This window comes from Okeania hirsuta, from assembly GCF_003838195.1.
In the GTDB taxonomy this organism is placed as follows: domain Bacteria; phylum Cyanobacteriota; class Cyanobacteriia; order Cyanobacteriales; family Microcoleaceae; genus Okeania; species Okeania hirsuta.
Genome location: NZ_RCBY01000038.1, coordinates 1 through 44,990, shown reverse-complemented (window position 1 = coordinate 44,990; position 44,990 = coordinate 1). Strand labels below are relative to the sequence as shown.

At 37.0% G+C, this 44,990-nt stretch carries 37 protein-coding genes and 1 pseudogene; 20 read left to right on the top strand and 18 right to left on the bottom strand.

The genetic code is table 11. The annotated features are described in order from the left end of the window. Positions 1–21: 21 nt before the first annotated feature. From D5R40_RS09290 to D5R40_RS09280, 3 genes are all read right to left on the bottom strand, one after another. Positions 22–873 carry an FAD-dependent oxidoreductase gene (locus D5R40_RS09290; protein WP_124144361.1) on the bottom strand — a complete coding sequence of 284 codons (852 nt, stop codon included), beginning with the start codon at positions 871–873 and terminating at the stop codon, positions 22–24. Between the two features lie 301 nt (positions 874–1,174). Further along, complete coding sequence (locus D5R40_RS09285) at positions 1,175–1,777, bottom strand: DUF3226 domain-containing protein (protein ID WP_240041568.1); 603 nt, start codon at positions 1,775–1,777, stop codon at positions 1,175–1,177. Further along, the gene (locus tag D5R40_RS09280; protein ID WP_124154543.1) at positions 1,771–2,922 is read right to left on the bottom strand and encodes an AAA family ATPase; all 1,152 of its coding nucleotides are present in this window, start codon (positions 2,920–2,922) and stop codon (positions 1,771–1,773) included. The genes D5R40_RS09285 and D5R40_RS09280 overlap by 7 nt, the downstream gene beginning before the upstream one ends. Before the next feature lie 275 nt (positions 2,923–3,197). Between D5R40_RS09280 and D5R40_RS09275 the strand changes: the two genes are divergently transcribed. Next, positions 3,198–3,707, top strand: a complete 510-nt coding sequence (locus D5R40_RS09275; protein ID WP_192901273.1) for a hypothetical protein — start codon at positions 3,198–3,200, stop codon at positions 3,705–3,707. Between the two features lie 187 nt (positions 3,708–3,894). On the opposite strand, the gene aspS is transcribed toward D5R40_RS09275, so the two are convergent. Next, positions 3,895–5,682 (bottom strand): aspartate--tRNA ligase, encoded by a 1,788-nt coding sequence (aspS, locus tag D5R40_RS09270; RefSeq protein WP_124154542.1) that lies wholly within the window; start codon positions 5,680–5,682, stop codon positions 3,895–3,897. A gap of 66 nt (positions 5,683–5,748) precedes the next feature. Here aspS and D5R40_RS09265 point away from each other — a divergent pair. From D5R40_RS09265 to D5R40_RS09260, 3 genes and pseudogenes are all read left to right on the top strand, one after another. Then, positions 5,749–7,079, top strand: a pseudogene (locus D5R40_RS09265) (RNA-guided endonuclease InsQ/TnpB family protein). A gap of 21 nt (positions 7,080–7,100) precedes the next feature. Continuing rightward, positions 7,101–7,277 (top strand): hypothetical protein, encoded by a 177-nt coding sequence (locus tag D5R40_RS34910; protein WP_161564449.1) that lies wholly within the window; start codon positions 7,101–7,103, stop codon positions 7,275–7,277. Between the two features lie 15 nt (positions 7,278–7,292). After that, positions 7,293–7,490, top strand: a complete 198-nt coding sequence (locus D5R40_RS09260; protein ID WP_124144364.1) for a hypothetical protein — start codon at positions 7,293–7,295, stop codon at positions 7,488–7,490. 730 nt (positions 7,491–8,220) lie between these two features. On the opposite strand, the gene D5R40_RS09255 is transcribed toward D5R40_RS09260, so the two are convergent. Next, positions 8,221–8,487, bottom strand: coding sequence for a hypothetical protein (locus D5R40_RS09255; protein WP_124144365.1), 267 nt, complete (start codon positions 8,485–8,487; stop codon positions 8,221–8,223). 573 nt (positions 8,488–9,060) lie between these two features. Between D5R40_RS09255 and D5R40_RS09250 the strand changes: the two genes are divergently transcribed. After that, positions 9,061–9,492, top strand: coding sequence for an NUDIX domain-containing protein (locus tag D5R40_RS09250; RefSeq protein WP_124144366.1), 432 nt, complete (start codon positions 9,061–9,063; stop codon positions 9,490–9,492). Between the two features lie 61 nt (positions 9,493–9,553). On the opposite strand, the gene D5R40_RS09245 is transcribed toward D5R40_RS09250, so the two are convergent. The 4 genes from D5R40_RS09245 to D5R40_RS39340 all read right to left on the bottom strand — a co-directional run bounded on the left by D5R40_RS09245 (position 9,554) and on the right by D5R40_RS39340 (position 15,049). Further along, complete coding sequence (locus D5R40_RS09245) at positions 9,554–9,868, bottom strand: zinc ribbon domain-containing protein (RefSeq protein WP_161564450.1); 315 nt, start codon at positions 9,866–9,868, stop codon at positions 9,554–9,556. Positions 9,869–10,370: 502 nt separating this feature from the next. Beyond that, positions 10,371–11,159, bottom strand: coding sequence for an NYN domain-containing protein (locus D5R40_RS09240; protein WP_124144368.1), 789 nt, complete (start codon positions 11,157–11,159; stop codon positions 10,371–10,373). Between the two features lie 640 nt (positions 11,160–11,799). Next, positions 11,800–13,008, bottom strand: a complete 1,209-nt coding sequence (locus D5R40_RS09235; protein ID WP_124144369.1) for an McrC family protein — start codon at positions 13,006–13,008, stop codon at positions 11,800–11,802. Positions 13,009–13,438: 430 nt separating this feature from the next. Continuing rightward, positions 13,439–15,049, bottom strand: coding sequence for an AAA family ATPase (locus tag D5R40_RS39340; RefSeq protein WP_240038883.1), 1,611 nt, complete (start codon positions 15,047–15,049; stop codon positions 13,439–13,441). Between the two features lie 199 nt (positions 15,050–15,248). Here D5R40_RS39340 and D5R40_RS41920 point away from each other — a divergent pair, with 199 nt between their 5' ends. From D5R40_RS41920 to D5R40_RS09215, 4 genes are all read left to right on the top strand, one after another. Then, on the top strand, positions 15,249–15,551 hold the full coding sequence (locus D5R40_RS41920) for a type II toxin-antitoxin system VapC family toxin (protein ID WP_338043155.1): 303 nt from the start codon (positions 15,249–15,251) through the stop codon (positions 15,549–15,551). A 10-nt stretch (positions 15,552–15,561) separates the two neighbouring features. Further along, a complete protein-coding gene (locus D5R40_RS41915) occupies positions 15,562–15,741 on the top strand; it encodes a PIN domain-containing protein (RefSeq protein WP_338043156.1) in 180 nt (59 codons plus the stop codon). Beyond that, the gene (locus tag D5R40_RS09220) at positions 15,728–15,925 is read left to right on the top strand and encodes a hypothetical protein (protein WP_240038884.1); all 198 of its coding nucleotides are present in this window, start codon (positions 15,728–15,730) and stop codon (positions 15,923–15,925) included. Before D5R40_RS41915 ends, D5R40_RS09220 begins: the two co-directional genes overlap by 14 nt. 102 nt (positions 15,926–16,027) lie before the next feature. Further along, positions 16,028–16,417 carry a DNA adenine methylase gene (locus D5R40_RS09215; RefSeq protein ID WP_205127626.1) on the top strand — a complete coding sequence of 130 codons (390 nt, stop codon included), beginning with the start codon at positions 16,028–16,030 and terminating at the stop codon, positions 16,415–16,417. Position 16,418: 1 nt separating this feature from the next. On the opposite strand, the gene D5R40_RS09210 is transcribed toward D5R40_RS09215, so the two are convergent. Continuing rightward, the gene (locus D5R40_RS09210) at positions 16,419–17,798 is read right to left on the bottom strand and encodes an RNA-guided endonuclease InsQ/TnpB family protein (RefSeq protein WP_192901272.1); all 1,380 of its coding nucleotides are present in this window, start codon (positions 17,796–17,798) and stop codon (positions 16,419–16,421) included. A 74-nt stretch (positions 17,799–17,872) separates the two neighbouring features. Here D5R40_RS09210 and tnpA point away from each other — a divergent pair, with 74 nt between their 5' ends. Beyond that, positions 17,873–18,295, top strand: a complete 423-nt coding sequence (tnpA, locus tag D5R40_RS09205) for an IS200/IS605 family transposase (protein ID WP_192901108.1) — start codon at positions 17,873–17,875, stop codon at positions 18,293–18,295. A gap of 10 nt (positions 18,296–18,305) precedes the next feature. Here tnpA and D5R40_RS09200 read toward each other — a convergent pair whose 3' ends face one another. After that, a complete protein-coding gene (locus tag D5R40_RS09200) occupies positions 18,306–19,271 on the bottom strand; it encodes a DegT/DnrJ/EryC1/StrS family aminotransferase (protein ID WP_124154541.1) in 966 nt (321 codons plus the stop codon). Between the two features lie 257 nt (positions 19,272–19,528). Here D5R40_RS09200 and ileS point away from each other — a divergent pair, with 257 nt between their 5' ends. Further along, a complete protein-coding gene (ileS, locus tag D5R40_RS09195) occupies positions 19,529–22,990 on the top strand; it encodes an isoleucine--tRNA ligase (protein ID WP_124154540.1) in 3,462 nt (1,153 codons plus the stop codon). Positions 22,991–23,893: 903 nt separating this feature from the next. Here ileS and D5R40_RS34905 read toward each other — a convergent pair. Next, a complete protein-coding gene (locus D5R40_RS34905; RefSeq protein ID WP_161564960.1) occupies positions 23,894–24,058 on the bottom strand; it encodes a hypothetical protein in 165 nt (54 codons plus the stop codon). A 575-nt stretch (positions 24,059–24,633) separates the two neighbouring features. On the opposite strand from D5R40_RS34905, the gene D5R40_RS09190 reads away from it, so the two are divergent. Both D5R40_RS09190 and D5R40_RS09185 read left to right on the top strand, forming a co-directional pair. Beyond that, positions 24,634–26,370 (top strand): cupredoxin domain-containing protein, encoded by a 1,737-nt coding sequence (locus D5R40_RS09190; RefSeq protein ID WP_124154539.1) that lies wholly within the window; start codon positions 24,634–24,636, stop codon positions 26,368–26,370. Continuing rightward, positions 26,336–26,833: a multicopper oxidase domain-containing protein gene (locus D5R40_RS09185; RefSeq protein ID WP_124154538.1), complete on the top strand. Its 498-nt coding sequence runs from the start codon at positions 26,336–26,338 to the stop codon at positions 26,831–26,833. Before D5R40_RS09190 ends, D5R40_RS09185 begins: the two co-directional genes overlap by 35 nt. A 613-nt stretch (positions 26,834–27,446) precedes the next feature. Here D5R40_RS09185 and purL read toward each other — a convergent pair. The 3 genes from purL to D5R40_RS09170 form a co-directional block, all read right to left on the bottom strand. Then, positions 27,447–29,777 (bottom strand): phosphoribosylformylglycinamidine synthase subunit PurL, encoded by a 2,331-nt coding sequence (purL, locus tag D5R40_RS09180; protein WP_124154537.1) that lies wholly within the window; start codon positions 29,775–29,777, stop codon positions 27,447–27,449. Positions 29,778–30,104: 327 nt separating this feature from the next. Then, positions 30,105–30,362: a hypothetical protein gene (locus D5R40_RS37625; protein WP_205127625.1), complete on the bottom strand. Its 258-nt coding sequence runs from the start codon at positions 30,360–30,362 to the stop codon at positions 30,105–30,107. Positions 30,363–30,916: 554 nt separating this feature from the next. Then, on the bottom strand, positions 30,917–31,459 hold the full coding sequence (locus D5R40_RS09170) for a Uma2 family endonuclease (protein WP_124154536.1): 543 nt from the start codon (positions 31,457–31,459) through the stop codon (positions 30,917–30,919). Between the two features lie 484 nt (positions 31,460–31,943). Between D5R40_RS09170 and D5R40_RS09165 the strand changes: the two genes are divergently transcribed. The 5 genes from D5R40_RS09165 to bchB all read left to right on the top strand — a co-directional run bounded on the left by D5R40_RS09165 (position 31,944) and on the right by bchB (position 39,084). Continuing rightward, positions 31,944–32,552: a Uma2 family endonuclease gene (locus D5R40_RS09165; protein WP_240041567.1), complete on the top strand. Its 609-nt coding sequence runs from the start codon at positions 31,944–31,946 to the stop codon at positions 32,550–32,552. Positions 32,553–32,764: 212 nt separating this feature from the next. Continuing rightward, positions 32,765–33,364, top strand: a complete 600-nt coding sequence (locus D5R40_RS09160) for a pentapeptide repeat-containing protein (protein ID WP_124154535.1) — start codon at positions 32,765–32,767, stop codon at positions 33,362–33,364. 687 nt (positions 33,365–34,051) lie between these two features. After that, a complete protein-coding gene (locus D5R40_RS09155) occupies positions 34,052–36,136 on the top strand; it encodes an FAD-dependent oxidoreductase (protein WP_124154534.1) in 2,085 nt (694 codons plus the stop codon). Between the two features lie 246 nt (positions 36,137–36,382). Next, positions 36,383–36,619, top strand: a complete 237-nt coding sequence (locus D5R40_RS42495; protein WP_124144373.1) for a transposase — start codon at positions 36,383–36,385, stop codon at positions 36,617–36,619. A gap of 938 nt (positions 36,620–37,557) precedes the next feature. Continuing rightward, entirely contained in the window at positions 37,558–39,084 is a 1,527-nt protein-coding gene (bchB, locus tag D5R40_RS09145; RefSeq protein WP_124144374.1) for a ferredoxin:protochlorophyllide reductase (ATP-dependent) subunit B, read from the top strand. 192 nt (positions 39,085–39,276) lie between these two features. On the opposite strand, the gene D5R40_RS09140 is transcribed toward bchB, so the two are convergent. Continuing rightward, on the bottom strand, positions 39,277–40,497 hold the full coding sequence (locus D5R40_RS09140) for a hypothetical protein (RefSeq protein WP_124144375.1): 1,221 nt from the start codon (positions 40,495–40,497) through the stop codon (positions 39,277–39,279). 446 nt (positions 40,498–40,943) lie between these two features. Further along, positions 40,944–41,372 (bottom strand): hypothetical protein, encoded by a 429-nt coding sequence (locus D5R40_RS09135; protein WP_124144771.1) that lies wholly within the window; start codon positions 41,370–41,372, stop codon positions 40,944–40,946. 76 nt (positions 41,373–41,448) lie between these two features. Here D5R40_RS09135 and D5R40_RS09130 point away from each other — a divergent pair, with 76 nt between their 5' ends. Both D5R40_RS09130 and D5R40_RS09125 read left to right on the top strand, forming a co-directional pair. Continuing rightward, positions 41,449–42,894 (top strand): NF041680 family putative transposase, encoded by a 1,446-nt coding sequence (locus D5R40_RS09130; RefSeq protein ID WP_124154533.1) that lies wholly within the window; start codon positions 41,449–41,451, stop codon positions 42,892–42,894. 655 nt (positions 42,895–43,549) lie between these two features. Continuing rightward, positions 43,550–43,771, top strand: coding sequence for a hypothetical protein (locus tag D5R40_RS09125; protein WP_124144377.1), 222 nt, complete (start codon positions 43,550–43,552; stop codon positions 43,769–43,771). 284 nt (positions 43,772–44,055) lie between these two features. On the opposite strand, the gene D5R40_RS09120 is transcribed toward D5R40_RS09125, so the two are convergent. Beyond that, the gene (locus tag D5R40_RS09120; RefSeq protein WP_192901092.1) at positions 44,056–44,616 is read right to left on the bottom strand and encodes a DNA-binding protein; all 561 of its coding nucleotides are present in this window, start codon (positions 44,614–44,616) and stop codon (positions 44,056–44,058) included. Positions 44,617–44,990: the final 374 nt, after the last annotated feature.

Sequence of the window (44,990 nt, the reverse complement as noted above, 5' to 3'; positions counted from 1 at the left end):
CATTTGAAATTTTATTTTTGGTCATTTGTCAAAAAAATTAGATGCGTTTTCCCTGCCTTCTAATATCCGTTCCGGATCTGTCTGTGCTATCAGTTCTCTTACTGGTTCCATCCAATTAGCAAATTCTCTAAGGACGCGAGACTTGACTTCAGCAAAAGTAGAAGAAAGTGTAGAGTCTGGCAATAACTTCCGCGCTAACCAACTCATATTTCCTTCTCCCACATTAAGCAGATAAACTATACTTTGTTCTCCTTTCATCAAGATGACTTCATTTAGTGGTAGTAACTCATCTTGATAATTGAGAACAGCTCGCCAAGACATACTACCCACATATCGAGGTTGACCGTCACCAATCAATGTTTGTCTTACTCTAGAATTTACCCCATCAGCTCCAATGAGCAAGTCTGCTTGGGCAGTTTTTCCGTTATCAAAATGAGTAATAACAGTGTTTTCATTTTGTTCAAAGCTAATGCAACGATGATTCAGATGAATGACTTCTGGTGGTAGATATGATGCTAAAATCTGTTGCAAACGCCACCACCAAATAATTAACAGTGGTTGCCCATATTTTTCCATCATGGTACTTTCGCTAGTCCTAATTGTTTCTCCAGTGCTTGTTTTCACAGTCACTCTTTTAACTTGACAACCTGAACGTTTTAGTATATCTACTATACCTGGTTGAATCACATCTAGACATCTCAAACCATTGGCCTGTAAACCTAAACCTGCCCCTACTGGACGTAATTCCTTGGCTCGCTCGTACACATGGGCATCAATACCTTTTTTTCTCAGAGCGATCGCTGTTGCTAGACCACCAGGCCCCGCTCCAATGATGGCTACTTTGTTTACAACAGGTTGGGAAGTTTCTCTCATTTTGCTTGTTTCCTTTTTCTTAGTATTTTTTATGATCATACTACTGTTTCTTTCCAAGGTTTAAGAGGTGACTCTGAATTTGGGAGCGTAATCATACAGCTAATTTTAAAAGTTTTCAAAACCTAATATTTTGGTTAGCAGTATTAGTTATTTCTAAAAGTTCTATTAAAAATGTTTTTAGTTTTTTTAATGCTGCTACTTCAAGAAGTGTTTTATCGCTCACCCAATTATTATCTGCGATGCTAACTGTATTTGTTTTTCCTGGTTTTAAAACACTAACTACTGTGGCTACTAAAGCTTTTTATCGATCAAATGGCTTCCATTTAAGAGATTTTTGTTCTTGTTCAGAAAAGTCTGCTAGATATGATTTAGCTCTTTCCATATATTCTGGATAAGCTACTTTTCCACATTCACATAATAAGGTATCTAAAACTCCGTGAGAAATATTATCTGGTAATACATAAATACCTGTTCTGGGAATATTTATATCTACAAAACCAGGCTGATTAGGAAAATTAGGGAAGTATTTACATAAGTCACTATAATATTCTGCTACTACATCTTCAGGATTTTTTTTATCGGCATCTGCAACAATTCCAAATGCTGCTATATCATTTCTATATTGAGAATTATTAGATAAAATATCATCTAAATTTTTCACAAGATTACTACCCTCACCAACATAGATAGCTATTGATAAACTATCATTAAATAGAATAGAAGGCATATCTAATCGTTTATAAAAGTTTCCTTTTTTCGGATAAGTAGGAATAAATTTCTTCCAGAAAGAGTCTAAATTTGATACTGACCCGTCAAATTTTTTCAAACCTAAAAGCTTTAATAACTTTCCTACTATTGCTTGGTCTTGAGGCCCCTCTACGCCAAGAATTGCATATTTTACCATCTCACCTCCTGACCCAATTCTTCTCGCAATCTACCCAATCTTTCTTGGTCAAGTCTAACTGCTTGAGTTTGAGTATTTTGTTGTTCTAAGCGATATAAAACTAAATCATTTTCTGATTCACTGGCTGCCAAAATTGCATCAACAGTTTCTAGACTATGGGTAGTAGCAAATAATTGTACATTCATCTTTCTACACCACTTAACTAACCAAGAAAATGAAGGTAGTAAAGCTTCTGTATGAATCGCTGTTTCTAGCTCATCTATTAGTAAAATTCCATCTTTTAATTTTGCGATAGTTAAAGCCATAAATAACAACCGACGAACACCATCGCCAAAAGCACTTAGTGGAGCAATACCTAATGTTTTATGATTTATATAGAGCCGTGGAGTTTTACCAGTGGGAGATAGAATTTCTAAATCAATAATTTCTGAGTCCATGATAGAAATCAACTCTAGTACATCTTCCTTAAAACCTTGGAAAGTTGCACCTGTTAAAAGTTTTATTTGCAACTGTTCTATCCTATGAGAAAAAGGAGTAACTGTATCAACTAATAACCAGTAGCTTTTATATTCGTTAAGAGTAGTTAATGGTTGATTTTCCCATATTTTAAACTTTTTAGATATAGATATATCCTTATTTTCATCCTTAAGAAGCTCAATTATTTTCTCTGGTGGGGTAAATGTTAGCTTTAAATCTGCACCACATCTAATTTCATTATTATCAATATCTATCTCATCAATCAGACTTTCTTGATCGTATTCTTCATTAATATTTTCTGTGGTATCCCAGATTCCTTCAAATTCTTCATAAGTTGCTTTTGACTCTACTACACCAAAATTACCACTGCCAGAAACAAAAGTTTCTCCTTGATAAAAATCATCTGGATTATTGTCACTATTTTGAGGAAATAACCACTTAAGAGATTCTAATTTTGATTTACGGGAAAATTTAATTTCCCGTCGCCAAGCAGTATTTATCCATTCCAAAGGATCTAAAGGATTGCAGTAGGTATAAATCGCTTCTAAAACACTTGTTTTACCTGAATTATTAACACCAACTAATAAATTTATTTGACCTAAATCTTCCAATGTCAAATCTCGCAAACCACGGAAACGATGAATAGTTAAATTATCAATATTTCTCATAAATCTAAAAATATTTATCCGATCATTTCAACAATCAGAAACCAAGTAAGTGGGCCAACCTTAACCTAGTTCAATCCCTATCTACCATTACTATGCAGAAGTCCCATATTTTTTTCTCAACAGTAACAAATATAACATTATTATTTACTGAACTAAATAATATATAGATAGATATAATTCAATAGTAACAAATATAACATTATTATTTACTGAACTAAATAATATATAGATAGATATAATTCAATTATAATAAAAACTATAGTGCTAGAGTAAAAATGACTATTATCACAACTAGAGAAGCAGCTTTTTTATTAGGCATCTGTTGTCAACGAGTGAGAGTCTTGCTTTCTCAAAACAGAATTAAAGGTGCTTATAAGCATAACGGATTTTGGCAAATACCTCTTTATGGGAAAATGCCTGTGGTCATACCAGGAAGGAGAGGTCCGAAAGGTGTTTGGTGTCATCACAAACGAAAGAAGCCAACCATAGTTCATGTTAATCAACATAGAATTAGAAAAAATGGAGATAGAATTAGACACGATCCTCTAATGACTCCCGACCAATTAATACCAGTAGTCTGCTTGAAGCAGACAAATCGTAACGATTTTGGTTATCAGATGATTCTTGAAGGTCCGTGTCGTATAGTTTATCGGCCTTATGAACCCTTGGATTGTGGAGCGCATTTGTGGATTGAGACATACGAGCCTGTACAGTTTGTGGATACCCAGTTTAAACCTTTTGCAGCTAGACGAAGTTATAAAAATGTCAAACGTCAATATGGTTAAGTAATTTAGTTGCAGTTGTTAGACTTCCTTTTTCAGCAGAACTTGAAATTGTTGACTTAAGGTTATAGCAGTAGTCAAACAAGGTGATAATTTACACAAAAGCTGAAACGGCAGAATGCTCAGAAGCAAAATTCTGCCTTTCTGTTTTTCATGCTACGCAAACAGCTCTCGCTGCCTTTTGCTATAACTAAGACTTCGGTTTAGAAATCGAACTAACGTGTAATTCTTTCAATTGCTTTTTATCAACCTCAGACGGTGCATTTGTCAACAAACATTTAGCCTGCTGAGTCTTCGGAAATGCAATTACATCTCGAATTGACTCTTCACCAGCTAACAACATCACCAACCGATCTAAACCATAAGCAATACCACCATGAGGAGGAGTGCCATATTCAAAAGCTTCTAACAAAAAACCGAACTTACTATCAGCTTCCTCATCAGATAAACCAATAGCCTCAAACACTTTTTCCTGTACATCTCGTTGATATATCCGCAGACTACCACCGCCGATTTCATAACCATTAAAAACCAAATCGTAAGCCTGCGCTCGTGCTGTTTTCAAGTCATTAATATCGTCTGGGTGAGGTGCAGTAAATGGGTGATGTAAAGCTTCCAAACGTTTTTCATCCTGATTCCATTCAAACATAGGAAAATCTGTTACCCACAATAAACTAATTTTATTGCGGTCAATTAATCCCAACTCTTCACCCACCACTAACCGCAAACGATCTAAAGTTTTATTCACAGTACTTGCATCATCAGCAGCGAATAATAGCAAATGACCTGGTTTTGCACCCGTGCGTTCTAACAATTCCTGTTTTTGTTCGTCGGTGAGGTTATCTTTAATAGCTCCAATAGTATCTATTTTGCCTTTCTCTTTAACACGAATATAAGCCAAACCTTTGGCTCCTGCTTCACTCGCCTCTTTAAACAAATCGCCACCCGGTTTAATTCTTACATTGGAGATAGCATCGTTACCTCCAGGAATAGGCAACACTTTCACTATCCCACCAGCAGCAACTGCTCCAGAAAATACTTTGAAACCAGAATCTTTCACTAAGTCAGAGACATTTACCAATTCTAAGCCAAACCGAATATCTGGTTTATCGCTGCCGTAACGATCCATTGCTTCTGCATAAGTCAAGCGAGGAAATGGTAGAGGCAAATCTATGCCTTTGACTTTCTCAAAAATATATCCCACCAACTTCTCATTTAATTGGATAATTTCCTCCTGAGACATGAAACTCATTTCCATATCTAACTGAGTAAATTCTGGCTGTCTATCCGCTCGCAAATCTTCATCCCGGAAACAACGAGCGATTTGATAATAACGGTCAAAACCGGAAACCATTAACATTTGTTTGAATAATTGGGGAGACTGAGGTAGAGCAAACCATTCCCCTGCATGAACGCGACTAGGAACAAGATAATCCCGCGCTCCCTCTGGAGTAGAGCGAGTGAGAATGGGTGTTTCGACTTCAATAAAATTTTGTTCGTCTTCCAGGAAACGGCGGATAGCTTTGACAACTTCATGGCGTAGTTGCAGGTTTTTAGTCATGCGCTCCCTTCTCAAATCTAAGTAGCGATATTTGAGTCGCAACTCTTCCCGGACAGATTCTGTTTCGGCAGTGGAAACTTGAAATGGTAATTGTTTCCCTAAACTATTCAACAGTTTAATGTCATCGGCATAAATTTCAACTTCGCCAGTAGGAAGTTTAGGGTTGAGAGACTCTTCCGGGCGACGACTGACTCTACCTGTAATTTGCACAACATATTCATTGCGAATATCCCCAGCTATTTGATATGAGTCAGGAGTCCGCTCTGGGTCACTCACAATTTGGACAATCCCTGTGCGATCGCGCAAATCTAAAAAAATTACGCCCCCATGATCCCGACGACGGTCTACCCATCCACAGAGGTTTACAGTTTCTTCAATATTATTACTATTTAGTTGGCCGCAATAATAGGTTCGCATAATTATCTAAATTACAAATTTAGCTAAAAAATAAATTTTATCATTATATTACTGGGATGCCCGTAAATCACTAATAATTTTAGGTTAAATTCGGATTTAACAAAAGTCGAAAAAGCATACCAATTCAGGTTCTATCCAAACCCAGAGCCGGAAAATCTGCATAGGAGAACTTTGGGGTGCGTTCGACTAATCTACAACAAAGCTTTAGCGGTGAGAACTCAGGCGTGGTATGAACAACAAAGCCGCGAATAGGATATAAGGAAACTTCGGCCATGCTGACCAACTGGAAAAAGCAGGATGACTTAGGATTCCTCAGCGAAGTAAGTTGTGTGCCACTCCAACAAAGTCTCAGGCATTTACAAACAGCTTTTACGAACTTTTTTAGTGGACGGGCTAAAACCCTAACTTTAAGAAAAAGCGCAATGGTGGTAATTCTGAGTTCACAAAGTCCGCATTTAAGTGGAAAGATGGTCAAGTATATTTAGCTAAGTGTGCTGAACCATTGCCTATTAGATGGATGTAGACAACTACCACCAGGTTGTGTACCAAGCACAATTACCGTAAAACTTGACCCATCTGGTAGGTGGTCTGTATCTTTGAGAGTTAATGATACTAGAGATTTGAGCCTCAAGCCACTTAAAAAACAGATAGGCATTGACTTAGGAATTACCAGTCTATTAACGACCAGTGATGGAGAAAAATTTGCTAACCTAAAGAACCATTACAAGTTACACAAAAAATTAAGGTTAGCCCAAAAATCACTTTCTCGTAAAACAAAAGGCTCTAATAACTATCACAAAGCTAGAATAAAAGTAGCTAAGATACACGCAAAAATCAAAGATTCCAGGCTAGACTACACCCATAAACTGACAACCCAACTAATCAGAGAAAATCAAACTGTTGTAGTAGAGGATTTGGCAGTAAAAAACATGGTCAAAAAGGGGTGCGACCCCGCGAATACGCCAGCTCCCTTGCGGAACGCGCACCAAGAGACCATAAATTAGCCAGAGCTATTAGTGATTCTAACTGGGGAGAATTACTCAGGCAATTAGAGTATAAAGCTAAATGGTATGGACGGGAATTAATCAAAATTGACAGATATTTCCCTAGTTCGCGCGCGTTGCTCTAATTGTGGTGATGTAGTAGAGAAATTGCCTCTAAATATCAGGGAGTGGGATTGTCAGTCCTGTGGTACTCACCATGACCGCGATATTAACGCAAGTATAAATAGGGTTTGCTGATGGGAACCCGCGTCGGTGTCAGACGCAAGGGAACGCCCACACTCGAAGGCTGCGGGACTCGCAGTTTTAGTCTGTGGAGCGACTGTAAGACCCAAAGGGAGTAAACCCCGGAAGGCAGGTGCATTGAAGCAGAAAGCCCCTAAAGCGCGATCTTAGGAATCCCGCGCTGTCACGCAAGTGCAGCGTCGGGAGGATGTCAATCAGGATGTCTACAAAAAAATCAGTGCTGTGGGGGAAGAATTACCAATTATCAAACGGGATGGTAGGGTAGTTGCTCAAGGATGGAAGGACCCACAATTTGCTGTAGTTCGTAATGAAGAGAAAGAAATTGGCGTTCGCGGAGCGTGGCGTTAGCCATATCGCTACTTATTGCCCTATGAAACTCCCAGTCCTCAAGAATCAAAAATTCCTATAGAATTACTGAAAGCTCACGATGTAATAGCAGATGAGTTTTCAGGAGTTATTGATACTATGATTCTCCAATATGAAAATGATATCAATATTGCCATGTTCCACTCTGATGAGGTGAATAGACTTGTCACTTTAATAAATTTTCTAATTCTTTAAGAAATTTAAATAGTCGATTTCCTATCTATTCTTTTACTGAATACCAAACTAATTTAGGCGTTGGTAAATCACAGGATGAAATTTGTAGGGACAATTCCCCTGTGGTTGTCAATCATTAACCTGGGTAGGAACGAGGGCGCTACCCCAAAATATAAATCATCCTGTCAATTACCAATGCCCGATTTCCTATCTATTCTTTTACTGAATACCAAACTAATTTAATTACAGCGCTTTTCAGATTGATAAACCACATCGTCATAACCAAAACCTTGTAAGGGCGTTAGCGTAGCTTTGCGGAGCGCAAATGCCATTCGCCCCTACTGTGGTCTACTGAAATGAAAACCGCTGTAAAAGTTGATTTATAAAGATAATCTAAAGAAAGTCTTGTCCAAGTATAACAGTATGCACTAAAGTTAGGACAGCTCTAAAACTTCAAAATCTTATAGGTAATAGTTTTTACCGAAGAATTAATAATTAAATAATTCACGCCTTGAAGCCTCCCCTTTCAAGGGGTAAAAAATAAATTTTTTCCTTGCATGACTTAGGAAATACTTATAGCTATAACATTCAGTGAAGCAATGATTTATGTCACTTTGATTCACCTAAGGTCAGGGGATGAGCTAATTTAAGATTTACTTTATAAACCAGCTCTTAGCTTCAAAGAAAGGTTGGGAAAATTATTATGGCTAGTCAAAAAAGCAGGAAATTTGGTCAAGAAAAATCTCAAAAATCAGAGAGGAACGATAAATCCAGAAATAAATCGAATCAGTAAATCATGAAAAGATTCAGGCTCTGACTTGTGCCAATATTCATCAACTAAATTTTTTTCACTTTTTATAGCTTTTATTTTTACTTTTTTGTTTAAATGTTTCTTCGGTTTGATCTGCTGAGTTTTTTTTTGCTCAGTATGGATGAGAATATACTTTTGCTCAGTATAGATAAGAGTAGACATAGAAATACCTCCTTGACTTAAAAAAAAGTCTTTCTCTTTTGTCATTAGGAGAAGAGAAATTTATTTCTATGTACCTAGCACTATTTATTTTGTTGTTTTTTGTTAATGGCTTGAGTGCAAGGTATTAATTCCTCTTCTCTATACTTATCTACTATACCATTTGAATAAATATTTGCTACAAATGCCTGCTCCATTTTCCCTATAAATCACAGCTTTGTAACATTTTTTCATCTAAATATCAAATTTCATGCATTTTTGCTACATTTTTTTAAGAGCAGGGAGTAGGGAGTAGGAGCAATATATAAATAATTGCTAAAAACATTAACAGGACTTATGCAAAAGACGAAATTATACACCATTTTTAGGTGTGAACGGCCGTTAACTATATGTGATAGTTATGGGTAAGTCCCGATTAATTAACCATTATTACTTAATAACTGAAGTTTTCAATAAATATAACATTATTTTTAAGAATTGTTCTAATACTAATTAGACCATAAAAATCAAGTATATCACTAAGTTTTTAACATTATTAAGTGTCTAATTTAAACATAAAGTTCCTTGGCAATTGGTATTTAGGCAGATAAAATTCAAAATGATTGTTTCTCAAAAATTAACATGGCATATCGCAACCCTACTCCGACCGTTGACATTATTATTGAATTAACTAATCGACCGGGGCGGCCTATTATACTGATCGAACGTCAAAACGAACCTTTTGGTTGGGCAGTTCCTGGTGGGTTTGTTGACTATGGAGAATCTGTCGAAACTGCAGCGCGACGAGAAGCAAAAGAAGAGACCAGTTTAGAAGTAGAATTAATCGAACAATTTTATGTTTATTCTGACCCCAGTCGCGACCCTCGTCAACACACTATGAGTGTTGTATTTATTGCCACTGCTACTGGAGAACCAAAAGCAGCCGATGATGCAAAAAATTTAGCTTTGTTTGAATCTTGGCAAATTCCCCAAGACCTCTGTTTTGACCACGACCGTATTCTCCGAGATTATTTACAGTATCGTCATTATGGTATTAGACCGAGAGTCAAGTGATATTATGAATGTTTACTTCCTGCTTCTTGCGGAACTGTCGGCAGCACTCCGTCCACAGGCATCAACGGTCAAGCCGACCGCATCTCTCGCTCTTTATACTTGGATTTAAGTCTCTGTCTATAGATATACCGCATTCAGAGCAATCAAAAGTTCTCAAGTTTAATGGCATATCCTGAATATGACTGCACCTACTGCAAGTCTTTGATGATGGAAAAAATCTATCTACTATTACTAGCTCACAATCATACCATTGACACTTATACTCAAGTTGTCGTCTAAACTCATAAAAACCTTGGTCTGCACCCACCCCTCTAGCTCCACTCCCGGGAGGGGATGGGGGTGGGTTATGGTTAGCTAAGATTCCAGATACATTCAAATTTTCGAGCGCAACACTGCCGTGGTTCTTGGCTAGGTAGGTTGTAAGTTTATGAAGTGCAACACATACGGATATTAGCTAAACGTTTATGTTGTTTGTTTCATCAGAGCGAAAGCTTCGACGTAAAATCGTTGGTTTATAACCATTATAGTCTGATTTTGCTTATTAAATTGTGTAAGTCCCACTATAGGATCAGCTTTCAAAAGTATTCGTATAATTAGTTTAATCCCACTTAATTTTTTTTCCATATTCCAGAGCGTAGTAAAGTTCTAATCTATCCTGATTATTCAAACTCATCTGAAAAGTAGAACCATCTTCTATCTTTCTAAAAAAGAGGATAAATTCACGATCTTTTTGAAATAATATCAAATCCGTTTAATTCGGTATAAAAAAATGTTCCATCTTCAACCATTACCAAATATTTCTCGATAATTCCCCTCCACCGGAGGGGTTAGGGGTGGGTCCCCACACTCCCCACCATAATAATCTAATTACACCGATGCTACCGGATTTGATATAACTTAACTTCGTAACCTTTAACTGTTCCCCGATCGAGCAATTCAGCATTTTGAGGTTCAGAAACTTTGACTATACCTCCAAATTTCTTACCAATTTTAATATCTGATAGTGCCGTAAATTTTTCTAGACCTCGACCTAAAAGTGGAGTTTTATATGTTTCGATTTTAGGCATTGGATACTTATTTTTCAGTTCTGTAGACGACCATTTATAGTAATCAAAAAATGATAATGGTATGTAAGAATCAGCCGCATATTTCAGCTCTGATGAAGTTGAACGAACTTCAGAAGATACATATACAATCATTCCCATATTAACTAAACTTTCAACAAGTGGTTTAAAATCCTTATCTCCAGATAGTAAAACTGCTTTTGTCATATTGTTGCGAATAGCGTGATTCATCATATCTACTGTGAGGAAAATACCAGCTTCTTTTTGAGATTTTTTTGTCAAATTACCTAGCTTAACGTGATATTCTTCTAAAGAACGAATTTGATTAAAATAATCTTTTTGTTGAGATACACGTTCTTCAAAATCTATTTTTTCCTCATACTTACCTTGAATCCGATCTATATAGTCATAATAGAAAACTTTTCGAGCATCAAAAAAATTTTTGATGGCATTAAAATCAATATTAATATTCTCGTCTTCGACTTCATTTCCAAACCATTTAGCAGTGGAGTCTATATAACTTTTTCTGAGGTAACTTCCATCTATAAATAAATAAGTTACTTTTGAATATTGTAGTTCGGTAGGATTATGAGTATTTGACATTTTTGACAATAAATCTATATTTTTTAGTTTAACTTTAGATTACCGAATCATTAATAATTAATAATTATTAATTAAATAATTCAGGTTAAAAGCCTCCCCTTTCAAGGGGAAAAAGCGGTCGTTTGCGGAGCATTCCGTTAGGATGGGATGGCGTTTGCTACCGCAAAGCTTTCCGTTCCGGAATGCTACCGCAAACGCTAACAGCGGAGCGGCTCTGATAAGAGCGGGTTTCCTCGCCATATCCAATCGACCAAGAGAAAAGTGCTAGGACATTTCCTTATATTCAATTCCGTAACGGTTTTAACCAGAGGTAATTATCAATTATCCATTATCCATTAATGAAATATATTGTAGCTATTTAATACCAATTCCCAAAACTAATGCTATACTTAGACGACACTTCAATTATTAAGTAATTAAAAAAGGCGGATGGAACCTTTTTGATAATTATTAGCCAGGAGCGTATTAATTATTCATATTTTTACTTCTCTGTAGGGACGTTGCATGCAACGTTCCTACCTCCGACCCTACTACCCTGCTCTGAAATAGATAAAGTTTTTGATAAAAAGTATCACATACCCTTTAGCTAAAAAATCTCTTACTTAAGATTAACTTAACAAAATACTATAAGTGTCAAGCATCAATCAACATCTTTGATTAATTCTTCTAAAAAAGATTGACCAGCTTTTTCCAAATTAGAGTCAAGAGCAAATGTCAAACTACGCAATCTTACTTTACTTTCACCAACTAATTGATTGATGGAATTAGTTAATTTTTGAGGATAAACTAAAATAGCTTCGTGACATTTTTTATAAGTTGCATAGGCTACCACTTGATGAATATCATCTGGCGATGGTCTGGCATCTAACTTATATTTAGTATCAAGAATATAAACAACCTTACGAGTTTTTACTTCATAAATAACTAAATCGATTCGACAATAAATTTCATCATCAATAATATCTACTTTTTCTTGCTCTTGAACTCTTAAATTTGAGGGTAGATTAATTTTTAACCATTCAGCTACAAATTTTTCATAGAGTTTAGCCATATCTATTAAAAAAGGTAACATTGAGTAATTACCCTGCTGATGACTAGCTCCAATATTATCTAAAAAAAATCGACATAAAGCGTGTAAAGTTTGATAATCTTCGTTTAAACGATGATATTTTATGTTTACACAATCACTAGATTTAAAAGGCTGTAAATTTACTAAATTTTGCAAAATATGAAAAGCTTTTGCCACTGTTGGAGCAACATTTTCAGAACAGAAACCACTATGACCAATCATAAATAAAGTCCAAGCCAAAATTTGATTATCGGGAATATTAGCAGTATATTCTTGATAATCGCATTTCAACCTAACATCCCAGGGTTTTTGCATAACTTGCTGCATATTTAACCGCCCCCGAATATAAGTTAAATTTTCTGTTTTTGGCAGATAAGTGCGATAAAAACCTTTTCGACCCCGGTCTAATATTTTTTGAACCAGAATATTAACTAAACAGTTGTAAAATTCCTGTAGAGACTCAAAGTTAACTAAACCATCTAAGAAACGAAAACTTTTGAGATTGTAGACATATTCCAACATTCCAAATAGGTTATGAAGTGGTACTTTTGGTTTGAGAATGATGTGAAAATCTGGAATTATAGGAATATAACCAACCCATCCTTGAGATGTAAATTGCCATTTGTTCTTGGTTTTAGGAGTCGGAAATTCAACTTTAATATTTTTGCCTTTTTTGTCGTATTCTTGCCATAATTTAGTGGCAAGATAGTGGTCAATTTCATCTGGTGGAAACTGGCGAGGTTGATATTCAGTAAGTTCGATAATTTGTGGGGATTTCATATTGGAAAAAAGCAACCATAACAAAGATTTTTTACAGGAAGAGATGTTTGGAGAAGTGTCTATCTAATTTAGGACTTATGCAAAGAAACCGGGTTTTTAGGATAAATCATTGTTTTTAACAATAAACATTTGCAAAAAAACCGGTTTCTGGGGTGGCCTGCGTAAGTCCTGTTATAGTAGAATTTGTATGAGAATTTAGCAAATATTGGTATGGGATTAATATAGTTAAAATTCACATCGTTAGCGGAGCTTTGCGTCAGCAATTTCTCTATACAATACTTGTAGATAATTATATCAGGACTTACGCCAATTCTTAGACAAGACTCTACTCGTAGGGGGCGTTAGCGCAGCTTTGCGGAGCGCAAATGCCATTCGCCCCTACAGATGGTGTATATTTTCTTATGTTGTGTAATTCCTGAATTATTAATTATTAATTGTTAATTGCTGAAGACATCCGATTTTGAATTTTATCCCACCGAAAATTATCGACTTTTCCTGGTTGAGCAAAGAAATATTCCTCTAAATATGGTTCAATTTCCATTTGCCAAATATCTTGTATTTCCTCTGCAATATTTTCTCGGAGAAAGAAAGAAACACCGACTTGATAATTAGGGTCGTTTATTTCTTTGTTAACTTCTTCTAAGACTTGAATTAACCCTTCCACTGAAAAATTTGTTTCTATTTCTTTGTGATATTGACGCAATATTTCATAGTTAGGAGAGAGGGTGATAAAAGCAAAGCGACGACGAAGTGCATGATCTACTAAAGCAATGGAGCGATCGGCAGTATTCATCGTGCCAATAATGCGAACATTTTCGGGAATGCTGAATAACTCTCCACTACTAGCAAGGGAAATTTTGGCGTCGCGGTATTCCAGGAGATACATAAGTTCCCCGAAAACTTGGGAAAGGTTAGCACGGTTAATTTCATCAATAATGAGTACACAAGTATCTTGACAGAGTGCTGCTTTTTGACAAAATTTCAGGAAGCGACCGGGAACAACAGGGTAGGTGAGTTTTCCATCTTCGCTCTGCGGTCGAATACCTTGAATAAAGTCTTCGTAGGTGTAAGCAGGATGAAATTGGATGAGTTCCCAGAAACCGTCACCTCCAGCAATTAAATGTTGAGCGAGTTTTTGAGCGAGGAAAGTTTTGCCGATACCAGGTGGACCTTGGAAAATGGCTTGTTTTTTGCGGTTGATAGCGCGTATCCATTGGGTAAGTTGTGTTTCTGGGAAGTTAGTTTCTTGGGAGCATTGAGATAGGGGATATCTTATACCAGTTACACTTAGGTAATCATATATTAGTGGCATTGGATCATCGTATTTTGCTAGTAAAACTAAAGGAAACAGTTTCTTAAGTATTGATACTATATCTTTGCTCAATTTAAAGAAAGAAAAATCTTTGTTACTGGTTTCTAATAGGCTAATTTCTGCTGTTACAACAATATCTTGTAGATGATATTCTTTGTTTTGAATATCTCTGCTCCATTCCTCCATTGTTAATTTACTACTTCTACAACGATCATAATCTAAGGTGCTATAAGCAAATTCTAAAGGATACTGTTCTGTAAGCACTTTTAAAATAGAGTTAATTTCTGGATGATTTTGATAAATATTGTTTTGAAAACGTATCCAATCTTGTCTGTAAGTGTCATGATTAGATGATATCCAATCTTGTCTGTAAGTCAGATGAGTATATGACATCCAAAACCCTATTTGTAAATACCAATGTCCTGCATAACCCACAAATAAGAAACCTGCTTGTGTGCTAAATAATAGTCCTCTACCGTTTATAGATAATGTAGTAGGAAAATTTGTGAAGTCAACAGATATGATATATTTAGTAATATATTCTGATAATTGTTTAAAAATAGGTTCCTGTAAACGTTGTAAAAACTCATCTGCAATTTCTGGTCTTAAGGTCTCTTCATATAACCAGGGATCGTCTGAGGGTTGATCGAAAAAAAATTTCCTTACTTCTGTCTCTGAAAGCTCTGATAGGAAGTTAGAAAACTTTGAATAAAAATCTTTATTAAACATATTACTATTTTGTCGGCTTTTCTATGCTTGACATATTTTAGTTAATTTATAAGGCATTGTAAACTAACTCTGGAAACAATTCACTAGCTTTAAAACAGAGTAATCTTAAATTGTTAACACAATAAATCAATCAAATTAGGTTAAAATTTAGTTATGAGGAAATTTAAACAAGATAAATTTGAACAATAATTAAATAGCCATGAGTCAAACTTTATATTTAGAAACAAGTGTTATTGGTTATTTAACCGCCAGACCAAGCCAAAATCTAATTGTTGCTGCTAATATGGCAGTAACCAGAGAATGGTGGGATACTCGCCGAAGCAATTTTGAAATATATGTCTCTCAAGTAGTCTTGGATGAGGCAGCTAGAGGCGACCCAGAAATGGCTCAAAATAGAATAGAGATAATTAAAGACTTTCCCTCACTCATTTCCAATGAAACTGTTACAGACTTGGCTCAACAGTTTCTCCAACAAACCAATCTTCCCCTTAAAGCTAGTTAGTGATGATACATTGCATATTGCTCTAGCAACTGTTTATGGTTTAGACTATCTTTTAACATGGAATTGTCGTCATATTGCCAACCCTAATATTCAGAAAAAATTATCTGAAATTAGCACTAACTTTGGCTATGAATTACCAATACTTTGTACACCTTATCAATTAAGAGGAAAAAACTATGATGTTACCTGATGAAATTTTAGAAGAAATTTACAAAATTCGAGAAGAACACGCCAAAGCTTTTAACTACGATCCGGAATTAATATTCGCTGACTGGTTAGAAAAACGAGAGCAATTTGAGAAAGAATGGAAAGGAAAAATCATTAAAACTCCTTTGAAAAAAAGAAAAGAAAGTGTTTCTGAAGAGCAGGTATGATTTTCAAATTTTCAGGACTTACACACCTATATCAAATATAAACCATTTGTAGGGGTTAACAGCCGTCAACCCCTACAATAGACTAACTTTTTAATAGATAAAATGAGTAAATTAATAGCTTTTGGATGGTATGGAGGAAAATTTAATCATCTTGATTGGTTACTACCACTATTGCCAGAAACGCAACATTACTGTGAACCTTTTGGTGGTTCCGCAGCAGTTTTATTGAATAGAAAACCCTCTGATGTAGAAACCTATAACGATTTAGATGGAGAAGTTGTTAACTTTTTTAGAATGTTACGGGACTCTCAAGAAGAACTAATTCAAGCGATCGCTCTTACCCCCTTTTCTAGAGAAGAATTTAAAATAGCGCTGACACCACCTACAGAACAAATTTCTGATTTAGAACGTGCCCGCCGTTTTTTTGTCCGAGCAAGACAAGTCAGAACGGGATTAGCTCAAACAGCGAGTTTAGGAAGGTGGGCACAATGAACTACCCCGCCGTGTAGACGGACGGGGTTTCTAAGTCCCCGTCAACAAAGTCCGCACTTTGAGATTTTGAGCGCTTCATTTGCCCCAGTTGCCTCATCGAGCCTGTATGTTTACGGGTCGAATCAGTAGAGCTTGAGCATCGACGATTAACGAGGCCAGTTCCTAACCCCGGTTGCCGATCTGCAGCAACATTCCACATCACCATGACCGAGCCTTGGTCTCTTGGCACCTCAAAACCACAATCATCACAAACATGGTAACGATTACTCAACTGTGCCCATTCTTTATGAACTGTTCCACAGCTAGGGCATCTCTGAGAAGGCTTGACTCTCCTGGTGTCAATGGTTATATGCAAACCACCTTTACCTAAAATTTTATACAACACCATCTGATTTAATGTTCCAAAGCCAACATCAAGCAGAGAACGGTTGAGACCTGCTTTTTGCTTTGAGCGTTTACCTGTCTTGGCTTTTCGGGTCATGCCTTTAACATTTAATTTTTCAGTAACTACGATGTCATAACAACTAGCAATATCTGTAGTTACTTTATGCTGCCAATCTTGTCTTACGGCTGATTGTTTGGCCTTGAGCTTAGAGATTTTTCTCTTCGCTTTTTTCCATCTACTTGATGCTTTTTGCTTACCTTTAATTGGTCCTTGCTTTCTTTTGAGTTGACGTGAAGCTTGCTGAATTTTTGGGGCAAACTCCCTGTCAAATCTAGGATTACTAATTTCGTCAAAACCATAGCCATCATAACAAGTCAAAGCTGTTTGAGTACCAAGGTCAAAAGCCACCATTGACTCATAATCTAAGGGAGATTTACTGCCAAACAACGGTAATGGTTCCGAGGTCTTGATACTAAATGAAACATACCACTCATCTTTATGAGGACGATAAACAATCGTACAAGTAGTAGGTTTTCCCCAATACTTAAACCTACCCCGCATCCTGAGTCTCATACCCAAGTCATTAAGTGTCACCCATCCACAGTTAACAGAATATTTTTGGCACTTTTCAATTTGCACCTTAAAACCTTGACGACCATCTGGGTAAGTCCAACCGGAGTAATTCCTAATTGACTTAAACTTTGGGCGTTTCCTGATTCCTTTAAAAAAAGCATTATAAGCTAAGTCAACACGCTTGACTGTTGCTTGCAATGAACTTAAATTAAGCTGTTGATAATCGGACCACTGCTGTCTAAAACCTGGTAATGCGTTTTGCTGAGTGAAATAGTCTACATTTGAGCGATTTTTTCTCCACTCAAAACGCCTATGAGCGACACCAGCGTTATACAAAAGCTGGTGTAGTTTTCTGACTAAAAATAGTTTTTCTTTCTGTACTTTTGTCGGATACAGTCGAAAAGTCAATCTTCTATTGGCCATAGAACTATCACCTCTAGATAAAGTTTGAGTCGATATAATTATCTTAACACCAAAAATAAAAATGAGTAGAAATTATGGAAAAAGAATTAAACCGTGGTTCTCATGTAGTCTATGACATTCACCTGCATATATGTTTCGTGACTCAATATAGAAAAAAAGTATTGACTACAAACATGATTAAAGATATGAGGGAAATCATAGAAAAAGTTTTAACTGCTAAACGCTGTTCCTTAGAAGAGTTTGAAGGTGAGCCAGACCATGTACACATATTGATTCAGCTACATCCAGACAATAATATTTCCCAGTTAATATCATCTCTAAAGTCTGCTACCAGCAGAATTATTAGACGAAAATATGCTCAAGAAATCAACCAATTTTACTGGGGAAAAGCTAAATTATGGCATGACTCAAAATGTATAGTTTCCTGTGGTGGCGCACCCTTGGAAATAGTCAAAGATTACATCAAAAATCAGTCGGGAGGTAGACAAACATCTTGATCGAAGCGGATCAACATTTATTTATGTAAGGGGGTGCTTTCCGCCCCACCCTGTGGAGGAGTGGGGAAACCAGCACCCCCTTACCAACCCCCTTATGGTTGTATTCGGAAATTTTAGTTTCAAGAGTTTTGATTTGTGGTCGGAGAACTGCGGCTGTTAAATTATTCATTCTCAAACTAAAATTAGGCACCAACGGCTTCATTTGTTCAAATAAATCATTATCAAAAGGCCGACTGAGATGCTTCTTATATAACTTCTCATAAGATCCAGCAGCTAAAATACAGTAAGCTGCTATTTTCTCATTGTTAGTAGCAATAAAGCCTCCTTCTCCAGAATTTAATAATTTATAACTTTGACTACTAAAACAAGCAATTTGTCCATATTGGCCAACTAATCTGTCTTTTTTCTGGTTGTTGTCATACCACTTTGATCCTAGACTATGAGCACAGTCTTCTATGAGGAAAACTCCCGCCTGACAGCATATCTCTTCGATCGCCTGGAGATCGGATATGTGTCCCCGCATATGAGACAAAATAAAAAATTTCGCATCTTGATGAGCTTGAATTTTTCCTTTGAGGTCATCTAAATCTACTTGATATAGCTCATTGCATTCTAAATAAATTGGTACTGCCCCTGCATGGACAATACTACTGGGAACTGCTGTAAACGTGAAGCCATTTGTCAAAACCTTTGCCCCTGGTTGTACTCCTGCTGCTTTCAGACTCAAGAATAAGGCACTTCCACATGAGTTCACAGCGATCGTATATTTGTGGCCTGTATATTTACTAAATTCTACTTCTAGCTGTGCCACCTCAGAAGCCAACTCTTCCTCTAAACTAGAATTATCAGTATTTTCGTTGAATTCTGTACCGAAATTATAACGATATAGTCTCCCAGTTTCCATTAGTTTGATCGCTTGTTCAATTCCATCTTGTGGAATTGGGTCTGGTGTTTTAGAGTCTTTAGTAAATTTCATCTTTCGGTTTTTTCTCCTTGACTTATTCTTTCAGCAACTTTATATTAGACATTTTGAAGAATTAATCTCAAACCTTTGCCGTTCCTGGGCAAAAACGTTAGTTCTTAGAAATGCCTATGATAAATTTCGTAGTTTATTCTAATACACGAATTACACTATATAGATAAAATTCAACAGAATCAATACCCTAGACAATGGATGATACAAAGAAATAAGTCTAAAATTCTGAATATACTAACAGAAAAATCCAAAATCTAATGGTTGAACCAAAATCCTATAAAGACACCGTAAACTTGCCCCAAACCAACTTTAATATGAGGGCAAACTCGGTCACTCGCGAACCAGAACTACAAAAGTTTTGGGCAGAAGAACAAATTTATGAACGCCTCTCGGAAAGTAACCCAGGGGAAACATTTACTTTGCACGATGGCCCGCCTTATGCTAATGGCAATCTACATATTGGCCATGCCATGAATAAAATTCTTAAAGATATTATTAACCGCTATCAAATTCTTCAAGGGCGAAAAGTGCGTTACGTTCCTGGTTGGGACTGCCATGGTTTACCCATTGAATTAAAAGTTATTCAAAATCTTAAATCGGCAGAAAGGGGAAAACTCACACCTATAGAATTACGTCAAAAAGCTAGAGACTTTGCTCTGGAAACTGTAGACAAACAACGGGAGTCGTTCAAACGTTATGGAGTTTGGGGAGACTGGGAAGATCCTTACATGACTCTGACTCCAGAATATGAAGCTGCTCAAATTGGGGTATTTGGCAAAATGGTTTTGAAAGGCTACATTTATCGTGGTCTTAAACCTGTACATTGGAGTCCGAGTTCTAAGACTGCTCTTGCAGAAGCTGAACTGGAATATCCTGAAGGTCACACATCTCAGAGTATCTATGCTGCTTTTAAAATTACGAAACTAGCAAAAGCAGTTCAAAAATCTCTCAAACCTTATCTGGAAAAACTTTGGGTTGCTATCTGGACGACAACTCCTTGGACTATTCCTGGTAATTTGGCAGTCAGTGTTAACCCAGACCTCGATTATGCTTTGGTTAAACCGGATGTTGACTATGCAATGGGAGAAGATAAATTATTTATAGTTGCAGCAGAAGCAGTGGAACGTTTGTCGGCAACTTTGGGTACAACTTTAACTCCTGTAGCGACAGTCAAAGGTCAAGACTTGGAAAACTGTACTTACCAACATCCACTGTTTGACCGGGAAAGTAAAGTTGTTATTGGTGGCGACTACGTTACTACTGACTCAGGTACGGGTTTAGTTCACACTGCTCCCGGTCACGGTCAGGAAGACTATATTGTAGGGCAACGTTATAGTTTGCCAATATTGTCCCCTGTGGATGGCAATGGTAAATTTACTGCTGAAGCGGGAGACTTCGAGGGGTTAAATGTATTAAAAGAGGGAAATGTTGCCATCATTGAAGCACTGCAAAATGCTAATTCTCTGCTGAAAGAGGAACCCTACGAACATAAATATCCCTATGACTGGCGAACTAAAAAACCAACTATTTTCCGAGCTACCGAACAATGGTTTGCTTCTGTAGAGGGTTTCCGCAATGAAGCACTTAAGGCGATCGCTGATGTTCAGTGGATACCTGCTCAAGGAGAAAACCGTATTACTCCTATGGTGAGCGATCGCTCTGACTGGTGTATTTCTAGACAAAGAAGTTGGGGAGTTCCTATTCCGGTATTTTATGAGGAAAAGACTGGGGAACCTTTGTTGACTGAGGAGACTATTGCTCATGTGCAAAAAATTGTTGCGGAAAAAGGTTCTGATGCTTGGTGGGAAATGTCGGTGGAGGAGCTTTTACCAGAAAAATATCGCCCAGATGCTGACAAGTACCAGAAAGGTACGGATACGATGGATGTGTGGTTTGACTCTGGTTCATCTTGGGCGGCAGTTGCTCAACAAAGGGATGGGTTAAAGTATCCAGTTGATATATATTTGGAGGGTTCCGACCAACATCGCGGTTGGTTTCAGTCAAGTTTGCTGACCAGTATTGCTACGAATGGTGTTGCACCATATAAAACTGTTTTGACTCATGGTTTTGTGTTGGATGAGAATGGTCGGAAGATGAGTAAGTCTCTGGGAAATGTGGTAGACCCGTCAATAGTTATCGAAGGTGGCAAAAATCAAAAACAAGAACCTCCTTATGGTGCAGATATTTTGCGTTTGTGGGTTTCCTCTGTTGACTATTCTTCGGATGTACCCCTGGGTAAAAATATTCTCAAGCAAATAGCGGATATTTACCGCAAAATTAGAAACACGGCGCGATTTTTGTTAGGGAATATCCATGATTTCGATCCGGCAAAAGATGCTGTTGCTTATGAGGAAATGCCAGAGTTAGACCGTTATATGTTGCACCGGATGACAGAGGTATTTGCTGAAGTCAAGGATGGTTTTGAGAAGTTTCAGTATTTCCGCTTTTTCCAAACAATTCAAAATTTCTGTGTGGTTGACTTATCTAATTTTTATTTAGATATTGCCAAAGACAGACTTTATATTAGTGCGACTGATGCTTACAGACGCCGTAGTTGTCAGACTGTTTTAGCTGTAGCTGTAGAAAATTTAGCCAAAGCGATCGCTCCAGTTTTGCCTCATATGGCAGAAGATATTTGGCAAAATATTCCTTATCCAACTCTTTACAAATCTGTATTTGAGTCTGGGTGGGTGAAAATGGAGGAAAAATGGCATAACCCAGAGTTGGCTAAGTTATGGGAAGAGTTACGCAAAACTCGTACTGAAGTTAACAAAGTTTTGGAAAAAGCACGGGCAGAAAAATCCATTGGTGCGCCTCTAGAAGCAAAGGTATTGTTGTATGTAAAAGATGCGGAATTACGGGAGCAAATACAAGCTTTTAATCCTATTGCTAAAGCAGAAAAAAGTAAGTCAGAATTTCTCGAAGCAAAAATCGAAATTGAACCAGAAAAAACAGAAAATACAACTCTTAATCATCCGCCAAAAACTACTGCTAATTTTGCTAAAAATCAGGAACTTTTATCAGATTTTTTCGCTTTTTTGAGTAAACTATTTAGTGGATATAAAAAAGTTTTAGGGGCAGTATTTTTTATCATTATATTACTGTTGTTAATCCGAGTAACATTAACAGTATTAACAACAATTCACCAACTACCTATAGTAAATTCCATCATGGAATTAGTTGGAATTATATACACAATTCGCTTTGTTACTGGCGACCTATTATTTGCTAAAAATCGGCAAAAACTGTCTGAAAAAATTAAATTGACGACAGAAGATATATTTGGCAAAGATGTTTTATTACCCAAACGGAAAACATCAACAGATAATACGGTTAAACAGTCAGCAACTTTAGTCTCACCAGAAGGAGCTTATTTTCCTCCCCAAAAAGTGGATTTGACCCCTGTACCACAAGTACAAGTAGTAGAAGCAGAAACTTTACCTCAACAACCTAATAATATTAAAGCCAAAATAGCTGGTAATGGAGTTGATGAATTACGTTATCTGTTTATTACTTCCCAAGTAGAATTATTAGAGTCTGCAGAAGCTTTAAGTAACCTTGAATATAAATCTATTTCAGACTCTTTAGGAATAGGAGTAGTCAAAGCAGATGGAGAGAAATGCGACCGCTGTTGGAATTATTCTACTCATGTCGGTGTTTCTTCAGAAGATCCCACTATTTGTGAACGTTGTGTTGCTGCTTTAGCAGGAGAGTTTTAACAAAAAGCAATCAGCTCTCAGCTATCAGCTATCAGCTAACTGAATTTTGCCCCCCTAGCCCCCCAAATTTGGGGGGAACAAGAGTGTCAGTCCAGTAGGGTGCGTTAGCGATAGCGTAACGCACCGAAACATCATATAAGGCGGATCGTTTTTGGCTCAAAATTCAAACATCCCTCAAGAAATTTGGGATGAATAAAACCTGTAATGGGTTGACAAATCTAACATGGTGCGTTAAGACGAATTGTTAAATAGTTTTCCTGGTCTTAATTTTAGCCGTCTAATACCAAATCCATAAATGTTTGCTACAAATAGATAGGATATTTATTAGGAGTCAGGAGTCAGGAGTCAGGAGTCAGAATGAATGGCTTAAATACCATTTTTAAGATTGGAAGTCATCTTTTTTGTCAAAGAGAATATTCTGAAAAGTCTTTTTATTCTTCTTACTATTCGTAACATTCTTTTTTCAAATTGGTATAACGCACCCTACTGGACTGAAAATGCAAAATTGCATCTTCAACATAATTTCTGATTAGGGACTAGCAAAAAAATAGACTACCAGCTAATTAATTGATAGAGTAGAGATTGCTTCGGCTGGCTTGACTATTTCCGATTGAGGTTGAGTCTAATATTATCGCCTCGCAATGACAGCCACGAAACTTTTTATATAGTAATAATCGGTACTTTATTAAGTTGCAAATCCCTTATCTTTGGGTCTACCAAACAAAAAAACAACCCTGATGCAATTTGCCATCAGAGCTAATAACATTTTTCGTTGCGTTTTTCAATTTTCCTTTGATATTCAGGAAGTTAATCATATTGAATGTTAATTTATCTGATTAATTTATCTGATTTATTAAAACTTAGGCGTTGGTAATTTGAGGTATGATAGTCTGGATAAGAGCGCTATAGAACTCCGTGACCTTTACACTTCCCGAAAAACTTTCTCCTTCTATTCCTTTTTCTTCTTCTTTCTTCCCTCCTGACTCCTGACTCCTGACTCCTGACTCCTAAGTAATTAAGATTAATATCATACACTAATTTACCAACGCCATTAAAACTTAAAACCAAGCTTGAATCTTTTATTAATGTCCTAAAGTTTTGTTACAAAGCCTTGTATTAAGTTCGACAGATTGTCATACTACCTCTTGTCAAAGTATTAAAACGATTCTCTAGGTTGAATTTATGAACCATTTATACCTGTTCCTACGCAGGGTACTGATTGTGTTCTTAGTGAGCACGTTTACTTTTGTTAGTACCTTTACCGGGGAAGCTTTTGCTGATGATGATGTTAATATAAAGTTCTTATTGATGAATGTTCAATAATAACTGAACAGATAGGAACTCAGCCTGAATTTGAAAATCCAAAGTTTGCATACACAAATAATAAGGATATCAATAGTGATGGTAAAAGAATTAGCAGACAGGGAGTTATTCTAGATGCAGTTCAAGACGAGCTATACCTGGATGTAGATAAAAGTAACAAGGACGGCTATGAATACGATGGCTACCTCTACAAGACTATTTTCTATGACCAGCCATCTGAAGATCAAGTAAAGATAGAGAACATACAAAAAACTATTGTTAGAGATACTGAGCAACCTGCACAAATTAATGTAGTAGAGTATAAAGATAATTCTAACAATATGGTTGGAACTTATACCCCACCAACTATAGTGACATCTTATGGTGAATTTAACTATGATGCTGTTCAATTTCCTGGCCCCAATGATGCTAAACTTAACTCCTTTGACCTAACTCTGAAAAATAATTTACCAGTCAAAGTCCAAGAAGAGGGTAGTATACCACAAACAAAAGAAAATTTAGAGAGTCAATCTCAATACACTAACATTCATTATCATGGTTTCAACGTATCACCTTTACTGAGTTCTGATGATGTTTTGGTGGATGTTCCTTCTAATGTGACACCCAATACGAATCCGCCGGACTTTCTCTCTCCAACTCCTATTCTTCCTGGTGGTTATTATCCCGGTGATAATACATACGAACCTAAATATGGTGGTCCAATAAATGAGTACAATATGAGAATCAAGATTCCATACGTCCACCAGTCAGGACTCTTTTGGTATCATTCCCATGCTCACTCACTTAGTCGGCAACAGGTTCGGGGTGGTTTGTCCGGTGGAATTATTATTAAGGGGATGGATGATTATTACAAGCTTCTAAATACAGAGAAAGGGCTTAAAGTTACAACGGGGAATCTAGAAAATATAGACACTGAACCTGAGCCTTTTTCTGTCAATCAAAAGGTGATGATGTTCAAAGATTTTAATGATATTTTAGGGACAAATAATGAAAAATGTTTAACTCTCAATGGTCAAGTCAACCCTAAAATAACAATTAAGCCTGGAGAGGTTCAATTCTGGCGCATTGCTAATTCAGGGTCGGATGTGTATATGAACATTGCTCTAGAACAAGGTAAAAAAGTATGGAAAGGTGATCATTATGAGTTAGGAACACCAGATAATCAAGTTCAATTTGCTAATCCCAATGGTGAACCAAATTTTATTATCTTGGCGCGTGATGGTGATGTTGTTGAAAAACCAGTCGCAACTGACTCAGTTCTATTGCCACCTGCTGCACGAGTAGAACTTCTTGTAGTAGGAGGTCCGTCAACAACAGTTACAGGGACAGGGATAGATCAAAATATATATTATCTTGTTTCCGACCTTGAGACCCACTTGACTGCAAAAGATAAACCGTTTTTTAACAACTTCTTTAAAATAACTCAGTTGTTAGCAACTGTTGAGGTAGGAAATGATACAGTTTGCTACGAAGCAGGTGGAAATAAGTTGGAGTTAGGTGATTTATGCCAGGGCGATGATGACGATGATAAGGATGGTGACGATAATGACAAGACCTTATACAGTTACCTCGAAAACCACTCAGAGTATCAAGACAAGATATTGCCGCCTTCTGAATTGATAATGCCTAATGAAGAAGATAATCTAGAACCTTGTCCAGATAAGTATCATCATTATGCTTATAGAATTGACCCAAACACAGGTAAAAAAATTGTGTATGATGAGGATGTTCCTTACAATGGGAAAGCAAATATTACAGAAAAGCAAAATAAAAGGTGCATAACTTACCCAACAGAGGGTGGCAATGACATTAAACCAATTTATACAGACCCACGCACCAGCAAACGTTACTTCTATTTCAGCCGAGGAGATGGAAAGTTTTTTCTAAAAGGACTTGAAAAAGCAGAAGACAACCCGGTTGATTTCAACAAAATCAAAGAATTATATGATGCAAACCGGATTGATAAAGTTTCCCGGATAGGAGATTTAGAAGAGTGGCACTTGGTCAATGCCACTCTTCTAAATCTCCTATCCGGGAAACTTTATCAACCCGGTTGATTTCAACAAAATCAAAGAATTATATGATGCAAACCGGATTGATAAAGTTTCCCGGATAGGAGATTTAGAAGAGTGGCACTTGGTCAATGCAGACAGTAATGCTCACGTTTTCCACATACACCAGCTTGATTTCGTTGTTACTGAGGTGACGGTCTCTGAAAACCTTAATAGTAAAAAGTATAATAATTATGACGTAGAAAATTGTACACACCTAACAGGGATTCTTCCTGATGGTACAGATGGATACAAATGTACTCTAGAATCCCAAGGATATCGAGATGTAATTAACTTACCTAAAAACAGCATAACTAAAATCCGTATTCCCTTCGTGAATCCCTTTATTACTGGTACATTTGTTTATCACTGCCACATACTAGCACATGAAGATAGAGGCATGATGAATAATATCCAAGTAGTAAATCCAGATGGGTTTGAGATATCAGGTGCTGCACCAACTAAGTAATATCAAACCCGGTAGTATCCGTATAAAAAAGCAGAGAAACCGGGTTTGTATCAAATGCCCTAATATAGAATCCGGTTGAATAGTTATTGTATAGTTGGGAGTAGGGGAGTAGGGGAGTGGGGGAGTAGGGGAGTGGGGGAAATTAAAGGCTTGAAGTAATTATAGAATTATCAACATATACTATATAACCGGATTCTATATAATAGTCTTATATTATCAGCAATTTTTTCCCCCTGTTGCCTGTTGCCTGCGCGCAGCGCTATAATTATCCGGACATGATATAACATTGACTTCCTACAAACCCGGCGAAAATGGTTGTAGATAAACTTGTTTCATCTACAACCTACCACCTATAGCAATAGAAAGATAAGTTATATCATGTTCCCCCTCCGGGGGAGCTACGCTAACGGTTGAATAGTTATGATTAGGATATAGATGGAAGAGATACCTCAAACCCAAGAGAATTGCTTTCCTTACGGAATGCTACGCAAACCTTCCACGCAGTGACCGTCGCAATGACTTTATAGTTAGTGTTTATCCGAACATGATATTAGGACTTTTGCTGAAAATGAATCTTAGACTAGGCAATATTTTTCCTACTGTTGCCTGTTCCCTATTCCCTGCTATTCAACCGCCTCTCAATAGCATTATTAAACCGATCGCTCATTTCCCCTATCTCTAAATTAATCAAAGACACACCCTCATTAACTAAAATTTGCAAACTACTTTCAGCATTACCCACCAGACCAACTTTTTGCCAAAAATTAGTCAAATTTTCCTGGAGATATGACTCCCAAATTTTCTGATTTTCTGGCGCAATAGAAACCAAAATTCGGCAACCACCCTCTCCAAACAAAAACTCATCCCACCGAAAATCAGACTTTTCAGCTAATTCCAAATTAACCTCAGCTCCCAACTTCCCACTAATACAACACTCTGCAAGAGCGATCGCTAAACCACCCTCAGCACAGTCATGAGCAGAATTTACCCAACCTTGACGAATACCATAACGACAAACTCCCTGTACCCGACGCTCCAAATCAAAATCTACCTCACTGGGTTTCCCAGCAACCACACCATAAACAGTTGCCAAATATTCCGAAGCAGCTAAAGACCGCATCCCCAAATTTCCAATTAAATAGATAATATCTCCCTCAACTTGCCAACCTTGCCCACAAATATTAGTCAGGTCGGGAATTAAACCCACCATTCCCACCACTGGAGTCGGATATATCGCCTGGGGATGACCCTCACTATCCAAAGTTTCATTGTACAAAGACACATTCCCACCAGTAACAGGAGTTCCCAACTCCCGACAACCTTCAGCAATACCGCGACAACTCTCCGCAAGTTGCCAATATCCCACTGGTTTTTCCGGACTACCAAAATTGAGATTATCTGTAACTGCCACAGGTTCCGCACCCACACAACTGAGATTCCGAGCAGCTTCCGCTACTACCGCTTTTGCCCCCATATATGGGTCTAGATAAACTAAACGAGAATTGCAATCTACCGTCGCAGCAACACCAGAATTTAATAGTGGGTTGTCCGTGGAAATTTGCGGACGTAACCGAATGACAGCAGCATCACTCCCACCAGGAAGCATAACAGTATTATTCTGCACTTGATGGTCGTATTGCTGATACACCCAATGCTTAGAAGCAATAGTTGGAGTATCTAATAAAGTCAGAAGAATATCATTCCAAGTTTGCCAATTTCCCTGCACTTCAATACCTGCTGCCGTACATGATGGCAAAGATGCCGAATTCCATGACCAAGCATTTTTCGCATATTCCGGTGGTTCGCTCAACAACTCCCGCTCATAAATAGGAGTATTATCTGCCAAAGCAGTAGCAGGTATTTCCGCTGCTATTTTCCCCTCAAATAAAATTCGCACAATAGGTTCTTCAATAACCGTACCTGCAACGACAGCATGAAGTCCCCAACGCTGGAAAATATCAATTAATTCCTGTTCGCGACCTTTCTCAGCAACAAACAACATCCGTTCTTGAGATTCTGAGAGCAAATATTCATAAGGAACCATCCCAGTTTCTCGTACTGGAACTCTGTCAAGGTCAAATTCAATACCCACACCACCATTAGCTGCCATTTCAGAAGTAGAACAGGTAATGCCAGCAGCACCCATATCCTGAGCTGCCACTACTGCTCCTGTTTTGAATGCTTCTAGACAAGCTTCAACTAGACATTTTTCCAAGAATGGGTCGCCTACTTGTACCGCAGGGCGATCGTCAATTGATTTATCGCTGAGTTCGGCACTGGCGAAACTTGCTCCACCCATACCATCTCTACCTGTGGTGGAACCAACATATAAAACTGGGTTGCCAATACCGGATGCACCAGATTTTACAATTTCGGGGGTTTCCATTAAACCCAATGCCATGACATTGACTAAGGGGTTGCCTGTATAAGCAGGGTCAAAGTAAATTTCTCCTCCAACTGTAGGTACTCCGAAACAGTTTCCGTAGTGAGAAATGCCGGAAATTACTCCAGTAAAAATGTGTCTAGTTTTGGCATCTTCTAGGGAACCGAAACGTAGGGAGTTAAGTACAGCGATGGGACGGGCACCCATTGTGAATATGTCTCGGAGAATACCACCGACTCCTGTTGCTGCCCCTTGAAATGGTTCGACAGCGGATGGGTGGTTGTGGGATTCTATTTTGAAAGCGAGTTGGAGTCCGTTGTCTAGGTCTACAACTCCGGCATTTTCTCCTGGTCCAACAAGAATGCGTTTACCTGTGGTGGGAAATTGTTTGAGTAAGGGGCGGGAGTTTTTGTAGCAACAGTGTTCCGACCACATGACCCCGAACATTCCCAGTTCTGCTTTATTGGGATGACGACTAAGGCGGTTGAGAATTTCTTGATATTCTTCTGGTTTGATGCCTTCGGATGCTATTTCTTCTGGGGAAAAGGGAGTTTGTGACATATATTGTTTCTTTTATTTTGTTTGCGTTTTAGGGTTGAAATTGCTCCGAGAGTACCAAGAGCTAGAAAGCTTAAGGTAGAGGTGGGTTCAGAGACCATGATTGGGGTAGCAGAAAAACTAACAGACAATTCACTATCTTCTGGCCCAAGATTTTCAAAACCTGTTATAAATGGTGGCGCAGAAAAAATCTCAAAATAACCCGGAGGCTGTAAAAAAATCAGCAAAAAACATATTAACAAAGTTTCCTTCCGAGGTGAAATACCCAAAACCGCTACTTGTTAACTGCTCATCAGGATTAAGACTAATTATATTGTCAAGTATAAAAGGTTAGTTTCCTGGTACTGAAGTTCCCGTAGGTTGTAAACCAATAATTGTTTCGTCATTTCGCGTACCAGTAATTCCAGTAATTAGGTAAAAACCAAAATCGTCAGGAGTGTCATTAGTAGTCAAATTACCACTCGCCTCTATGCCAGGAGCAGAATAATTCCAGTTCCAAATTAAAGCAGAGGCAGCTTGTATTTTCCCAAAAACCAATGCAGATGTAGCAGTAAGGACTGTGACAGATAGTAGAGTTAGATTTTTCATAAAAAAAAATAAAATAATAACTATTTTAGATTTCCAACTTACTTAAAGATATCCTGCTTCCTGCAATCAGTCAAGTATCCTGCACTTCCCAATCATCTGACGAGTTCGAGAAACCATTCTTGAGCATCTTCTCCTACTAAAGGATAAGTCGCTTTTCCTTGAATCTCAAACCATTTACGCTGAAGTTTAGGGTGGAATTATCATCTATTTTAAGATTATTTAATTAATAACGCATTAATTGAAGCTTTTCTTCAACGTTTAACCCTTCAGATTTACTCATTAACTCATTTAATAATTCTTGAGACATAATTAATAATACCTCCTTACCGAATAATTAATAATTATTAATTATTCAGCTTAAAAGCCGACCATTTCAAGGGGAAAAAAGCGGTCGTTAGCGCAGCTTCCCATAGGGTGGGATGGCGATATATCCTCGCTGGCTAACCATCGAACAAGAGAAGAAATAATATTTCCTGATATTCAATTAAGGACAGTTTTAACCAGAGGTAATTATCAATTATCCATTAATGAAATACAACGTCCCTACCTACTCCCTATTTCAATAACTTTTCTACTAATATTTCAAGATCGGGAAAAACAAGTGTAAAAATATTTCCTTGACTGTAGTTTTTTTGCACTTGATAATCATCTTTTGATGGTTCTTTAAATACGACAAGTTGTTCATTTTCTACATCCACAACCCAATATTCTAAAATGCCAGCACGGGCATAAATAAACCGTTTTTTTTCTAAATCTTTTTCTAAAGTTGTATCAGAAACTTCTATTAACAAATAAATTTCTTCAGGATAAGGATGACGAGAATCATATAAAGATACTGGCATTTTAACAACAGCAATATCTGGTTCTGGTTCTGAACTAGGAAGAGTAACTGGATGTGCTTCGTAGATTTTTGCCAGACCTCGAAACTTTTCTCGCAAATATTCAGCAATAGAATCAGTGATTTTCCGATGCAAAGATTTTTCTGGCGACATTTCAATAATTTCTCCTTCTAATAATTCTACATGGCGATCGCTCAGAATACCCGCAGAAATCATCTGATGATAGTCTTGTATTGACCATTTAGCTAAAGTAATCATGGTGCGTTTATGAATAATTTGAGATTGCTATTTAGTATTTTACCGAATAATTAATAATTAATAATTAAATAATTCTGGTTTAAAGCCTCCCCTTTTAAATCGCTAAACTTGCTTGACTCATCATACTGATAAATATATTTTCCTATCCTAAAATAATAGAAAAATTTATATTAAGTTTCGATAATTATAAGACTTACGCACTTTAACGTATTTCCGTCATTGCGACCCATAGGGAAACAATCTCAAGTCCTAGTTTTTCCTTACCCATGGGTAAGTCCTGATATATATACTAGCTAATAATGAGATAGATAGGGATTTTTTGTGCTATAATTCAAGTAACCAATTACAAAACAAAGTGATGGCTAAAATTAGCATAAACTAAACTAAACTGATAATTTAAACATAGATAAATCTTTAACCTATCAATTATCAAAATTTTTATTAATAGATAAATACTTCTAGGAAATTTTTCCATTTCCCAGTCATGTCAACCACCAAAATGCCATTAAATTTCACAGAATTACCCCTACGTCTGCTGAGTGTAGAAGAATATCAGCGCATGGCAGAAGTAGGAATTTTGCACCAGGATGAACAGGTAGAATTAATCGCAGGACAAGTTATTCGCAAGATGTCACCTCAAGGAAGTTCCCACGCTGCAGCTATTCGACGAGCAGACCGCTTGTTTAGTCAATCTTTAGGAAAAAGGGTTTCGGTGCAGAAACAACTTCCGGTGATACTGAATAATTTTTCTCAACCTGAACCAGATATTGCAGTAGTGAAAGTAGACCCTCTTGATTATGATGACTCTCATCCTACAGCAGAAGATGTGTATTTGATCGTGGAGATTGCTGATAGTACTCTCAAAAGTGACTTGGAGCTTAAAGGAAAAGAGTATGCAAAGTCTGGAATAGAGGATTATTGGGTGTTGGATGTGAATCATCGTCAGTTGTATGTGTATCGACAACCTACTGAAGATGGATATCAACAGGAAATGATTTTAGGGGAAGATGATGCGATCGCTCCTAGAGAATTTATTGATTGTGTGATTTTGGTTGGGGAGTTGTTGCGACCTATGGTAACAATTAATAATTAATAATTAATAGTTAATAATTAATTATTAGACATCTCCAGAAAATAAACTTACCCTTTATTTAACATAAGCTAGAGTTGTAAAAGTAAGTCCCCTAAATCATTTTTCGTAACTTTTTCCTAAAAATCTATTCCCTTTTGCCTGCTATGTGCAAAAAGTCTATATCTTTTTCGGAAATGTCTATTACCTCTGCTTAATTCCTTTTTGAAAATACCATGAATCAACTATTACCTTTAGATTTTTCTAACCAAGACTTACGACATCGTGATTTTCAAGGGCAAGACCTGACAGGAGCTAATTTTAGCGGTTCTGACTTGAGAGGTTGTAATTTTCAGGATGCTATCCTAGCAGAGGCAAATTTTCGAGGTGCAAGAATTGGACAATGTAGGAGCAAAATTAGGACTTTGATCGCTCGTTGTGCTGGAGCGGCGATCGCTGTTACTATTGCGAGTGCTTTTGCTAGTTTTGTTGCTGGTGAAATGGCAGGGGTTGCTGCTTTAATTGGAACTGGGGTTGTGGCGGTTGCCATTACTAATGCTGAGAATGAGATTATTGCTGCGGTTTTAACAGGTACTTCAGCTGTTATTGGTTCGAGTGGTATTATCTCTTTTTTTGCTGGAAATATACTTAAGGCATTGTTATTATTTTTGGGTTCTGGAATAGTTTTTGGATTGGCGATAATTTTGTTTTTTCAAGTTGTTATCAACTTGGAGAAGTTATCAAAAACATCTTTTGAGGATGCCAATTTAACTCATGCTATTTTTGATGAGGCAATTATTGAAGATTCTAATTTGTTCGAGTTTGTTAGTAACTAGAAAAATAGTGAGAAAATCAAAAACTTAAAATTAATAGACATCTGGTATAAATTACAGATGTAGAGAATTTTTTTTGCCTTTTTTCAGAAATTTTCTTCCCTGTTGCATATTGCCTAATTATGCAAAAAGTCTATTATTTTTCGGAGATGTCTAATACCAATTTGATCAATGTTTGCTATAAATAATATCATGTCCGCACTTTATTGTTTGTGTAAAACCAAGGGTGAATATCTACAGGAAATTTAGGTTTTTTCAAGCTTTTAAGCCTTCTTCCCTCTTCCTTCTTCCTTCTTCCTTCTTCCTTACCTTCACACTTACAATACCAATGCTACCGGACATGATATAACTAGGTTATTTATTAGGACTCAGTGGTAGGGATAAACCGCTATTTGCCCCTACAGGAGTCAGAATGAATTGCTTAGATTCTATTTTTTTAGGTCGTAAATTATCTTTTTAGTCAAAGGGACATCTCCTAAACCTGTCTTTTCATCACACTTATTATTCGTAACATTCTTTTTTGAAATTGCTATAATAATTAATAATTACCTCTTTTTCCAAAGAGTTGCCTGTTCCCTGCTATAAATTAATATAGCACTAGACAAAAAGGTTAGGACTTCCTTAATAAGCTGAAACAATGAAATATTAAGAATCAGCCTTTTGCGATAAAGTTCCACATCCCAAATAACCATGAGCAACAGTATATTAGACGATCGCTTTTTTACCAGACCCACCGATGGTCAAATTTTCTCATTTCCCATATTAATAGTGGGTGGTTCCACTGCAGCATATTCAGCTACCCTGGGTGCATTAAAAGCGGGTGCTAATGTTTGCCTCGTGCAACCAAAACAAATATTAGGCGGACAATTTACTACCCAAGCATTACCTGCTTCCGATGACCCTCAACTAGACAAAAAATTTAATCCAGGGGAAATATATGAAGATAAAGTAGACCGAGACAAATATGCCTTTTCCAAGACTCAATGGCAGTTCCGCGAACGTAGTCGGGAACTCCAACCAGTTAATGGTAAGAAAATTGATAATCCTGGTGGGGGTTGGGTAAGTAATTTTGCCACGACAACTGTAGTTATGGCACAAGCACTTAACGAAGCGATCGAAGATTTTCTCAGCAATGGCAAATTAACCCTCATTCCTTTTGCCGAACCTGTAGAAATTTTGTTTAGTGAATCTCCCAATGAACGGCGACAGGTAACGGGTGTTGTATTTCAGGATGTGCAGAATAATCAACGCTTCACCGTCAATGCTCAAATTACCATTGAGGCGACAGACTTGGGAGACTTACTAGAATTAGGAAATATTGAGTCGCGAGTCGGACAAGAATCACAAAACGACACGGGTGAAGCACTTCTTCCCCAACAACCTTTTCCCGAATGTCAACAGTCAATCACTTTTTGTGCTGCTGTGGAAAAAACTGCTGAGGGAGCAGGTGTTCCCATCGGTAAACCAGAAGGTTATGGGGTGAAACCTTGGTTGCAAACGGATAAATTTACCAGCACTTTTCAAGGACGAACATTTTTTGAGCGGTTTGCAATTTTTACTTATCGACGAATAAAACGTCTCAAGGATGGGTATATCCCAACTACGAGTAATGGTGATGTGACCATCCTGAATTATGAGTCCAATGATTATAAAGTGGGTCTGTTGACTGGGGTGAGTCGGAGCGATCGTCAAAAACATATTCAGCAAGCACGGGAATATACTCAAGCTTATATTTATTACCTCCAGTCGCAAACATTAAAAACCAACAATTGGATATTAATAGGTAAGGTAGGGGAGTTAAAACCACGGGGAGACTTGACTTGGACTAATGATGGTATTGCTCTGGAACCCTATATCCGCGAAGCAAGAAGAGGGATAGCATTAACAACTATTGTTTACCGAGATACTGCCCAACAATATTATGGCGAGCAAGCACGGGGACGATGTTTTGACGATAGCGTTGGTATCGGTCATTATGCTTTGTTTGATATTCATCCCACTGATAACCCTAACCACCTTATTTTCAACAGTAAAGATGAGATGAAATGTTTGCCTTTTACTATTGCGTTAAAAGCAATGGTGCCGTTCGATACGGATAACCTGATTCTGTCGGCGAAAAGTATTGGCACGACTCATTTGACTAATTCTGTATATCGGATGCACGCCGTTGAATGGGCGATCGGTGAAGCAGGCGGTCATTTAGCTGCTTTTGCTCTAAATGAGGGGGTGGATGTTCGTACTATTGCTACAAATAAACGACTGATTTATAAATTTCAGGGTTTATTAACTCGTAATCAAATTCCCCTATTTTGGTATAACGATATTGCCCATGATGACCCAGACTTTGAGGCGATACAAATTCTCGCTGTGGCAGGTATTGTACGGACTGAGAATTACAATCATTTATATTTTCTACCAGAGGGAACAGTCAACCGAGCAGTTGTTTCAGTGGCAGTGGTAAATGTGATGGGTTTTGAAATGCTTAATCCTGAGTTTCCCACTTTTCTCGATGTACCGAAGGAGCATTTTGCCTATCGTGCCATTGAAACTATGGCAGCAAAGGGTATTGTTTCGGGGGTGGGTAATGGATATTTTGCCCCAAATTTACAATGTACGCGGGAGCAGTTAGCGTTTATTGTTGGTAAAAGTGGAGATTTTGATGTGTTTCAGTTATTTGGTACTTCTGGTACACCTTTGGATGCTCAACCTTTGAAACGACGGGAGTTATCTCGGATTTTGTATATGGTATTGCGATCGCAATATGGCATTGATTAAATATTTTTGTAGTTAGTAATATAAGAGCTGATTCATAAAGAGAATCTAAAGAAAGTTAATCCCAGTCAAATTAGGTGTGATTGTTGAGTATAGTTGAGCCATATTGTAACCAATGAGTCTAATACCTGCGATAGCGTACCCTTAACCGGAGGTGATCGCTAACCCTAAACGTCAACCATACCCAAGGGACCTGAGTGATTCGTATGGGGGAGATACTCAAGGCTCTACTACCTAAACCTAAAGGGTTTGGTCATCCTGTTCAAGTGGATTTCCGAGAAATTCGTATGGGGTATATTTTATGTACAAAGAACTGGATTCCAATGGGAAATGATGCCCCATGACTTACCACCCTACACAACTGTATACAGATACTTCCACCAAATGGCAGCATCGTGGTTTCTGGCCACTTCTTCACGATCAAGTTCGCCAAAAATTAAGAACACAACTAGACAGGGATCAAGACTCCACCGTTGCGAACGCTGATTCCTATGGCAGTCAAAACAACAGAAAAAAGGGAGCTGTCTACGGCGCGCGATGGTGGTAAGAAAGTTAAAGGCCGTAAGCGCCTTATGGTGGTAGATTCGATTCGGATTATTATAGCGCTGTGCGCAGGCAACAGCTCCGGAAGGGGGAATAAATTGCCTATAATATAAGATTTTAGCTATTGGACATCTCCTGCAATTTGTAAATACACCAGCGCTCATTGCTATAATTGGAGTTCTGGTGAGTGAGGCAAATGCCTCAGAACGTTTAGGAGCAGTAGTTGTACTCAATGAGGCAAAGGACAAACTATCGAAAGAGCGAGGTGGTCAGGGTAGATCAGGGTTATTCTGGTAAAAACTTTGCCCATGCTGTTAGGCAGGTTTGTGGCGATGGCGTCGCTATTGGAAGTGATCAAACGAACCTCAGAGAGTTTTGAGCAATTGCCGTGCGCGATGGATTGTTGAAGGCAATGCATGGGTGGCTAAATAGATTTAGGCGCGCTATGTAAGGATTATGAAGTCTATTCAGATGTAAGTGAAGCAATGATTTATGGCTGATTAATCCCACTCATGGTCAAGGGACTAGCTAATTTAAGATTTACTTTATGAATCAGCTCTTAGCCAAGAAAATCACTACTTGTAGGACATTACCTGATTTTTTTCTGGAGAGCGATCGCACACTATAAACAAGCGATCGCTTTTTTCATATACCTATATCAAACAATTGTCAACCCCTAATTTACACAAATTAACTAAAAAATTAAGAATACTTAAATAAAACAAAATTTTATTGCTTTACTGACAAACTGAGTTCCTAGTTGATGGGATAACCTGAAAAAATATTGTTCAAAAAGTCCCGTTAAATGAATAAAGACATCAAAATTTGAGACAATCAAAGTAACAAATCTATAACAGTTAACAAAAAACGGAGAAAATTAGATGAAATTAGCCTACTGGATGTATGCAGGTCCCGCTCACATTGGCACATTGCGCGTTGCCAGCTCTTTCAAAAACGTTCACGCCATAATGCACGCTCCCCTCGGTGACGATTATTTCAATGTCATGCGCTCTATGTTAGAAAGAGAACGTAATTATACACCAGTCACCACCAGTGTAGTTGACCGTAATGTATTGGCGCGGGGTTCTCAAGAAAAAGTGGTAGATAATATCATCCGTAAAGACAATGAAGAAGCTCCTGATTTAATTGTTCTTACTCCTACCTGTACTTCCAGCATTTTGCAAGAAGACCTAGAAAATTTTGTCGAACGCGCTCAAATAGATGCCAAAGGTGATGTAATGCTGGCAGATGTTAACCATTACCGCGTTAACGAACTCCAAGCAGCGGATAGCACTTTGCAGCAAATCGTTAAATATTATATTGAGAAGGCGAAAAAGAAAGGGGAACTTCCAGAAGGGAAAACTGAAAAACCTTCTGTTAATATTATTGGCGTTTCTACCCTGGGTTTTCACAACCAACATGACTGCACCGAGTTAAAACGCTTAATGGCAGATTTAGGTATCGAAGTTAATGAAGTCATTCCCGAAAGTGCTTCTGTTCACAATTTAAAAAATCTACCTCGCGCTTGGTTTAATCTCACACCCTATCGCGAATTGGGGATAATGGCAGCTAAATATTTAGAGTCAGAGTTTGGAACTCCTTATATTGACATTACTCCTATGGGTGTGGTGGAAACTGCTCGTTGTATTCGTAAAATTCAGCAGGTGGTTAATGCTCAAGGTGCCAATGTTGACTATGAGGAATTTATTGATAATCAAACTTTGCACGTTTCTCAAGCAGCTTGGTTTTCTCGTTCCATTGACTGTCAAAATTTAACTGGTAAAAAAGTTGTGGTATTTGGGGATAATACTCATGCTGCTGCTCTGACAAAAATTTTGGCGCGGGAAATGGGTATTCATGTAGTTTGGGCAGGTACTTATTGTAAATATGATGCTGACTGGTTCCGGGAACAGGTGAGTGAATATTGCGATGAAGTTTTAATTAGTGAGGATAATGGAGAGATTGGGGATGCGATCGCTCGTGTGGAACCTGCCGCGATTTTTGGTACACAAATGGAGCGTCATGTTGGTAAGCGGTTGAATATTCCTTGTGGTGTAATTGCTGCACCAATTCATATTCAGAATTTTCCCATTGGTTATAAACCGTTTATGGGTTATGAGGGAACTAATCAAATTGCGGATTTGGTTTACAACTCCTTTACTTTGGGAATGGAAGACCACCTGTTAGAAATATTTGGTGGGCATGATACTAAGGAGGTTATTACTAAGAGTATTTCTGCTGATTCTGATTTGAATTGGACGAAAGAAGCAAAAGCAGAGTTGAATAAGGTGCCTGGTTTTGTTCGGGGTAAGGTGAAGCGAAATACAGAAAAGTTTGCGAGAGAACGTGGTATTGGGGAGATTTCTTTAGAAGTTATGTATGCTGCCAAAGAAGCTGTTGGTGCGTAGTTAATTGTTAATTTTAGTGGGGTGGGTTTTCCATCCCAGTCTATGTGTTTTATCATTTTCTTTGTGGGTTTAATACCCCACCGTCTACAGGGTGTTCAAAATTACTTGGGGTTAGAATCCCCATGTAATTTTCCTCCTGTCTCCTGTCTCCTGTCTCCTGTCTCCTTCTTCAAAAATTTTGTTTAGCAATAATTATGCTTTCTCTTTTTCTTCTTTAGGCTTTCCGTAAAGGTGTAGTGTCACTTTTCCCGTTACCTTTACTTGTTCATTAGTTAGCTGTTCTTCAATCTCTTCTGTTATCCAATTCACGAATTGTTTATAAGAGTTTTTCCTAAACTTCCAGCCTTTTTCACTATTTGTTTTACTATTAAAGTTTTGATTATTAGGTATTAAATTTAGAATTTGCTCTGAAAATTGGTTTTCTTTTGGATACTCTTCAATCCATTCAAAAGGAGGATAACGCATATTATCTATCAATAATTCATAAGCCGTCTTTAAATATTCAAAAGAATCTATAGATGATTCATTACTGCTATTTTCAATTTTCATCTTTTCATAAGTTTCTTTGGAGCAAAGTAGAGATTTATCTATCTTCAGTTCGTCGTATTTATTAATTGCATTGTAAAAATTCATCAAAAATTTAGCACCATCTATACCAACTAACTTAATTATTCCTGTACTACTAGACAGTGAAGTTAGATTAGTATCAAAATGTTCTACATTATCTGTGATTGATTTTTGGAGAGTAGCAGAAAATCTCTTAATTCCTATGATTGGAGAGGTGATACTTTCTGCTAATATTCTATACAAAACTAATGAATTTTTACTGGGAGGAATACTTCCTAAAACTAAGCCTAAACCATCTATGATTACAGCAATTATTAAAGAAGCAACAGCGATCGCTTCTCTTTCTTGGTAAACCTTAACAAAAGGAATTAAAAAAGCTTCAGAATTTTCATAATCAGAAAATTGTGGCTGTGATACTTTATAAGTTTCAGGAATAGCACTCCATGCTTCTAAGTTTATATCGTAGATTTCTTTTGGTTTTAATTTTTGTTCTTGAATTTCTTGTGCAGAGAGAGCGAGTAGATTGTTAATTCTATTATCCTGTGCAATGTTTTTAATTTCATTAATTTCATCTTGTACTTTTTCCTTTTCAAACGTCAATTTTTGACATTCTGCTCCACAACCAGGAGGATTTCCTCTAATGCCATTTATTTCATCCTGTATTCGCCTTTCCAATTCAGATTTTTGCGCTTCTAACCTTGGAAGTTTATCTGTAAAATTACTTTTAACTTTTCTCACTAAACTATTATGAGCTTGTATTTTTTTAGGAGAGTTTTTTGTTAGTTCGCCACCTAAAGTTTCATCATAAATAAAAAATAAATTGCAGTAGATACTCACTATAGTCAAAACTAGAATTGAAAACCACCTTCTTTTAGGACCTCCATTTCCTGCTTTGAAAATTAAAAGTAATATGAGTAAAAATTGAAAAGTTCCACCAAGAAAACCAGAGAGTATTTTACTGGACTTTGAGAAAACGATCGTAGCTACTCTTACAGTCGTATAGCCACTAACTAACTGTAATATTACTAGGCATACAGTAAGGGAGTTTGTGCTTTTTATTCTAGCTATAAAATCCCATGTAAGATGTTTTTTCAGTGTGAGAAAAAAGTCTCTTGATAGATTTATTTCTTCTAACTTCTGTTGGTTATTTGAACTATCACCATTTGGAGATTCTTCCTGTTGAGTTAGACTTGGACTTTGGACAAAAAGAAAAAGTGGTTAGCGTAAGTATTACACTAACTAATCGGTGATTGTATTAGAAATCAAATCTGGAATTATCTTCGTTTCTCACATTATTTATCATCCTGAAGATCATAGGATGGGTCTGGTTCAATTTCTCCACCAAAACAAATATCTAAATAACTTTCTTGAAGGGAATGAACAACTCTCTCCAACTCATCAATAAGATTCCTTCGAGTCATTTTTTCAACTGCATCAATATGAGCTTCACTTCCCCCTTTTCCTAAATACTTATATTTAGTTTTTTTCTGACTATCAGTAGCCATAGGAAAAATCGGTGAAGTAGATTGTAATTTATAATAATAGTACAGTTTCTGATTTCTATTGACTTGATAACGAATGATATGACAATCACGAGGAATCACCTCTCCTTCTCGTTCAATTTTCTTAATTTTCTGCTTCATCTTACGGATTAAACTCTGAATTTGTTTCCCTCTAATGGCTGCTGATTGAGTGGTGTGCTTGGATATTGGTGTAGACATAAGACTGAATAGTTAAGAAAGCATCTAGGTTAGCGTAAAATATACACTAATATTCAGAGGTGTATTATTCACAACCATGAAAAATCAAGAAAACAGTCAGTCCATCAAGGAGTTCTTATACTGGAGGGAAAACTTATATCATGGAGTTAATGCTAGAAAAGAAACTGTCACAGAATTAGTAGATGCCCTCTCATCAAACCAAATCGCAAGTTCGGTAGTAGAATTGTCTGAACATCCTTTATTTCGACGAGATTATAACAGTTTATATAAAGGAATTCAAGAATTTTTACCCGCTCAAAATGATCATAATTACTCACAACAAGTTAATTACTTATTAGAGGCTGCATCTCAAACAATTCCTACTCCAGTTTCCCGACATTTTCATTTATTTGGAATTGATACAACTCCTTGTCCCCGTCCTTTTTCAGCTACATTAGCAGACAAAACCTTTATCCATTATCCTAATCCAATTAAAGGAAATAAACCCATTAGTATTGGCCATTCATATTCAGTTATATGTGCTTTACCAGAGGGAATAGCAACAGGTAATGTACCTTGGGCTGTTCCCTTATTAGGAGAAAGGGTTCCCTCGTCAGAAAAGGCTACTAACATTGGTAATAAACAACTGGAAAAAATCTTTAACACTGGTTCTTTCTCTGGAGATAAGTTATCAGTTTTAGTGGCTGATAGTTTCTACAGTCAAAGAGATTTTATTGGAGAACAAGTGAAGCAAAATAACTTAGTTACTGTGACCAGAATCAGAAGTAATCGAGTTTTTTACCGTCAATTTATCAGCAAAAAAAAACAAAAAATTACTTCAGGACATCCTCGTTGGTATGGAGATAAGTTTGACCTGAAAGATGAGAATACTTGGCATAAACCTACTGGGATTAGTCAATGCATTTTTACTACTAAAAAAGGTCGTCAACTGACAGTAACAATTTCGGGTTGGAAACAGATGTTAATGAAAGGAACTCAGAACTATAAAATGAATCGTTATCCTTTTACTTTACTACAAATTAATATTACTGATGAAGTAGGTAATCAGATTGGGAAACCGATGTGGTTAATTGTTATTGGTTCTCGACGTCAAGAGTTGAGTTTAATTGATTGCTATGAGTCTGATCGACAGCGTTATGACATGGAACATTTGTTTCGATTTGGTAAACAAAAATTGTTGATGACTGCTTATTCAACTCCGGATGTCCAACATGAAGAAAATTGGTTTAAATTAACACTCATTGCTTATGTTAATTTATGGACTGCAAGGAATTTAGCTGTTGTTTTACCCCATCATTGGGAACAGTATTTGAAGAATAAGAAATCAGTTAAAATTACTCCCAGTTTAGTTCAAAGAGACTTTTATAGAATAATTTCAACTTTGGGAACAATGGCTCGATCTCCCAAACGTCGAGGTTATTCTTCTGGACGGATTAAAGGATATAAAACAACACCACGAACTCGTCATCAAGTTATCACAAAAGGGCAAAAAAAATCTCGAAAACAACGAAAAGTTTCTTAGGAACTGGCGACAACTCTTAATTATTGCCTTTTTTCAGTGATTAAATTCACTGGAGATAGAGCGGTATTATCCTGTTTGATTAGCGTAATAATTACGCTAACTGTTAGTTACTTTTTGTCCAAAGTCCAATTAGACTCTTTGTATTATTTATAATATCAACATTTTGAGCTTCTTCATTAAGGGCTGAACTCTGACCATGTTGAGTAGACATAACTGCTTGATTAGGTAACAACTACAAGGCATCATAAACTATAAGATCAAATCAAAATGTGACATAAAAATTAATCTTTGGTAATTTTAATCACAAGAATTAATTTCGTTATTAGATAACAAAATACTGATTAAATCTCTCCGTTTTTTTACTTACAATATAGTTAAGTTTAAATGAGTGATTATATAAATTTACAGATATTTAAAAAGTTAATTTTACAGGGGTTTCCTTTGCTATGAGGTACAGTCCAATCTTCTTAGTTTTTTATATCATGTTCCCCTCCGGGGGAGCTACGCTAACGGATAATCAGTGATAAAAAACCTTTTCCCTTCTAACCTTTTCTTTCCTTCTGCCTTATCTCCTCCAAAGTGTAAGTATTCAACCGAACATGATATTACTTCTGACTTAAAATAAGGTGTACCTCATTACATCGGAAAGTGCTGTATGTTAGTAAAGGGAATTAAAAAAGGAAAAACTATCGAGTTATTAGAGGAAGTAAATTTACCCGATAACCAAGAAATTTTAATAGAAATTAAAGAGGTTAATGATTTTTGTTCAGCCTATCAAAAATTTAGGGCAAAAATAGAACAAAAAGGAATTACTTTTGATGATAATACTTTTGAGAACTTACGAGATAAGTCACCAGGGAGAGAGGTTGATTTATGAGTTTAAACTATTTGCTAGATACTAATATAATTTCTGAATCTATACGTCCTTCTTCGTTGACCTGAAATGATTGAGAATTTGAAAGCCTTGTGAAGTCAAGCCTAGAGACAAAAAATGACCCTAAATACTTGCTGGAAGTAAAGAGAGTTGGAGAGCGATCGCTAAATAGATGTTCAATTTTCTGAGTTAATAGTCTGTATAATTAGCGATTTCTAGACAGCAAAAAATAGAACAGTACCAAGACACTGCTATTGAAATTCTCTGTTTCCAAGTTAACTATCCAGTTAACTGGTTTTATTCTTTCCTTTCTTTTTAGATTTTTTCTTCTTACTTTTTGCCCCCTTAGTTTTTGCACGCTGCTGAACTACTTCCGGTGGCGGACCATAATCTCCATTAACAAAATATTTTCGTTCTACTATATGTTCTGGATCTACTTCAATCCACAGACGAGCTCCCCCAGCTTGACTTTTGTTCGGGTTATGAGGCTGATAAACAATTTGGCAAGGTCCGTTAATTTTAAGGGCATGGCAATAATTCTTTTTATCTCCCACTTTCACTGCAACGGCTGGATGAGAAGTTCCATTGTCTCGGTTATAGTCAATAGTCTTTCGCAGAACATGAACAATAGTCTTAGCTTTGCGTTGAAGTTTATTCCAACTACCTTCAGGACCACGACAACCTGGTGTAATCTCTGGCATTCCGCGATGGTTGAGAGGAATTTGCCAAAATCTTTTGACTTTTCGAGCGCCGATAACACGACCTTTATTGAGTAAAAACCTCAATCTACCTGTTGAAATATTTAGTAGAAAAGCTGCTTGTGTAGTACTAACTAATGAGACAGTCATAACTATAACGTTAGGGTTTTAGGTTCTATATGAAAATTATAGAATACTTAGATAAAGTAATCTTGAATTTAGCAGAAAAGTCAATGGTTGGCAAGATAAAGAGAAAAATTATTTGATCTTTCTCTATAATGAAACAGAGACAAAGTGGATTTTTTGATTGCTCTGTAATCTATATTTATCAATAGTATTTCATCAATTTTAACTATAAGTTAAATTAAATAAAGTACCTGTTTTGGCCTGAATATAAGGTAGGCGAAATACTGATAAATTTACTTGCAAAAGCCGACCGCATCTGCCAACTTGGCTCTTCTCGAAACTCGTAAAAATTTTGGTCGCTTATAGATTTAGCTAATTTATAATTAACAAAAATCCCT

What these genes read in the sequence shown, in the direction of transcription:
- D5R40_RS09290 (WP_124144361.1), bottom strand. Translation starts at nt 873, where the DNA reads ATGAGAGAAACTTCCCAACCTGTTGTAAACAAAGTAGCCATCATTGGA.
- D5R40_RS09285 (WP_240041568.1), bottom strand. Translation starts at nt 1,777, where the DNA reads ATGGTAAAATATGCAATTCTTGGCGTAGAGGGGCCTCAAGACCAAGCA.
- D5R40_RS09280 (WP_124154543.1), bottom strand. Translation starts at nt 2,922, where the DNA reads ATGAGAAATATTGATAATTTAACTATTCATCGTTTCCGTGGTTTGCGA.
- D5R40_RS09275 (WP_192901273.1), top strand. Translation starts at nt 3,198, where the DNA reads ATGACTATTATCACAACTAGAGAAGCAGCTTTTTTATTAGGCATCTGT.
- aspS (WP_124154542.1), bottom strand. Translation starts at nt 5,682, where the DNA reads ATGCGAACCTATTATTGCGGCCAACTAAATAGTAATAATATTGAAGAA.
- D5R40_RS09255 (WP_124144365.1), bottom strand. Translation starts at nt 8,487, where the DNA reads ATGACAAAAGAGAAAGACTTTTTTTTAAGTCAAGGAGGTATTTCTATG.
- D5R40_RS09250 (WP_124144366.1), top strand. Translation starts at nt 9,061, where the DNA reads ATGGCATATCGCAACCCTACTCCGACCGTTGACATTATTATTGAATTA.
- D5R40_RS09240 (WP_124144368.1), bottom strand. Translation starts at nt 11,159, where the DNA reads ATGTCAAATACTCATAATCCTACCGAACTACAATATTCAAAAGTAACT.
- D5R40_RS09235 (WP_124144369.1), bottom strand. Translation starts at nt 13,008, where the DNA reads ATGAAATCCCCACAAATTATCGAACTTACTGAATATCAACCTCGCCAG.
- D5R40_RS39340 (WP_240038883.1), bottom strand. Translation starts at nt 15,049, where the DNA reads ATGTTTAATAAAGATTTTTATTCAAAGTTTTCTAACTTCCTATCAGAG.
- D5R40_RS41920 (WP_338043155.1), top strand. Translation starts at nt 15,249, where the DNA reads ATGAGTCAAACTTTATATTTAGAAACAAGTGTTATTGGTTATTTAACC.
- D5R40_RS09220 (WP_240038884.1), top strand. Translation starts at nt 15,728, where the DNA reads ATGATGTTACCTGATGAAATTTTAGAAGAAATTTACAAAATTCGAGAA.
- D5R40_RS09215 (WP_205127626.1), top strand. Translation starts at nt 16,028, where the DNA reads ATGAGTAAATTAATAGCTTTTGGATGGTATGGAGGAAAATTTAATCAT.
- D5R40_RS09210 (WP_192901272.1), bottom strand. Translation starts at nt 17,798, where the DNA reads ATGGCCAATAGAAGATTGACTTTTCGACTGTATCCGACAAAAGTACAG.
- tnpA (WP_192901108.1), top strand. Translation starts at nt 17,873, where the DNA reads ATGGAAAAAGAATTAAACCGTGGTTCTCATGTAGTCTATGACATTCAC.
- D5R40_RS09200 (WP_124154541.1), bottom strand. Translation starts at nt 19,271, where the DNA reads ATGAAATTTACTAAAGACTCTAAAACACCAGACCCAATTCCACAAGAT.
- ileS (WP_124154540.1), top strand. Translation starts at nt 19,529, where the DNA reads ATGGTTGAACCAAAATCCTATAAAGACACCGTAAACTTGCCCCAAACC.
- D5R40_RS09190 (WP_124154539.1), top strand. Translation starts at nt 24,634, where the DNA reads ATGGTTGGAACTTATACCCCACCAACTATAGTGACATCTTATGGTGAA.
- purL (WP_124154537.1), bottom strand. Translation starts at nt 29,777, where the DNA reads ATGTCACAAACTCCCTTTTCCCCAGAAGAAATAGCATCCGAAGGCATC.
- D5R40_RS37625 (WP_205127625.1), bottom strand. Translation starts at nt 30,362, where the DNA reads ATGAAAAATCTAACTCTACTATCTGTCACAGTCCTTACTGCTACATCT.
- D5R40_RS09170 (WP_124154536.1), bottom strand. Translation starts at nt 31,459, where the DNA reads ATGATTACTTTAGCTAAATGGTCAATACAAGACTATCATCAGATGATT.
- D5R40_RS09165 (WP_240041567.1), top strand. Translation starts at nt 31,944, where the DNA reads ATGTCAACCACCAAAATGCCATTAAATTTCACAGAATTACCCCTACGT.
- D5R40_RS09160 (WP_124154535.1), top strand. Translation starts at nt 32,765, where the DNA reads ATGAATCAACTATTACCTTTAGATTTTTCTAACCAAGACTTACGACAT.
- D5R40_RS09155 (WP_124154534.1), top strand. Translation starts at nt 34,052, where the DNA reads ATGAGCAACAGTATATTAGACGATCGCTTTTTTACCAGACCCACCGAT.
- bchB (WP_124144374.1), top strand. Translation starts at nt 37,558, where the DNA reads ATGAAATTAGCCTACTGGATGTATGCAGGTCCCGCTCACATTGGCACA.
- D5R40_RS09135 (WP_124144771.1), bottom strand. Translation starts at nt 41,372, where the DNA reads ATGTCTACACCAATATCCAAGCACACCACTCAATCAGCAGCCATTAGA.
- D5R40_RS09130 (WP_124154533.1), top strand. Translation starts at nt 41,449, where the DNA reads ATGAAAAATCAAGAAAACAGTCAGTCCATCAAGGAGTTCTTATACTGG.
- D5R40_RS09125 (WP_124144377.1), top strand. Translation starts at nt 43,550, where the DNA reads ATGTTAGTAAAGGGAATTAAAAAAGGAAAAACTATCGAGTTATTAGAG.
- D5R40_RS09120 (WP_192901092.1), bottom strand. Translation starts at nt 44,616, where the DNA reads ATGACTGTCTCATTAGTTAGTACTACACAAGCAGCTTTTCTACTAAAT.